50 protein-coding genes (1 of these 50 only partly in view) are annotated in these 57,671 nt (G+C 46.3%); 36 read left to right on the top strand and 14 right to left on the bottom strand.

Going from position 1 to position 57,671, the window contains the following annotated elements; translation table 11 throughout:
• The 5 genes from kdpB to QLH52_RS14055 form a co-directional block, all read right to left on the bottom strand.
• Positions 1-2,003 carry the 5' portion of a potassium-transporting ATPase subunit KdpB gene (gene kdpB, locus QLH52_RS14075; RefSeq protein ID WP_319961983.1) on the bottom strand. The gene continues 109 nt to the left of window position 1, outside the view, so the window shows 2,003 of its 2,112 coding nt (coding positions 1-2,003); its start codon is at positions 2,001-2,003; its stop codon lies off the left edge, out of view.
• A 19-nt stretch (positions 2,004-2,022) separates the two neighbouring features.
• Positions 2,023-3,840 carry a potassium-transporting ATPase subunit KdpA gene (kdpA, locus tag QLH52_RS14070; protein WP_319961982.1) on the bottom strand — a complete coding sequence of 606 codons (1,818 nt, stop codon included), beginning with the start codon at positions 3,838-3,840 and terminating at the stop codon, positions 2,023-2,025.
• Positions 3,840-3,929, bottom strand: a complete 90-nt coding sequence (locus QLH52_RS14065; RefSeq protein WP_033155269.1) for a potassium-transporting ATPase subunit F — start codon at positions 3,927-3,929, stop codon at positions 3,840-3,842. The genes kdpA and QLH52_RS14065 overlap by 1 nt, the downstream gene beginning before the upstream one ends.
• A gap of 518 nt (positions 3,930-4,447) precedes the next feature.
• On the bottom strand, positions 4,448-5,104 hold the full coding sequence (locus tag QLH52_RS14060) for a hypothetical protein (protein ID WP_319961981.1): 657 nt from the start codon (positions 5,102-5,104) through the stop codon (positions 4,448-4,450).
• Between the two features lie 610 nt (positions 5,105-5,714).
• Positions 5,715-6,842 carry an aminotransferase class V-fold PLP-dependent enzyme gene (locus QLH52_RS14055; protein WP_319961980.1) on the bottom strand — a complete coding sequence of 376 codons (1,128 nt, stop codon included), beginning with the start codon at positions 6,840-6,842 and terminating at the stop codon, positions 5,715-5,717.
• Positions 6,843-7,099: 257 nt separating this feature from the next.
• On the opposite strand from QLH52_RS14055, the gene QLH52_RS14050 reads away from it, so the two are divergent.
• Complete coding sequence (locus QLH52_RS14050) at positions 7,100-8,647, top strand: cation:proton antiporter domain-containing protein (protein ID WP_033155266.1); 1,548 nt, start codon at positions 7,100-7,102, stop codon at positions 8,645-8,647.
• A 107-nt stretch (positions 8,648-8,754) separates the two neighbouring features.
• Here the strand turns inward: QLH52_RS14050 and QLH52_RS14045 are convergent, their stop codons facing one another.
• On the bottom strand, positions 8,755-8,940 hold the full coding sequence (locus QLH52_RS14045; protein WP_319961979.1) for a hypothetical protein: 186 nt from the start codon (positions 8,938-8,940) through the stop codon (positions 8,755-8,757).
• Between the two features lie 181 nt (positions 8,941-9,121).
• On the opposite strand from QLH52_RS14045, the gene QLH52_RS14040 reads away from it, so the two are divergent.
• The gene (locus QLH52_RS14040) at positions 9,122-9,571 is read left to right on the top strand and encodes a tellurite resistance TerB family protein (RefSeq protein ID WP_319961978.1); all 450 of its coding nucleotides are present in this window, start codon (positions 9,122-9,124) and stop codon (positions 9,569-9,571) included.
• A gap of 32 nt (positions 9,572-9,603) precedes the next feature.
• Positions 9,604-9,960, top strand: coding sequence for a hypothetical protein (locus QLH52_RS14035; RefSeq protein WP_319961977.1), 357 nt, complete (start codon positions 9,604-9,606; stop codon positions 9,958-9,960).
• Positions 9,961-10,254: 294 nt separating this feature from the next.
• Here the strand turns inward: QLH52_RS14035 and QLH52_RS14030 are convergent, their stop codons facing one another.
• From QLH52_RS14030 to QLH52_RS14015, 4 genes are all read right to left on the bottom strand, one after another.
• Positions 10,255-11,160: an NACHT domain-containing protein gene (locus QLH52_RS14030; protein WP_319961976.1), complete on the bottom strand. Its 906-nt coding sequence runs from the start codon at positions 11,158-11,160 to the stop codon at positions 10,255-10,257.
• A gap of 126 nt (positions 11,161-11,286) precedes the next feature.
• Positions 11,287-12,975 (bottom strand): hypothetical protein, encoded by a 1,689-nt coding sequence (locus QLH52_RS14025; protein WP_319961975.1) that lies wholly within the window; start codon positions 12,973-12,975, stop codon positions 11,287-11,289.
• 146 nt (positions 12,976-13,121) lie between these two features.
• Positions 13,122-14,510, bottom strand: coding sequence for a hypothetical protein (locus QLH52_RS14020; RefSeq protein ID WP_319961973.1), 1,389 nt, complete (start codon positions 14,508-14,510; stop codon positions 13,122-13,124).
• Positions 14,507-17,020: a DUF2339 domain-containing protein gene (locus tag QLH52_RS14015; protein WP_319961972.1), complete on the bottom strand. Its 2,514-nt coding sequence runs from the start codon at positions 17,018-17,020 to the stop codon at positions 14,507-14,509. Before QLH52_RS14015 ends, QLH52_RS14020 begins: the two co-directional genes overlap by 4 nt.
• Before the next feature lie 323 nt (positions 17,021-17,343).
• On the opposite strand from QLH52_RS14015, the gene QLH52_RS14010 reads away from it, so the two are divergent.
• Positions 17,344-18,951 (top strand): methyl-accepting chemotaxis protein, encoded by a 1,608-nt coding sequence (locus QLH52_RS14010; RefSeq protein WP_319961971.1) that lies wholly within the window; start codon positions 17,344-17,346, stop codon positions 18,949-18,951.
• A gap of 208 nt (positions 18,952-19,159) precedes the next feature.
• A complete protein-coding gene (locus QLH52_RS14005; protein WP_319961970.1) occupies positions 19,160-20,071 on the top strand; it encodes a DMT family transporter in 912 nt (303 codons plus the stop codon).
• A gap of 7 nt (positions 20,072-20,078) precedes the next feature.
• Here the strand turns inward: QLH52_RS14005 and recN are convergent, their stop codons facing one another.
• The 4 genes from recN to htpG form a co-directional block, all read right to left on the bottom strand.
• Complete coding sequence (recN, locus tag QLH52_RS14000) at positions 20,079-21,761, bottom strand: DNA repair protein RecN (RefSeq protein ID WP_319961969.1); 1,683 nt, start codon at positions 21,759-21,761, stop codon at positions 20,079-20,081.
• Between the two features lie 4 nt (positions 21,762-21,765).
• Positions 21,766-22,647, bottom strand: a complete 882-nt coding sequence (locus QLH52_RS13995; protein WP_319961968.1) for an NAD(+) kinase — start codon at positions 22,645-22,647, stop codon at positions 21,766-21,768.
• A gap of 1,016 nt (positions 22,648-23,663) precedes the next feature.
• The gene (locus tag QLH52_RS13990) at positions 23,664-24,623 is read right to left on the bottom strand and encodes a restriction endonuclease (protein ID WP_319961967.1); all 960 of its coding nucleotides are present in this window, start codon (positions 24,621-24,623) and stop codon (positions 23,664-23,666) included.
• A gap of 149 nt (positions 24,624-24,772) precedes the next feature.
• Complete coding sequence (gene htpG / locus QLH52_RS13985) at positions 24,773-26,710, bottom strand: molecular chaperone HtpG (protein ID WP_319961966.1); 1,938 nt, start codon at positions 26,708-26,710, stop codon at positions 24,773-24,775.
• A 126-nt stretch (positions 26,711-26,836) separates the two neighbouring features.
• Between htpG and QLH52_RS13980 the strand changes: the two genes are divergently transcribed.
• The 31 genes from QLH52_RS13980 (at position 26,837) to QLH52_RS13835 (ending at position 57,658) form a co-directional block, all read left to right on the top strand.
• Positions 26,837-28,465 (top strand): tetratricopeptide repeat protein, encoded by a 1,629-nt coding sequence (locus QLH52_RS13980; protein WP_319961965.1) that lies wholly within the window; start codon positions 26,837-26,839, stop codon positions 28,463-28,465.
• Positions 28,466-28,469: 4 nt separating this feature from the next.
• Positions 28,470-29,153: a sensor histidine kinase gene (locus QLH52_RS13975; RefSeq protein ID WP_319961964.1), complete on the top strand. Its 684-nt coding sequence runs from the start codon at positions 28,470-28,472 to the stop codon at positions 29,151-29,153.
• Positions 29,154-29,263: 110 nt separating this feature from the next.
• Positions 29,264-30,334: a dTDP-glucose 4,6-dehydratase gene (gene rfbB, locus QLH52_RS13970; protein WP_033155745.1), complete on the top strand. Its 1,071-nt coding sequence runs from the start codon at positions 29,264-29,266 to the stop codon at positions 30,332-30,334.
• Between the two features lie 24 nt (positions 30,335-30,358).
• The gene (rfbD, locus tag QLH52_RS13965; protein ID WP_205450648.1) at positions 30,359-31,255 is read left to right on the top strand and encodes a dTDP-4-dehydrorhamnose reductase; all 897 of its coding nucleotides are present in this window, start codon (positions 30,359-30,361) and stop codon (positions 31,253-31,255) included.
• A gap of 2 nt (positions 31,256-31,257) precedes the next feature.
• Complete coding sequence (gene rfbA, locus QLH52_RS13960; RefSeq protein WP_205450647.1) at positions 31,258-32,142, top strand: glucose-1-phosphate thymidylyltransferase RfbA; 885 nt, start codon at positions 31,258-31,260, stop codon at positions 32,140-32,142.
• Entirely contained in the window at positions 32,142-32,681 is a 540-nt protein-coding gene (rfbC, locus tag QLH52_RS13955; RefSeq protein WP_205450646.1) for a dTDP-4-dehydrorhamnose 3,5-epimerase, read from the top strand. The genes rfbA and rfbC overlap by 1 nt, the downstream gene beginning before the upstream one ends.
• A gap of 44 nt (positions 32,682-32,725) precedes the next feature.
• On the top strand, positions 32,726-33,580 hold the full coding sequence (locus tag QLH52_RS13950; protein WP_225892867.1) for an aldolase/citrate lyase family protein: 855 nt from the start codon (positions 32,726-32,728) through the stop codon (positions 33,578-33,580).
• 13 nt (positions 33,581-33,593) lie between these two features.
• On the top strand, positions 33,594-34,286 hold the full coding sequence (locus QLH52_RS13945) for an SDR family oxidoreductase (RefSeq protein WP_205454457.1): 693 nt from the start codon (positions 33,594-33,596) through the stop codon (positions 34,284-34,286).
• On the top strand, positions 34,270-35,346 hold the full coding sequence (locus QLH52_RS13940; RefSeq protein ID WP_205450645.1) for a 3-dehydroquinate synthase: 1,077 nt from the start codon (positions 34,270-34,272) through the stop codon (positions 35,344-35,346). Before QLH52_RS13945 ends, QLH52_RS13940 begins: the two co-directional genes overlap by 17 nt.
• A complete protein-coding gene (locus tag QLH52_RS13935; RefSeq protein ID WP_205450644.1) occupies positions 35,346-36,347 on the top strand; it encodes an NAD-dependent epimerase/dehydratase family protein in 1,002 nt (333 codons plus the stop codon). Before QLH52_RS13940 ends, QLH52_RS13935 begins: the two co-directional genes overlap by 1 nt.
• Before the next feature lie 32 nt (positions 36,348-36,379).
• Entirely contained in the window at positions 36,380-37,147 is a 768-nt protein-coding gene (rfbF, locus tag QLH52_RS13930) for a glucose-1-phosphate cytidylyltransferase (RefSeq protein WP_033155240.1), read from the top strand.
• Positions 37,141-38,223 (top strand): CDP-glucose 4,6-dehydratase, encoded by a 1,083-nt coding sequence (gene rfbG / locus QLH52_RS13925; RefSeq protein WP_205454456.1) that lies wholly within the window; start codon positions 37,141-37,143, stop codon positions 38,221-38,223. Before rfbF ends, rfbG begins: the two co-directional genes overlap by 7 nt.
• A 25-nt stretch (positions 38,224-38,248) precedes the next feature.
• Positions 38,249-39,562, top strand: coding sequence for a lipopolysaccharide biosynthesis protein RfbH (gene rfbH, locus QLH52_RS13920; RefSeq protein WP_033155238.1), 1,314 nt, complete (start codon positions 38,249-38,251; stop codon positions 39,560-39,562).
• Positions 39,563-39,577: 15 nt separating this feature from the next.
• On the top strand, positions 39,578-41,359 hold the full coding sequence (locus tag QLH52_RS13915) for a thiamine pyrophosphate-binding protein (protein WP_205450643.1): 1,782 nt from the start codon (positions 39,578-39,580) through the stop codon (positions 41,357-41,359).
• An 11-nt stretch (positions 41,360-41,370) separates the two neighbouring features.
• Positions 41,371-42,312 (top strand): glycosyltransferase family 2 protein, encoded by a 942-nt coding sequence (locus tag QLH52_RS13910; protein ID WP_033155237.1) that lies wholly within the window; start codon positions 41,371-41,373, stop codon positions 42,310-42,312.
• A complete protein-coding gene (locus tag QLH52_RS13905; protein ID WP_084153194.1) occupies positions 42,296-42,721 on the top strand; it encodes a GtrA family protein in 426 nt (141 codons plus the stop codon). The genes QLH52_RS13910 and QLH52_RS13905 overlap by 17 nt, the downstream gene beginning before the upstream one ends.
• A 30-nt stretch (positions 42,722-42,751) precedes the next feature.
• Positions 42,752-44,023: a hypothetical protein gene (locus tag QLH52_RS13900; RefSeq protein ID WP_205450642.1), complete on the top strand. Its 1,272-nt coding sequence runs from the start codon at positions 42,752-42,754 to the stop codon at positions 44,021-44,023.
• Positions 44,020-44,673 carry a hypothetical protein gene (locus QLH52_RS13895; protein ID WP_205450641.1) on the top strand — a complete coding sequence of 218 codons (654 nt, stop codon included), beginning with the start codon at positions 44,020-44,022 and terminating at the stop codon, positions 44,671-44,673. Before QLH52_RS13900 ends, QLH52_RS13895 begins: the two co-directional genes overlap by 4 nt.
• A gap of 251 nt (positions 44,674-44,924) precedes the next feature.
• Positions 44,925-46,034, top strand: coding sequence for a DegT/DnrJ/EryC1/StrS family aminotransferase (locus QLH52_RS13890; protein ID WP_205450640.1), 1,110 nt, complete (start codon positions 44,925-44,927; stop codon positions 46,032-46,034).
• Between the two features lie 43 nt (positions 46,035-46,077).
• Positions 46,078-46,785, top strand: a complete 708-nt coding sequence (locus QLH52_RS13885; protein WP_319961962.1) for a WbqC family protein — start codon at positions 46,078-46,080, stop codon at positions 46,783-46,785.
• Positions 46,786-47,640 (top strand): 3-hydroxyacyl-CoA dehydrogenase family protein, encoded by an 855-nt coding sequence (locus QLH52_RS13880; RefSeq protein ID WP_205450638.1) that lies wholly within the window; start codon positions 46,786-46,788, stop codon positions 47,638-47,640.
• A 65-nt stretch (positions 47,641-47,705) separates the two neighbouring features.
• Positions 47,706-48,425: a class I SAM-dependent methyltransferase gene (locus QLH52_RS13875; protein ID WP_205450637.1), complete on the top strand. Its 720-nt coding sequence runs from the start codon at positions 47,706-47,708 to the stop codon at positions 48,423-48,425.
• Between the two features lie 244 nt (positions 48,426-48,669).
• Positions 48,670-49,632, top strand: a complete 963-nt coding sequence (locus QLH52_RS13870; protein WP_205450636.1) for a glycoside hydrolase family protein — start codon at positions 48,670-48,672, stop codon at positions 49,630-49,632.
• Between the two features lie 19 nt (positions 49,633-49,651).
• Positions 49,652-50,602, top strand: a complete 951-nt coding sequence (locus tag QLH52_RS13865; protein ID WP_205450635.1) for a glycoside hydrolase family protein — start codon at positions 49,652-49,654, stop codon at positions 50,600-50,602.
• A gap of 100 nt (positions 50,603-50,702) precedes the next feature.
• Entirely contained in the window at positions 50,703-51,263 is a 561-nt protein-coding gene (locus tag QLH52_RS13860; protein WP_205450634.1) for a GNAT family N-acetyltransferase, read from the top strand.
• Positions 51,264-51,270: 7 nt separating this feature from the next.
• Positions 51,271-52,017 (top strand): class I SAM-dependent methyltransferase, encoded by a 747-nt coding sequence (locus tag QLH52_RS13855; protein WP_205450633.1) that lies wholly within the window; start codon positions 51,271-51,273, stop codon positions 52,015-52,017.
• Entirely contained in the window at positions 52,017-52,937 is a 921-nt protein-coding gene (locus QLH52_RS13850; protein WP_205450632.1) for a glycosyltransferase family 2 protein, read from the top strand. The genes QLH52_RS13855 and QLH52_RS13850 overlap by 1 nt, the downstream gene beginning before the upstream one ends.
• Positions 52,934-53,764, top strand: a complete 831-nt coding sequence (locus QLH52_RS13845; protein WP_205450631.1) for a class I SAM-dependent methyltransferase — start codon at positions 52,934-52,936, stop codon at positions 53,762-53,764. Before QLH52_RS13850 ends, QLH52_RS13845 begins: the two co-directional genes overlap by 4 nt.
• 49 nt (positions 53,765-53,813) lie before the next feature.
• Entirely contained in the window at positions 53,814-54,197 is a 384-nt protein-coding gene (locus QLH52_RS24625) for a GtrA family protein (protein WP_205450630.1), read from the top strand.
• 28 nt (positions 54,198-54,225) lie between these two features.
• Positions 54,226-56,604: a hypothetical protein gene (locus QLH52_RS13840; protein WP_205450629.1), complete on the top strand. Its 2,379-nt coding sequence runs from the start codon at positions 54,226-54,228 to the stop codon at positions 56,602-56,604.
• Positions 56,605-56,644: 40 nt separating this feature from the next.
• A complete protein-coding gene (locus tag QLH52_RS13835; protein ID WP_205450628.1) occupies positions 56,645-57,658 on the top strand; it encodes a glycosyltransferase family 2 protein in 1,014 nt (337 codons plus the stop codon).
• Positions 57,659-57,671 lie beyond the last annotated feature (13 nt).

Below are 57,671 nucleotides of genomic sequence, written 5' to 3'. Positions count from 1 at the left end.
TCAGCGCCGAGCGGCTGATATTTGATGCCTTTCAAAGCCAGCGGGATCAAGGCGATGATGATCAGCGCATTGAATATCACCGCCGACAGTATAGCGCTGGCCGGGGTGGCCAAACCCATGACGTTCAAAACGTTCAAAGCCGGATAGGTGGTGGCAAAGGCGGCCGGGATGATAGCGAAATATTTTGCCACGTCGTTGGCTACGCTGAAGGTGGTCAAGGCCCCGCGCGTCATCAACATTTGCTTGCCGGTTTCGACGATCTCGATCAATTTGGTCGGGTTGGAATCCAGATCGACCATATTCCCGGCTTCCTTGGCGGCCTGGGTGCCGCTGTTCATCGCCACCGCCACGTCGGCTTGCGCCAGTGCCGGTGCGTCGTTGGTGCCGTCGCCGGTCATGGCTACCAAGCGGCCATCTGCTTGATGCTGACGAATCAAAGCCAGCTTGGCCTCTGGCGTCGCTTCGGCCAGAAAGTCATCCACGCCGGCCTCGGCGGCAATCGCCGCAGCGGTTAGGCGATTGTCGCCGGTGATCATGATGGTTTTGATGCCCATCTGCCGCAGTTCGATAAAGCGTTCCTTGATGCCGCCTTTGACGATGTCTTTTAATTCGATGACGCCCAGGGCCTGCTTGCCATCGGCTACCACCAGCGGCGTGCTGCCGCGCCGCGCCACGTCGACGACCATTTTCTGGATTTCGTCGGGAAAGCGGCCGCCTTGTTCGGTCACATACTGTTTAATCGCATCCTCGGCACCCTTGCGGATTTGCCGCATGTTTTCGCTCCCTCGCCCTTCGGGAGAGGGCTGGGGTGAGGGGAAATTGACCCCGCTCATCCGGGTTTGGGCGCTGAAGTGGATAAAAGTCGCGCCCAGGGATTGCACGTCGCGCTCGCGCAAACCAAACTTTTGTTTGGCCAGCACGACGATGCTGCGGCCTTCCGGGGTTTCGTCGGTCAACGAGGCCAGTTGCGCGGCATCGGCCAACTGCTTCTCGCTGATACCCTTGGCTGGTATGAAAGCCGCAGCCTGCCGATTGCCTAAAGTAATGGTGCCGGTTTTATCCAATAACAGTACATCCACATCGCCGGCCGCTTCCACGGCGCGGCCGGAGGTGGCAATGACATTTTTCTGCATCATCCGGCCGATCCCGGCCACACCGATAGCCGACAGCAAGCCGCCTATGGTGGTGGGAATCAAGCACACCAACAGAGCCACCAGCACGGTGATCGAAATTGGGTGGCCCGCGCCGGCCATTTCCACGCTATACAACGAGAAAGGCAGTAAGGTTACCGTGGCCATTAAAAACACCAGCGTCAGCGCCACCAGCAGGATGGTCAAGGCAATCTCATTCGGAGTTTTCTGCCGTTTCGCGCCTTCCACCATCGAAATCATCCGGTCCAGAAAGGTCTCGCCGGGGTTAGCGGAAATCCGCACCACCAGCCAATCCGATAATACCCGAGTACCGCCGGTGACCGAGCTGAAGTCGCCGCCCGATTCACGGATCACCGGCGCGCTTTCGCCGGTGATGGCGCTTTCGTCCACCGAGGCCACGCCTTCGATGACATCGCCATCGCCCGGCACAAAATCCCCGGCTTCGATCAGCACCACATCGCCTTTCACCAGGCTGGATCCGGCGATTTTGGTGTAGTTACTACCGTAACGCGGTTCATCCAGCTTCTTGGCGGCAATATCGCGCTTGGCGGTGCGCAAGAAAGCCGCCTGCGCTTTGCTGCGGCCTTCCGCGGCGGCTTCGGCGAAATTAGCGAACAGCACGGTAAACCACAACCAGACTGTGATGGTTAAAATAAATCCAGCCGGTTCTTCGCTATCGCCGGCCAAAGCTTGCAGCCATAACAGCGTAGTTAGCAGGCTGCCCAGATACACGACAAACATCACCGGATTTTTCCATTGTTGCTGCGGCGTCAGTTTTTTAAAGGCTTCCCAAACCGCTTGCTTAAGCAGGTCAGGGTCGAATAAGGAAGACGAGAGCGCTTTGTGAGTCATATGCTTACCTGCTATGAAATCAAGAATGAGCGAGCATGTGCAACTGCTCGACGATAGGGCCTAAGGCCAGCGCCGGGACAAAAGTCAGCGCGCCGACCATTAACACCGTGATAATCAGCAACACCGCGAATAAAGGCGTATGGGTGGGTAAGGTGCCGGGGCCGACCGGTACGTGTTTTTTGGCGGCCAGCGAGCCGGCGATGGCTAATACCGGAATCATCAACCCGTAACGCGATACCAGCATGGCCAAGCCCAGCAGGTAGTTATAAAACGGCACATTGGCCGATAAACCGGCGAAGGCGCTGCCGTTGTTATTGCCGGCGGATGACAAGGCATACAGCACTTCGCTAAAGCCGTGGGCGCCTGGATTGAGGATGGATGCCTTGCCGGCTTCGGTCATTAGGGCTATCGCCGTGCCGCCCAGCACTAAGAGCGGGGGAATTAAAATAATTACCGCCGCCATCTGCATTTCAAAGGCTTCGATTTTTTTACCCAGATATTCCGGCGTCCGGCCTATCATCAATCCGGCGATAAACACTGCCACCAGCGCGAACACGATCATGCCGTAAAGACCCGAGCCGACACCGCCGAAGATCACTTCGCCCAGTTGGATCAACCACATGGGGATCATGCCGCCGATGGGAGTGAACGAGTCATGCATGGCGTTCACCGAGCCGTTGGAGGCGGCGGTGGTCGCTACTGCCCACAGTGCGGAATTGACGATGCCGAAGCGGGCTTCCTTACCTTCCATATTGCCGCCGGCTTGTTGATTGGACGCGGCTTGATCAACGCCCAAACTCGCCAGCGCCGGATTGCCGTGCTGTTCGGCGGGTACGGTGACGAACACCAGCGCTACAAACACTAGAGTCATCGCTGCCAACAGTGCCCAGCCTTGCCGGCTATCGCCGACCAGAAAACCAAAGGTATGGCATAGCGCGGCGGGGATTAACAGGATGGCAAGCATTTCCAAAAAATTGCTTAGCGGGGTGGGGTTTTCGTAAGGATGCGCCGAGTTGGCATTAAAAAAACCGCCGCCGTTGGTACCAAGCTGCTTGATGGCGATTTGCGAGGCCGCCGGGCCCAAGGCCAGGGTTTGTTCCTGGCTTTGTTGGCTTTGTTGGCTTTGAGTGACGGGTTGACCTTGTGCATCCAGAACAGCGTGCCCATCCGCATCAATTGCTGGTGCCGAGTAAGTTAGCGGTTCTTGCAGCTTGACGGTGGCATAGCGATCAAAAGTTTGCACCACGCCTTGCCCCACCAGCACGACGGCCAGCAGCAATGAAAGCGGCAACAGGATATACAAGGTCGAGCGGGTCATATCTACCCAGAAATTGCCGATAGCGTTGGTGTTACGCCGGCTGAAACCGCGTATCAAGGCCACCAACACTGCCATACCGCTGGCCGCCGATAAAAAGTTCTGCACGGTTAACCCTAGCATTTGCGTGAGATAACTCATGCTGGCCTCACCGGCATAGCCTTGCCAATTGGTGTTGGTGGCAAAACTGATCGCGGTATTCAACGCTGAGTCGGAGTTGATGGTCGGTAAGGCTTGCGGATTGAGCGGCAACAGGTCTTGGCAGGTTTGCAAGCCATAAACCACCAGTAAACCCAGCACGTTAAAGACTAGCAATGCACCTGCGTATTGCTGCCAGCGCATGTCTTGCTGGATTTGGATGCCGCACAGCCGATACAGCCCGCGCTCAAGCGCGGCAAGCCAAGTGTTGGCGACGATGGATTCGTCTTGATACACCCGTGCCATGTACGTACCCAGCGGCTTGCTCAGTAGCAGTAAGGTCAGCAGATAGATAAAAATTTGTAGAAAGCCGGCTTCGTTCATCAGAATTTCTCCGGATAAAACAGCGCGACCACTAGATAAATAAACACCAGCAGCGCCAAGCCGCCGCTTAATAGATAAATCCCGCTCATATAGACCTCCTGCAAAGATGCTTAAGCATTTTTTAGACGGGCGAATACGTCAAACAGTCCAAAATTTTGGCGGTTTTGCCGCTGATCGCCTGAGTCACAATCTACCGATTGGCGGGTAAAAATGTCGTAAAAATTCTTGGGATATTCGTTAAGAAAACATAAAACTCAATCGAATTTGTTGATCAAGAAGGCTTTTCTGTTGGGAAACTTGCTCTTGCTTTGGCGGGATTAATTCGGGATTGATGGCTGAATTGTTTTGCCGATTGACGGTAGTTCGTGGTCAAGGACGCAATAGCCTGCGGGTATTGCGCCGTAAGTAATTAACCCGGCCCTATTCATCGCTGATACGCCATTCGGGCTGAGCCCGGCGGAGCCTGAGGTGGTTAGCCCTGCGTTAGGGCGAACGGTAAAGGACCGGATTAATCAGCGCCGCCACAGGGCGAAATATGCCTTTGTCTATTGTCGCCCTGTGGATTTAGCCTTACAGTCTTGAAACGCGACGAATTAACCAGTTGCGTTTAACGGGACCAGCGTAATGCCTTGGTGATATTACGCCGACTGATGAATCCCAAGCCGCTCAGCAGCAGCCATGCCGCGCCGGGAAGTGGTACGGACGAAATCGGCGAAGCAAGGCCCAGTTTGATGTTGTCCACCTGGGCATAGGTAGAGCTGAAGATAATTTTATTCAGGTTTTTGAAGGAATCGTTGAAATAAAGGGTTTCCAGCGTATTTGTGGTCGCGTCAAGCAGGAATGACTGGCTGACGAAGCCGCCGGCTTGCGGGTAGCCATAAACAGAGAACTGCCGGCCGCTGGCAATTGTCCAAAACGACGCCGCGTCCATACTGAGTAAGTCAAACGAACCGCCATCCTGTTTTTCCAGTAAAAAGACGCTACCTTGATTGGTGACTACCCCGGAATACAAACCGACGCTGCCGGTCCAATAAGGGCTGGCAGGCATGATCGCGTAGAGGGTGCCACCGCTTAACTGGAATGACACCCCGGCCAGCGTGCTCAACTTGAAGCCGTCTTCCAAATAGGGTTTGGGCACTGTAATTTCGTGATTGGTGGGATGTAAAGCAATGCTGTTGAAATCAATGGTGGTGACGGCAGCATGGCCCGAGTTTGCCAAACCGGCAAGTAACATTCCGATCGCCGGAAACAGTGTCTTTTTCATTCAATTCTCCTGATTGTTTGAGGTGGTGACTACATTGAGGGGTGAGTCTAACGAAGCCAATAGCTTGCGAAAACTGCACAAAGGGGTAGGGGAAAGGTAGAACTGATGATGCCGGTCAAACAGAATTTGTCCATTGACCAAGCGCATCTCCGATTTTTATACAAAAAATCAGGAGAGGGTCCTGCTCCGTAACAAGACGTTTGTTCTGGCAGCCGTTATCAAGTAGTTGGGTCTATCGACGGTAATGTGTTCATCAAATGAATGAGACCGCACTTCCCGTGACTGCAACCGCATTTTAAAGCGCGCCGTTGGCATGTAAAAACATCCAGAATGCAAGCACGAGATGTCCAGTGGTGCCGCCGGTTCTTGTGGCGGCACCGCTAAACCGCTTGGCGGCGCCTTCCTGCCCGCCGGATGTGCATTCGGGATATTGGGGGACGCAGACGCGGGAATTTTATATGCCGCCGGGACTTTTTAGGACGCCCTCGCAGCGGCCGGAAACCCGCACAGGTGCTATGGAAGTCAGGCCAAAGCGGCTGTCTATGCCTTCGGCCCGTTTAATCAGGCAAAAGTTAGCGAGAATATTCGTACCAATGCAGTTCGGCGAACGTCATTCCGAAACGGCTGTGGCCAGTATTAGCGCCCGATCCAATTCCGCCAATGTATTGTAAAAATGCGCCGAAAAGCGAATCCCGCCGCCGCGCATGGCACAAACCACACCATTTTTTTGCAAATGCTTATAAAGCACCTCATTGTCTATGGATCGGTGTTTGAAGTTGACGATGCCGGACTGCAAACGGCTGTGCCGCTGCGACAGTAAAATCAGCTCGGCGTTGGTGCTGATGGCGTCGCGCAGGTAGTTACTGCGTTCCAGAACCAGGGCCTCAACCGTTGGCATGCCGGTTTCCAGCAATAAAGACAAACTGGCGGACAAGGCGTGAATGCCTAACATGTTCGGGCTGCCACATTCGAAACGGCGGGCGCCGGGATGGATCTGCCATGGCCGATTTTCGTAGTTATGGGTGTCTTTCATCATGTGCCAGCCGAATTGGCTCAGCTTTAGCCGGTCGCGCGCGGCCGGATTGGTATAAAACACCCCCAGGCCTTCCGGGCCGAACAGCCATTTATGGCCGTCGGCCATCACGAAATCGGCGTGATAAGCTTGCACATCAAATTGCACCGCGCCCAAGCTTTGAATCGCGTCGATGCAAAACAGGATGCCGCGCTGTTTGCAAAATTCGCCGATGCGTTCCAGATCCATGCGCAGGCCGGAGGCGAATTGAATGGAACTGATGGTCAACAAACGGGTATTGCCATCCACCCGCGCAAACAGAGCATCTTCCGGGGTTGCGGCACTGTGCAAATCGGCTTCTCTAAACTCGACGCCGCGCTCGGCCAAGGCTTGCCAGGGCAGGCGGTTGGACGGGAATTCTTCGTTGCTGGAGACGATGTTGTCGCCGGCTTGCCAGGGTAAGCCAAAGGCCACGAAAGACAAGGCTTCCGAGGTGTTTTTCACCAGGGCAATATCGTTGGCCGAGGGTGCATTCAGTAAGGCCTGTAATTGGCGGCGGATTTCGTTTTCCTTTTTCAACCAATCCAGATAGTAATGCGAACCGAACTGGATGTTTTGTTCGGCAAATTGGATTACCGCTGCGCTGGTGCGTTTCGGCCAGGGGGCTACGGCAGCGTGGTTGAGATAAATCAGCTCGTCGGTTAACGGGAATTCGGGGTGTTTCATGTTGCGTACCGGTAAAAAGGGGGAGGGCGAATCTATAAAGGATGATGCGGTAAAACACTCGGCCTATCAACCTTCTGTACAGATGATGGGCTTGCTCGGACGGCTAAAATTTGGGATTTCCGCGAAAATAGTGGGGCCTAGATCGTCCGGAAAATCCAGGCGCAAGTGGCGTATCTGTTTAAAAATTAGCCAGTAACCTTTTAAAACAGGTTACGATCCCGATATATTAAACGGCGTTTTTATTTTGGTTGATCGATATGATGGAATTAACTTGGATTAGTACGGCATATATCGCTGGTTTGGTAGCCAGCCGCCTGTCTTTTCCGCCGCTGGTTGGTTATTTGGTCGCTGGTTACGTATTACATGCCCTGGGCATAGCGGTATTACCGGATCTTCACCATTTGGCGGAGATCGGTATTGAATTATTGTTGTTTTCGGTTGGTTTAAAACTCAAGCCCAGTTCGCTGATTCGTCGCGAAGTGCTTAGCGTCGGTGGCTTGCATTTAATGTTGATGGCGTTGATTTCCGCGCTGGTGTTTCTGTGGCTAGAGCAGCGAGTGACCGGCGGCTTGGTGCTGGGGCTCAGTTTGGCGTTTTCCAGCACCGTGTTGGCGATCAAGGTGCTGGAAGATAACGGCGAATTGTCGTCGCTGCATGGTCGGGATGTCATGAGTATCCTGATTTTGCAGGACATCGTGGCAATCGGTTTGTTGGCGCTGGCGGAAGGCAGGCAGCCTACGCCTTGGGCATTGGCTTTGTTACTGGTGCCGCTGTTACGGCCGATAGCGCATCGGGTATTGTCGGTCAGCCGATCTTCGGAACTGAAATTGCTGTTGGGGGTAACGCTGGCGTTGGCTGGCGGCGTCGCCGCGGAAAGTGTCGGTATTGCCGCGGATATTGGCGCTTTGTTGACCGGCGTGATGTTGGCTAATCATCCCAGGATCAAGGAGTTAAGCGACAGACTCTGGGGCTTGAAAGAGCTGTTTTTGGTGGCGTTCTTCTTGCAGATTGGTGTCAGTGACTTACCGAACCGGGCGCAGATTATGGACGCCTTGCAATTGCTGGCGTTGTTGCCTTTGCAATGTGCGCTGTTCTTTGGTCTATTTGTGGTCGCCGGACTCCGGGCGCGTACTGCTTTCGTATCGTCCTTGGCCTTGACGACGTACAGCGAATTTTCGCTGATTACCACCAGCGCCGTCGTCAAAGCTCAACTGTTGCCAGCGGAATGGAACGCTATCATCAGTTTGGCGGTGGCCGGTTCGCTGGCCATTGCCGCACCGTTAAACCGTTATTCCCATCGCTTGTTTTCCTGGGTAGAGCCACTGCTGGTGAGGTTTGAAAGAAAGTCTGACCACCCGGATCGCCTGCCGGATTCGTTCGGCGCCGCCGAATGGCTGGTGATAGGCATGGGCCGAACCGGTGGTGTGGTCTATAAAACCCTGTGCCAGCAGGAGCAGCGGGTGGTTGGCTTGGATGCCGACCCTACCGTGTTGGAATATCATCTTGCCGCCGGCCGCCGCGTGCTCTACGGGGACGCCGAGGACACCGAATTATGGAGCGGTTTACCCTTGCATAAGGTTAAAGGCATTATCCTGACGGTGCCGGCATTCGAGGTGCGTTTGACCGCGGTGGCTCAGCTTAGGAAGCGCGGTTTCACGGGGCAGATCAGCAGTATTTGTTACCACGGTGTGGAAGAGCAGCAATTATCAAAAGCGGGCGCCAATTTTGTGATCCATCCCTTGATTGAAGCTGGTAATCGTCTTGCCCACCTGATGCTGAATCGCCGGGAGCAATCAAGCCAGTGAAGAGCTGCTGATCTTGGATGGGCAGCGAATCCAGGTGTTTGCTGCTTAAGGCCCGCTTTCAGCGTAACCAAGGGCAAACCGCTAAAATACCCGGGTTTGTAGCGAGACTAAGCGGCTTTGCTGACAAACAAAACGATGTTGCTGGTGTCCATTGATGGCCACGCCTGAAAATCGATAGGCAGCTCCAGCAATGGCCCGGTAACGCATGACTTCAACGAGCCATCGGTTGCGATATAAAGCTTTTTCGGCAACTTGGCTTTGTGATTGTCGATTTTGGCGGTTTGAGTGTTCATTACGCTTAGGCTGGTTAGCTTGGGAGATTTCACTTTATTGCCGGTTTCTTATTGCTGCCTTAACCACGCGATGGCATTTGGATTACGGCGATCCTAGGCGGAATGACAATCTTCGGAAATAGGGGCCGTGCAATAGGATTAACGGGTTATTTAATTATCTGCAACGTATGCCAAACCCAATATGCTCGAGCAAATTAAACTGTTTTTTGAAAAACACCTGTCCTTACCGTCACCGGAGGCTGCGGAAGCAAAGCTTCAAGAGGCTTTGACTGCCTTAATGACCGAAATGATGACCATGGACGATGTCTGTCAAGATGTCGAACGGACCAAAATCCTGTCCTTGGTGCAAAAGTGCTTTTCGCTCTCCACCGAACAGGCTGAGGCCTTGATGGCCAAGGCGGAACACAAGCGTCAGCAGGCGGTTGACTATTACGAATTTACCTCAACAATCAACCAATGCCTTGGTCCTGAAGAAAAGATAAAGTTTGTTAAATCTCTCTGGCAAATCGCTTATGCCGACGGCACTATCGATCCACAAGAGGAATATCTGGTGCGGAAGATTGCCGACCTGCTTGGTGTCTCGCATACCGATTTTATTCTGGCCAAACTGCGCGCGAATCCCGATACTTGAAAATCCCCAGACCTGTTTAAATGAAGCACCCCATGAAAAAGACTAAGAAAAACAAAAATCTGTGGCTAAAAGAAGCTGAAATTGAGGTAGGTGATTTGTATTTCACCACCGCCCAGCAATACCGCGCAGTCCTGGCGATGAACGGCGATTTTTTGATTTACGCACCTAGTTCGGAAGACATGGAGCCCTTGCCGGCCGATAGCTCAATGCCGTTTGCCAACTCGCCCGCTAAAAAGTGCCAGATTGCCACGTTTGCGCAAAAGGAATATCTAGCATTCGATTGGCATGGAACGGTTGCCGTTAAACATCAACTCACGCCGTCTCAGATAGCCGAGGCCATCGGCCAATGTAACGCCAAAGCCCAAATCGCCGGGTTGATGGCTGAATAAGATGCGTTGGAAAAGATTTTTATTAAACCGGCCCTTAAATACCGTTCGCCTTTATGCCCTTGAGGGTACTGAGCTTGTCGAAGGACATGCCCGCCAAGGCTTCGATGAACTCAGCCTGAACGGAATACCAGTGATAAATAGGGTCGGGTTAATAGCAGTATGAAATCCTTCTTTTTCTGGTTCCCAAGCTGGAGTTTGGGAGCCACATCTTGGCAAAGCCGGCAGTAGTCACGTACTATTAGAAGAGCATTATGGCGGCGAAAGCTGGAAGGTACGGGCTAAGTATCTATTGGGCTAAAAATTAAAGTATAAGTTTGTTAAATCATTGTCAACGTCATCGCTATATCTATCAATACAGTAATCCCACGCTCGTATCTCGTCGCTATACTCTGTAAACATACTATCCATGCGATCTGATTTTAAATATCCAGACAATAAATTTTTTAAATTTTTTTGATGCTTCTGAGACGTGTTTTCTATCATTGCCTCTAAAGTTATTTTTGCGTTTTTAAAGTGTCCATACCTTTTATATGTATCTTCAATAATAGCGGAAATCTCATTTTCTTGTGCATACAAACATAATACTCCTCTCCACCAGTCGTATATGACTAGTTCCGATAGGTCTATATTTCGATTGTATTTCAGCTCTTCTGAAACCAAGTGTTCTTGAAATCTAAAGTGTCCAAAGGAATATGTCTTTGTTATAGGGTCTAGGGCAAGAATATTACAGGGAGATATTAATTCTTCTACGCAGTTTTCAAGAAGGTCTTGATTATAGTGTTCAGATAATGTAGGCACTAAAGCATTTATAATGTCTTTTTTAGCTAAGTTTCTAACGCCAGTTTTATGCATATAAAACGCTAATTTTACCGCACATTTTTTGAGTAAGTCAGCCTTTTGCTTCTGTCGCGCGATGTTCTTGTATAAATCATACTCTCCTGTTAATAGTCTTAACCGTTCAGAATATATTTCATTTTCACTTGATGGTGCATTGACACCTTTTTCAACAAGAGAGCATAAAATAGTGGCTAACAATGGCGTTTTGACGTGCTCATAAAGATTTCTAGCCTCTATTGCTTCTAGAAGACTCATGGCTTTGTTTTTATCGGAAAACCATCCTCCTATAAACTTGTTAAGCTGTTCTCTTGTGAATGGCAAAAGTGTGATACCTAGAAATTCGATTTCTTTTAGATAACTCACGCAATCTCTGCTTGAAATAATAAGCTGAGAAGTTGGATTTTTCTTTTTAAACTCCGATATGGCCGGAATTATTTTGGGAATAGTATTGTATATTTCATCAAGGCCATCTAGTATTAATGTTAAATCTCATGATAATATTCGCTTGGTATCTTCAACGTGTTCGTTAGATATTGATAAGCCTTTGCTTAACAGTATTAACTTAATTACAAGGTCTTTGTCAAATATTTTTTGACCTTGCGATGTGTTAATTATTTTTTTGAATTCATCTGAAATTCTATTGAGCGGAATGTATATTAGATTGTTGGGTTTGTGTTTTGCGGTTATATTAGAATAAACTTCCAATGTTGTAGTCTTTCCGACACCTGCGCCACCATATACAGCAATATCGTGCCTGGTAGAGAAAACATCATGTGGTGAAATAGATACCCTATCCTGAGTATCTTCTTCGTATTGAAAGTCAATAAGACTAGATAATAAGAACTCTGGTTCTTTTAATTTTGACATCAACGAAAGAGTTTTTTGCGTTTCAGTCAAAAATAATTTGAGTTTGGCAGCGGTCATTTTTTTTGCATTAATTAGTCTGACGCCCTCAAGGTAATTGAATTTATATTGATTAACTTTCTCTGTGAAAGCTGTTGTATCAATGGTTGCTTGGTAAAATGGTGGTTGAATGATCTTTTTGTTTATGGAGACTGTCTCTTGTTCTAGAGAAACTCTCTTATTTAAAACAGTTGCTATATTGTAAACGCCGCTATGAAAGGAAGTCTTGGAGTTTTTTGTTTTTATCTCAATCTTCGTCTTATTTGCCAAAGAGGCTTTTAAAGAGGCTAGTATGCCATCTCTGTCTGACTCTTCTTCATGCGAAATTTTTCTATTTAATGGATTCGCCTCACGCTTGAGCATTGCTTCTAGGGCTTTTATCTCTAGTTCAGCTTTGTTTGTTAAATCGTTAATCTGGTCGACAATATTTTTTTTCTTTAATATATTGGCGTTGTTTTCTTCTGATTCAAAACTTGATTTGTGCTTATTAAAATTAGCGTCTAATTCCGAGAAGCTCTCTGTTATTAATTTGATGTCATGGGTGTTTAATATTTCTATAGTTGCTTCCTTGAATGTTGTCCATTTTTCAATTGGTATGATTAAATTGCTTTCTTTGAATGTCGTTTTAAGATGTAATAGAAGATTGCTGTCAAAAGAGCCAACAAAAAAACTTAAATCGCTGTAAAAATTATCTATTTTTGTTTTGTTTGTACTTTTCAGTGCGTTTAATAGTTCTTTGTTGCCAGGCTCAAAATTATTAACCCGAAGTTTATCCTCTATATTAGTTAGCAAGCTCAAAATGTCGGGTTTAAATTCTTTTATATAAGATATTATTAGTGGGCCGTCAAGTGGGATTACCTTGATTTTTTCATTGAAAAGCTGGGAATCTATTTCTTCTTTTAGTCGTGATGATATTTTTTCTGGGCAAGCTAAAAATACTTCATTTGGATATATTTTTCGCCCTTCAAAATCTATCACTCCTGTTGTGCAGCATTGCCTCAATTGATGAATTAGCTGAGTTAATTTCGCGACTTCGGAACAGTTCTGAATGTCGCCTATTTTTTTTGATTGCACATATACCGTATACATTTCAGTTCTTGGAGGTATTCTTCGTTGTGCTATCAAGTCTCTGCCCCTTTCATATGGGCCACCATTAAAGTCTACTCTCTCATATCCCATAGCCTCAAACAGGGGCTTTAGAATATTTTTTGTAAACTCATCTTCTTTTAAAGAGACTAATGCTTTTATATATTTTTCTATAATAGTATCTTCCATTTATTTGCCAGAAAAAATAAATTTAGTTAAGTCTCATTGGTCCGTAGGGCGAATAAAATGAGTTTCATCCGGTATTAACGGACCTAACGGAATTTGATGTGGTTATGATAAATAACACTTCAGCTTTATAACAAACAGCGAAGCTATTATTCCCGCTCAGTCGAATCAGACAGATTGGCAACGCGCTTGCTGACCCGAAACAAACTCCACGCCAGCACGACCACCATCAAGGTGATGACCAGGCCCAGAAACCACGAGCTGTTCAGCAGTTTAGCGACATTGAAGTGTTGTTCGCCGATTGTGGCCTCGGTTTCCGGCCCCAATCCGGCTCGGTTGCTTGGGTAACCGCGGCGTAATAATTCCTGGATCGGTGCGGTGTCATAGTGCGGCGCCTCAGCTGCTTCGGCGCCGTATTTGATTTGGTAGCCCAGGCCGGTTTGCGGTAAGAACAGCAATTGGTAGCCGGGACCGGTGCCGGCGACGGTGTTGATATGCAGTTCCGGGTTGTCCTGGTCGCGAATCACGATGCGGTAGCGCGTTTGCCGTTGTTCCGGAAAACCGATAGCGGTTTGTTCGCGGTTGATGTCTTGATAATGCAGGGCTTCCAAGGTGCCGGTGCCGATGGTGCGCATTTGGGTTTCCAGCCCTTGCGTCAGCGGGATTTGTACTTCGGCCTGGCGGCTGAAGTTTGGGGTCATAATTTGCAGCTTCAAACCGTTCAGCGGTTGCCGTAGCGTGTCGACATCGATGACCGTGGCTTTTTGCTCGGCATCGAGTTTGATTTTAAAACCGGCCGGGTAATCAAATTGTTGATCGGTGTCGGCAACCGTTTCGCTGGCGTTGTGCCAGAGCTCGATACGCTCGACATGCAGCGGTTCCTTGATTTGTTGCGTGGTTTCCTGGCGTTGCACTTCCTCGCTGCCGCGCACGGTGCGGGTTAATTCCAACAGTTCGGCAACCCGGGTCTGGCTGGCTTTGGCGACGACGATTTTGAATTGGCGGAAGCTATTCGCGGGCAATTCGACGTCGCGGTTACCGACACTCATATAACGCGAATAATCGTAAATCTGCGCGCGCTCGACCAGCAGTTGCCAATTCTCGCCGTCGTTGGAACCGTGAATTTGCAAGGCGTATTCGAAGTCGCGCTGGTCGGTGATCAGGCTCAGGCCATCGGCGTTTGCGGCATTTTTGTCCAGTTGCACGGTCACGACGAAGCCTTCGTCCTCGTCGCCGAATTTTTGCAAATCGACGGTTTTACTGGTGCTGGCTACGCGCTTACTGACCGTTTTTTGGCTGGCGATTTTTTGCAGCAAATACGGGGTTTCCACGCCGTTTTGATCGACCAGGCGCAAGTCGCGAAAATCGGCGGCGGTGTTGGCATACACCGCACTGTCCAGCGGCACGGCCAGCAGGCTTTGTTGCCCGTTATCCTGGGCCAGCACCGGCCGGCTGAACCGGTAAGCCGGTGTTTCGTCGGCCCAAGCCTGGGTCAAAAACAGCCCGCATAACACTGCAAATTTGGCGATCATGATCATGTTTTGTTTTCGGTATTGCCGATAAAAGTTTGTTGATAACGCATGTAAAAAAACGCGCCGCCCAGCGCCAGCATGCCCAGCACGATAAAGGCGACGATCCGGTAAATTTGTTCCAGCCGGGCCAGGTCGATGAAAAACACCTTCCAAGCTACCAGGGCAAATAACGCTAGACCGACCAGGCGCAATACGGCAATTTGCCGCTTGATGCCGTTGAACACCAAGGTCAACGCAAATATCGACCACAAGATCGACACGCCACCGGAACGCAAACCCGGCACATAGTGATACAACAGCGAGTTAATTTCCAGACTTAAAAAGGTAAATAACAAGACCAGCGCCGCACCGCCTAGCCATTGGCGGATATTGCCGCTGTCGGTTTCGTGGTCGGCCAGGCGGCGTAAGGCAAACAGTAAAAAGGCTATGGTCGCGGCGAAATCCAGCAAGCGCATCAAGGCCAATTCAAACGAGTAGCCGCCGCCGTAACGCAAGGTCCAGACGCTGTCGCCGACGCTAATATGGCCCAGCGTCAAATCCCAGGAAGGCAGATCGAATAACAGCATCTTCAGGAATACGCCGATCAGGAATAGCCTTAATGCCTGTAGCAGCCAATCGCCCGCACCGGCTACGTAACGGCTCAACAATAGCCAGCACATGGCTAGCCATACCAGGGTCAGCACCGGCAATTGCAAGGGCGGATACAGATAGGCAAAGCTGCGGAATAATTCCAGTTGCAGCACCACAAACAACAGCCCGCCGCCGACCAATAAAATGATTTGCAACAGCAGATTGTCTTTTAGCCATAGCGGCACATCGTTGCCGGCATCGCAAGCCAGTGGCGAGGCGGGCGCCGGTTTTTCGATCAGGGTATACGCCAAGGCCAAAGACAAGATGGGGATACCGAAACTGATGACCCGTTCCAGCAAACCCAGCAAGAAGGCGCCGAATGATTGCTGGCTATCCATTTGCATGCCGTATTGGCCGGGCAAGTCGATGAAACAAAAACGCACCAGCACCAGTGCGTAAAGCAGATACGCCACTTGTTGTAAAAACGCGCTACGCAACTTGCCGGCCATCCACAACATCACCAAGGCTTGCAGCGACCAACTGACAGTGATCCATTGATTGGACAGCAGCAAGGGCAGGGTGATGGTCACGAAGAATGCCGCCAGGCCGATGAAGCTGATCAGCAGTTCTTTGTCGACGACCTTCCTGGCCAGGCAGTAATAAACATGTGCTACATAGAATGCCGCCAGGGCCACGGTCAGCAGCGCGGTCCAGATCTGGCCGTAGGCTTCGTCTATCAGATGGTAGGCCGTGCCGAAAAAGATTGCGGCATTGACGATCATGCCAATTAAATCCAGCAAAGTGGATTTGGTTTGGTTGACCAAGCAGAACAAAAATACAGTCGTCGAATACAGCACAAAAAAGCCGGTCAAGAACGGTAAAACTTGCCAGAAATAGCCGACCTGATAATTCTGCATCGAGCCGAAGAACAGCAGGTAATTAAAGAAAAAGCTCAGGAAATTTAACAAGTGCCAATGCTTGTACCAGTTGATCGCCAAAATGCCGGTGCCGAGCATCAGCATGTAACTAAACAAGCCGGGGAAGTTGACCTGACCGGTGGAGAGCATGATCGGCGTGCAATAGCCGCCGATGATGGCAAAGATGGCGACCAATATCGAATCCAGCTTGATCGCCAAAAACGCCGCGCAAGCGGTGACTAAAATCATCAACGCAAACGTCGGGTAAACGTCCAGCAGATGGTAAAAACTGTGCGCGGCAAATACGCTGAAATACAACACTGCAATGCCGCCGCCCAGCAAACCCTGGCTGAACAGATGGTAGGTACCGCCGACCAAGCGCACGCCGCCGACAATCATGCCGACGCCGGCCAGTACCGATAAGGCTACCCGCGCTTGTTCGCCCAGCAGGCCGTTGTCGATGGAATATTTCAGGAAAAAGCCGATGCCGGTGACTAAAATCAACACGCCGATGCGCAGCAACCAGTTGCTGGCTACCGCGTATTCCATCGCCACGCCTTCCGGGCGGTGGCCTTCACCGACGATGATCCAGTTCCAGATTTCTTTAAGGATTTTCTGCGCCGCCAATTCGAAACGGCTGGGTTCGGCGGGTTGCCAGGTGTTTTGACTCCAGGGATTTTCCTGGGTTGGCTCTGCAATCGGTTCCGGCGTCGTTGGGGGGGGCGGTGGCACCGGTTCGGTAGGGAGTTGGCTGTCGGTAATGTCGAATATCACCTGTGCCATTGCCGGCGTTTGCGCCTCAAATAAGGCGGGTTGCGGCGGCGTTTCGCTGGTGGGCATTTCTCGCGCTTTTGCCAGCTCGCGCAGCAGTTTGCGGTCTTCGCGCAGCGCGGCTTCTATCTTACGCAAGGTCTGATTAAGGTCATCCTGGTTACGTTTTTGGCGGCCCATTAGAACGGTCAACATCGCGATGATGACGATGGGCACCAAAACCAGGACAAAAGCGATAAAACCGAAGAAATCGTCCACGGCAACTCTCCAAGGCTGGGCAAACGGCGGGTTATTGGGGTTATCAAGCAAGCTTTTCAGGTTACGGCCGGGTCTTCTGCGTGACGCGGGCAAGGCGCTGGGTTAAGCGTCAAGTGGCAAAAGTAGTCGTATTCGTGAGCGGCATCACTATTCAGAATAACCGCTTGTCGGGCGGATTGCTATATCCAGCGCGTGTGGTAGGGATTTGTTCTATGCTTGATGCATGGATTACAAGGGTCAGCTTAAGATTACATATAGATTTTCCAGAAGCTGCCGACAACCCAAGGTGTATCACCACACACTCCAATACATTGGCTGATCTCATGAACAAGAACTCCACAATCCAATCCAAAATATTGCTAAGTATCGCCAGTGTTTTTTTGTTGCTGATGTTTGTCAGCACACTGTTCATGGCGGAAAGGCAAAAAGACATGATACAAACGCTGGCGACCGATAAAGCTCGGGATATTGCCAACAGCTATTTCGACGGCGTGAATACGCTAATGCTGACCGGCGCGATGGCGCAGGGTGAAGTATTGCGCGAAAAAGCCCTGTCGCATGGCAATGTCACGGAAGTGCGCTTAATTCGCGGCAAGCAGATTACTGATTTTTACGGTCCAGGCAAAACCGAGCAAAGACCCCTTGATAATCTGGACGATCGCGCGCTGACGGGTGAAAGCATCATTCAACCGGGTAATGACAAAAACGGACGTCTGATCACCGTGTTGGAGCCGATCAAGGCTAGCGCCAATTTTCGCGGCACCAACTGTCTGACTTGTCATACGGTGAGCGAGGGGACGGTGTTGGGGGCGGTGCGGGTGAGTTTTTCGTTGGCGAATCTCGATGCGCAGATCAATCGCGATTTGGTGATTGCTTCGGCCATTTCCTTGGTGATGTTCGCCGGCGGCCTGTTGCTGGTCAACATGTTGATGCGCAAAATTGTAGTCAATCCACTAGTGACCATGCGCGACACGGTTAACGCTATCGCCGGACAGTCGGATTTACGCCAAAGGTTGCAAATCGATTCCAGCGACGAAATCGGCCAGGTCAGCGAGTCGTTTAATACCATGTTGGCAAATTTTGCCGGTAGCTTGGGGCAAGTGTCTTCGGTCAGCCAGCAATTGGCGTCCGCAACCAACCAAATATCCGGTGTGGCCCGGCAAACCTCGCAAGCGGCCACGCAACAACGTAGCGAGACCGAGACGGTGATTCAAGCGATACACGAACTGGAAAATTCTGTGCAGGATGTGCGCGGCGGGGCGACCGGCGCGGCGCAAGCCTCCGTGGAAGCGGACCAGCAAGCCGCGCAAGGCGCGGCGACCACTAAAAATGCCATCAACGGCATCAACGAGCTGGTGAATGAAATCGACCGCGCTGCCGAAGTGATTAAACGCCTGGATCAAAAAAGTAACGGTGTCGGCGCGGTGTTGGATGTGATCAAAGGCTTGGCCGAGCAAACCAATTTGTTGGCCTTGAATGCCGCCATCGAAGCCGCCAGGGCCGGCGAGCAGGGGCGCGGGTTTGCGGTGGTGGCCGATGAAGTCCGCACCTTGGCTACACGTTCGCATAAGGCCACCGAAGAAATTCAAAGCATCATCGATCAATTGCAACGCGAAGCCAAAGACGCGGTCACGGTGATGAACAATGCCAAAAACAGCGCTGAGCAGCGCCGTGAACAAGTGCAAAGCGCCGACCAGGGTCTAAGCGCGATTGCCGAGCGGGTGACGCAGATCCGCGAATTGAACTCGCGGATGTCGCAAGCGGCCGATAATCAAAGCCGCGTTGCGCAGCACGTGGGGCAAAGTATTGCCAATATCGGCCAACTGACCGAACGCACCGCGCAGGATGCCGCGCAAACCAATGCCGCTAGTAACGAATTGGTGAAATTGGCCGCGCAATTGAATGAGTTGGTGAGTCAGTTTAAGCGATAGTCTTGTTCAGCTGCGATTGACACCGGTATCAGCGTGCTTATATAGTCCGACCTATGAGTAATCCTATCAATACAAAAAACAGACATCTATGGCTGTGGGCATCGCCTACCGCCGTGGTGTTTGCGTTTTTCTAAACAATCAAGCAACCGCGGGTCTTGCCGCAGTTGCTTCGACACTCGCCTAAGGCCCGCATCACTCAGGAGGCCCAATGGCAACAACTAAATCCACCGCAGCATTCAACCGCGACCGTTTATTCGGCTTTGCCCTGGCCACCCTGGCGGCTATCGGTTTTTCCGGCAAAGCCATTTTGGTCAAACTGGCGTATTACCAGCCGGTGGATGCGGTGACGCTATTGGCCTTACGCATGCTGTTTTCCTCGCCGTTTTTTTTGATTGTCGCCTGGCGGCATGCCGGCCAAAAGGATCTGAGGCCATTAAACCGGCGAGATTATCTGGCTCTCTTGATATTGGGCTTTTTGGGTTATTACCTGTCCAGTTTGTTTGATTTTATCGGCTTGCAATATATCTCCGCCGGGCTGGAACGCTTGATTCTGTTCCTGTATCCGACCATGGTCGTCGTGCTGTCGGCTTTGCTGTTGGGCAAACCGTTTGGCCGCAAGGAAGTCGTGGCGCTGGTGCTCAGTTACGCCGGCATCGGCGTGGTGTTTTTCGACGAAATCAATATTCAGTCTGAACATCTTTTGCTGGGAGCCGGCTTCGTGTTTGCCAGCACCTTGACTTACTCGGCTTATCTGATCGGCACCGGCGAAACGGTGGCCCGCATCGGTGCTTCACGCTTTACCGCTTACGCGATGCTGGTGGCTTGCGCGGCAACGCTGCTGCAATTTTTACTCACCCATCCGCCGCAGGCTTTGCTGCTGCCGATGCGGGTATATCAATTGAGCTTGCTGATGGCGATATTCTCGACGGTGCTGCCGGTGTTCATGCTGTCGGCAGCGATCAAGATGATAGGTTCCAGCCACACCTCGTTGATCGGCTCGCTGGGGCCGGTGGCAACCTTGTTTATGGCCAGTTATGTGTTGGGCGAAGAATTGACGCCCGCGCAGATAGGCGGGGCGGCGTTGGTGATGGTGGGAGTATTGAGTTTGTCGTGGAAGTGAGGGACCGTTAATCGGACGCCAAGCCGCCCGATACCAACATCTCCCGCGCATGCGCCAAGGTGTTTTCGGTAATCGTTACGCCGCCCAGCATGCGCGCGACTTCATGCACGCGCTCGTCGTCGCTCAAACGGCGAACCGTGGACGATGTCACCGCCGCTTTTTGATTCTTGGCGACGAATAAATGCTGATGTGCTTGCGAGGCAACTTGCGGCAAGTGGGTGACGCATAAGACCTGCCGGTTCTTGCTCAAACGCCGGAGCTTTTGGCCGACGATCTCAGCGATGCCGCCACCGATACCGGAATCGACTTCATCGAAAATCATGGTCGGCGTGGTTTTATCGGTGCTAGTGGTGACCTGGATCGCCAAACTAATCCGCGATAACTCGCCGCCGGATGCCACTTTTGCCAACGGCTTGGCCGGCAGACCGGGGTTGGTGCTCACTAAAAACTCAATGCTGTCCACTCCGTTGCGTTGCGGTTCGGCATCCTCCGGCGTGCGCAGGTTAACGATAAACTCGCCGTGCGGCATGCCCAGTTCCTTGATGGCGTCGGAAATACGTTGCTGCAACTCCGTGCCGGATTGGCGGCGACTGGCGGATAGCTCGCCGGCCAATTTGCGGTACTGGCTTAACAGTCGCTCGCAATCGGCATTCAAGCTTTCAATGCGCTCGCTGCTGTGGCTGAGGTTATCCAGTTCTGTCGCAAAGCGCGCGGCCAATTCCGGCAATTCTTCCGGCTGGATTTTATGCTTGCGGCTCAGCGATTGAATCACGCCGATCTGGTTTTCCAGCCAAGTCAGTTGTTGCGGATCGGCTTCCTGATTTTCCAGGAAGCGGCGCAATTGCTGGGTGGCTTCGCCGATCTGGATTTCGGCGTCGCTCAATAACTCGGCAACACTGTTCAACTCGCCGGCATATTGCGCCAGTTCGTTGATGGCATGAATCACGTGGCCCAGCATGTCGGCCACCGATTGTTGATCGTTGTCGTACAAAATATCCAGTTGCTGTTGGCCGACGCCGAGGATTTTGCCGAGGTTGGCCAACTTGTGATGTTCGTCGGCCAGCGCTTGGTAATCGAAGTTTTCCAAATCCAGTTGCTGCAATTCTTCCAGTTGATAACGTAGCAATTCCTCGCGCTCGGCTTGGTCGCTGCCGGCTTTTAACAATTGCTGCAGTTGCTTATGTGCTTGCTTCCAGCTTTGGTAACAGGAATTCAGATCGTCCAGCAAGGTTTGGTTGCCGGCAAAACCGTCCAGCAGCCGGCGCTGTTCTTCGCTGTCCAGCAAGGTCAAATGGGCGTGTTGGCCGTGGATTTCCACCAATTGCCGACTCAAGCCTTGCAGGGTTTGCAGGTTCACCGGGCGGTTGTTGATATAAGCCTTGGAACGGCCGTCGTCGCTGATGGTGCGGCGAATCATGCACTGGCCGTCGTCGTCCAGTTCGTTATCGATCAGCCATTGCTTGACCAGCGGCGCCTTGCCTAAATCGAATTCGATATTCACTTCGGCACGCTTACTGCCCGGCCGCACGTAGCCGGAATCGGCGCGGTCGCCCAAAGCTAATCCTAAAGCAGTCAGTAGAATCGATTTGCCGGCGCCGGTTTCGCCGGTCAGCACCGACATGCCGGGATCCAGATCAAGGTCCAGCGCGTCGACGACGGCTAGGTCGATAATATTCAGGTTTAACAGCATAGCCTTAGGCGGGGTAGCCGCTCCAGTTGAGTTTGCTTCTTAGGGTATGGAAAAAATCGTGATCCGCGGGATGCAAAATTTTAATCGGTTTGGCGGCTTTTTTGATGACGATTTTGTCGTTGATCCGCACGTCCGGAATCTCCATGTGGTCGCAAGTTACTAGGGCATTGATCTGTTTGGTCTGGCTGAAACGGATGTCGATGACCACGTTGTCGTCGATGACGATGGGACGATTGGACAGGGTATGCGGGTTCAACGGCACCAATACCAGCGCATTCAAAGCCGGATGCAGAATAGGTCCACCGGCCGATAGCGAATAAGCGGTAGAGCCGGTCGGCGTGGCGACGATCAGGCCGTCCGAGCGCTGGGTATTCAAATAAACACCGTCAATGCTGGTGACGATTTCTATCATGCTCGGCGTTACCCAGCGATGCACTACCACCTCATTGACGGCCGTTTGCTGGTGGATGATTTCGTGATCGCGGATGATATGGGTGCTGAGCATCTGGCGCTGCTCTGTCTTGAACTCTCCCGCCAAAATCTTATCCAGGCGGCTGGACAACTGCTCCGGCGAAATATCCACTAAAAAACCCAGCCTACCCAGATTAACGCCCAGCAGTGGCGTTTCAAAATCAGCGGCGGCGCGGGCTGCGGCCAGAAATGTGCCGTCGCCGCCCACGGCGATAATCAAGTCGCACAATTCCGGCAGGCGCTCGATATGCACGCCATTTATATTTTCACCGGCTATTAACTCCGCGCTTTGGCTGTCTACGACAATGTCGTGACCACGGGTTTTTAGGTAACGGAAAAGTTCGTTCAGCGTCACGGCAATACCGGGATCGCCGCATTTGCCGATGATACCGATACGCTGGAAGGGGCTTGGCATGGTTGGGGTGGTTAATTTTGAGTAAGTTCGATTATAGGGGATTGTGTTTTTATTCGGTAGCTTTGATGTTGCTTGTGTCGCTGTCGTGACGGCTGGTTTTGAAGTCGGTTCGCGGACCGACAACCGCGACACTTTCTTTTGTTTGGTCAAAAGAAAGTGTCCAAAGAAAAGGCCACCCGGATGCCGCTTTGATCCTGCGCGCCGAAGCTTTCGCCGGGGGTTGACGAAAGGGGCTTCCTGCCCCTTCGTCAACGTGCGGCATCCCTGCCGCACCCCTTCGGGCTGATCCCAACGAAAGCTCCGGTGCTCGGCGCGGCATACGGGAGAAAACCATCCGAGAATTAGCAAAGGGATCGCATAAATTTGATTTTGGACAGTTACTGAATTTTAGGAGCCAAAACCTATGAAATTTGGGAATACATATCTCTGTCGACAGGCCTTTCGTTTTGAGATATTTAGAGCAAAGTAGGGTACGCACCGCGTACCTTTGGGTTTATTCACCACCATCGAACGTATCAAATTTTCCGGCCATATCCGAGCCCCATTGCTCTAGTTCCCACGTGTCACGTGGGAACTCAGATGTGCCGCGCTGCGGTGCATTTGTGCCGCAGCGCGGCCAAGCCCTGCATTACCACGCGGCGCGTGGGAACGAGGAAAATCAGTTTGACACGAGTCAAGCGTAGCCTCGATGGAGCGCCAGCGGAATCGAGGGCGACGACCATCCGGTTATCAAGCCTACGACGGAAATTGGGAAAATTGGCCATCAGATCATCAGGGCAACGTCGACAAACGGTAGGGGATTGGCCTTCGAATCCTCGATTGCATCGAGGCTACTTACTACTTGCTAGTTCCCATGTGTCACGTGGGAACTCAGATGTACCGCGCTGCGGTGAATTTGTGCCGCAGCGCGGCCAAGCCCTGCATTACCACGCGGCGTGTGGGAACGAGGAAAATGGCCTTCGAAACCTCGATTGCATCGAGGCTACTTGCTTGTTTTAATGACGGTATCTACAGGCTCAATTCAAAATTTCAAAATAAGGATTCTTATCAACAGTAGCTGCCTCGACTTTCCTTTTCAGAAACTCGATAAGATCATTCTGCTGTTCAAGCAATCGAACAATTTCGTGGAGAGAAATTAGCGCTATCGTTTTTTGCGCCAATGCTTCCCGACAACTTGAGATCGCCGTGTCTGAGTAGCCATTAGATGCGATGAATAATCCTCTGGCATCATGCCGCCCATAAATTCTAACGAGGTGTTGTGCGAGCTTGTCAACCCCGATTGGCTCTTTAACCCACTTCATTTCAATGAGGTATATGTGTCCGTTGAATTCTATGACGCCATCAATCTGCTCAAGTATTCCAGCTCCTTCTGGATCAACGCGCCGAAAATCTTCTCGAATGAGGATGTCATAGGCTTGAAAGAAAGAATTCAAAACTTTCTCAAGGTGCTTTCCTCGTTTTTGAGGCTCGTTTTCCATCGGAAAAAGAGCGTATAAATCATTTTTGACCTGTTCGATAGCACCGCTTTTTTTCTTCTTAGCTTCAATCTCTTGCTGCCGGATTTCAGTGTAAAGTTGTTTTTCCCGCTCCCTTTCCTTTGCCATGCGGGTGAAAGAATCTTTAACATTTACAACTCGTCTGAGTTCTCCTACCAACCCTTTTGCCTTAAGTTGATCATTTGGCCAGCATGTGGAGAAATCTTCGAATTCAACAACGCGCTTTACGATTTCGCGGCGAGCTTTCAGTCGGGAATCACCTTTTTCATTGACCCGCTGTATCACCGTTCGCGTTATTTCGTATTTATTTAAACTTTCGCGATTTGTTTGCAATCGGCGGGATAGATCAGACAATTCCCCATCGGGCACGCCTGCACCACGAAAAAACACAAGAATGTCATTTTTAGATCGACAGAGAAGCGGAATAGTATCGACTAATAGATTGAGAACTTCCGGTGGATAGTGATAGATGTCAGTCATATTGAATTGTAACTTCGCTTTTTTGTGCTAAAAAAGAATCAAACAATTCTTGTATATCGTCCCATACTAGCGAATATACAGAGTTGTCTTATCAGTGCTGCTAACCAACAAAAAAGGCCGGTTCCCCGGCCTTTCTCAAATCAAACAGCTTATTTCAACAACCCCTGCAACAACCCATTCAACTTATGCACAAACGCCGCCGGATCGTCCAACTGGCCGCCTTCGCTGAGGATGGCCTGGTCGAACAAAATGTGGCTGATGTCCGCAAACCGTGTATCGTCTTGCTCGTTTTTCAGGGCTTGGACGATGGCGTGATCCGGGTTGATTTCGAAGATGGGTTTGCTGTTACCGCCCATGCCGAACATGCCGCCGGCGTGGCCGGCTTCCTTCATGATCCGCTCCATGTGCAGACTCATGTCGTAAGCGCCGGTGACCAGGCAAGCAGGGGAGTCGGTCAGACGGTGGCTGATTTTGACTTCGCTGACTTTGTCGGCCAGGACCTCTTTGAGTTGTTTAACCACCGATTCGAAGTCCTTGCTGACTTCTTCCTGGTGTTTTTTCTCTTCTTCGGTATCGAATTTGTCCAGGTCCAGCTCGCCTTTGGCAATGGATTGCATGTGCTTGCCGTCGAATTCGGTCAGGCTGGAGACCAGCCATTCGTCGATACGGTCGGTCAGCAATAATACTTCGATGCCTTTTTTACGGAACACTTCCAGGTGCGGGCTGCTTTTGGCGGCGGCGAAGCTGTCGGCGGTGATGAAGTAGATTTTCTCTTGTCCTTCCTTCATCCGGCTGACGTAGTCGGCCAGCGACACGTTCTGGGTTTTGTCGTCGGTATGGGTCGATGAGAAGCGCAACAGGCCGGCAACGCGGTCCTTGTTTTTGTGGTCTTCAATCGGGCCTTCTTTGATGACGTTACCGAATTGCTCCCAGAATTTTTGGTATTTCTCCGCGTCGTTTTCGGCCAGGTCTTCCAACAATCCCAAGACCTTTTTAACGGCGCCGCCTTTGATGGTGCTGATCTGCTTGCTTTGTTGCAGGATTTCGCGCGAGACGTTCAGCGGCAAGCTGTCGGTGTCGATCACGCCGCGAACAAAGCGCAGGTAGCGCGGCATCAATTGCTCTGCATCGTCGGTGATGAAGACTTTCTTGATGTACAGCTTGACGCCGTGTTTGGCGTCGCGGTCCCACAAATCGAACGGCGCGCGGCCCGGTACGTAAAGCAACAAGGTGTATTCGTTGGTGCCTTCCACCTTGCTGTGGACGTGAGCCAATGGATCTTGGAAGTCGTGGCCGACGTGTTTGTAGAACTCGTTGTACTGTTCTTCAGTGATGTCGTCTTTAGACTTGGTCCACAAGGCCGAGGCGCTGTTGACGGTTTCGTCTTCGACGCGGGCTGGCGAGGTCTCGTTGCCTTCGTCGTCTTTCTCTGCCGGGATTTCCTTGCTCATGATGATCGGCAGGGAGATGTGGTCGGAGTATTTTTTGATGATCGAACGCAGTTTCCAGGCGCTTAAAAATTCGTCTTCGCCTTCTTTTAAATGCAAGACGATTTCGGTGCCTCGGCCGGCTTTGTCGACAGATTCGATGCTGTATTCGCCCAGACCGTCGGATTCCCAGCGCACGCCGTCGCTGGCTGGCGCGCCGGCTTTGCGGGTGGTCAAGGTGACTTTGTCGGCGACGATGAACGATGAATAAAAGCCCACGCCGAATTGGCCAATCAGTTCGCTATCCTTGGCCTGATCGCCGGTCAGCCTTTCGAAGAAGGCTTTGGTGCCGGATTTGGCGATGGTGCCGATGTGGTCCTGCACTTCTTCGCGGGTCATACCGATGCCGTTATCGGTGATGGTGATGGTCTTTTTGGCTTCGTCGAAATCGACGCGGATTTTCAGTTCGCTGTCGCCTTCGTACAGGCTGTCGTTGGCCAGGGCTTCGAAGCGCAATTTGTCCGCGGCGTCGGAACCGTTGGAGATCAGCTCGCGCAAAAAGATTTCCTTGTTGCTATACAAGGAGTGAATCATCAAGTGCAGCAAATGTTTTACTTCGGTTTGAAAACCAAGGGTTTGTTTGTTTGCTTCAACAGTCATGTCTATACTCATTTGGTTGTAAAGTGGACTCGGGCGAGTTGGGGATGATAATTTTATTTTTCAAGTCCGCCCGCTACGTGGATTTTATGGAGCCGATTTCTTGAGCGTTTTATTAGCCTTTCTGCCATGAGTTTTAGTTTAGCCGGCAAAAGTATCCTGATTGTCGAGGACAATCCCGTGTTTCGGAAAGCGATGCGCGACATGCTTTATAGCTTGCAAGCCGTCACTGTTGTCGAAGCGGATAATGGCATAGCCGCGATCAATGCCATGAGTAAAAGCAGTTTCGATATTGTGTTGTGCGATTACAACCTGGGTGTGGGTAAGAACGGGCAGCAGGTGCTGGAGGAAGCCAGACACCGGAATTTAATCGATTATCGCTGCGTGTTTGTATTGATCAGCGCCGAGCAGACGACCAGTGCGGTGTTGGGGGTTATGGACAGCAAGCCCGATGAATATCTGACCAAGCCCTTTAACGCGCAGCAACTAATGAGTCGGCTGACACGGAATTTTGCCCGCAAGGAATTTATGGCCAGTGTCGACAAGGCGTTAGCCGCTGGCGATTTGTCTAAAGCCATTCAGTTATGCGATGCACTATTGCTGTCCGGGGACAAGAAAATGCATTTGCATTTGCTGAAAATGCGTGCCGAGCTGGCGATTTCCGCGGGTGATTTCGATAAGGCCAGGCAGATATATCATGAAGTTCTGGAGCATAGAGAACTGCCCTGGGCCCGATTGGGTTTGGGCGTGATCGATTTTCAAAACAATAACATCGAACAAGCGATTGCCGGTTTTCAGAGCCTGGTGGCTGATAATCCGATGTTGATGGAGTGTTACGACTGGCTGGGCAAGGCCTACGAAGCATTGGATCAGTACAGCGACGTCGAAAGTGTGTTGCAGCAGGCTTTGCAATTGTCGCCGCAATCGATACTCAGGCAAAAAAAACTGGCCGAAGCGGCGGACCGGAACGGCAATCTGGAAACCGCCGAGAAGGCCTATAAGTCGGTGGTGAAGCTGGGCAAGCATTCCGTGCATCGTTCCTGCAGTGATTTTGCCGGATTGGCCAAGCTTTATGCCAAAACCAATGCCGCGGACGAGGCATTAAAAACGCTGGAGGAAATGCGCAAAGAATATGCCAATCATCCCGAGGCGGAATTACGCGCCTCGACTGTGGAGGCGGATGTGTATAAAACGCTGGGTAACGACGAGTTGTCGCAGAAAGCGTTGCTAAAGGCGGTGGATATATGCGGCCGCTTGGGTAATAAAGCGCCCAGGGACTTGCAGTTGGAAGTAGTGAAAACCTGCTTCCTCAGCGATGAACACGATAAAGCCGAAGAAATACTTTACGATCTGATTCATGCACATATCGACGACGAACAATTTTTGAACGATTTACGCCGCATGCAAAGCGGCATTGGCATGGATAATCACTCGGAAATTCTGATTCAAAAAACCAAGCAGGCTTTGATTGCGACTAACAACAAAGGGGTGGCGCTTTATAAACAGGGTAAGTTTTCCGAAGCATTGGATTTGTTCGAACAGGCCATTCTGACTATGCCGGATAATAAAACCATCATCGTGAATATGTTGAAGATCATGATTCATGATTTGAAGGTTAATGAGTTTTGCGAAGAAAAAAATCAGCGCATCAGAGCTTTATTTATTAAAGCCAAGCAAATTGGCGTTGATCCACATAAGCTGGGGATATTACAAATGGAGTATGCAAAATTGCGGCAGTCTCAAGCGGTCAAGGCTTAAAACCATGCAAACCCATCCTAAAAACAACGATTTGTTTCCGACTGTTCTCGCGTCAACCGTTCACGATATAAAAAACTCATTGGGTACCTTGCTGGAGCTGGTTAGGCAAACTGCTGCCAAACAAGACGGCCCATCCGCTGAGTTAAATCAGTTGGAATTCGAAGCGGCTCGCATTAATCACAGTCTGATGCAATTGCTGGTGATGTATAAGGTCGATTCGCAAAAATTTAGTTTGGATCTCGAGGAATGCTCGGTAATCGATATCATCTATGAAGCGATTCATCAGCAGGCGCGCTTGAGCGGATTGCACAATATCGATCTGCAAGTGGATTGCGGTGCTGATGTGATTTGCTATTGCGACTATCCCATCATCAGCAATGCGCTGGCAGCTGTCTTGAATAATGCTTTGCGCTATACCCACAAAACCGTTTTGATTGCCGTGACTGAGGAGGATGGCTATCTAACCATCGCCATCGAAGACGACGGTGCGGGTTATCCGCCTCATTTTTTAACCGCGGACTTAAACGATACGGCCGAATTGGACTGGGTGTCGGGAAATACCGGCCTGGGTTTGTATTTTGTGTCGGTAATGGCCGGCCTGCACAAAAATGCCGGGAAAAACGGATTTGTGCGGATCGACAACGAAAGTCGTTTGGGTGGGGCGAGGTTTAAACTTTTTTTGCCTTAAGGATTGCAGAATCATTAGACACTGAAGGATGGTACTAAGGTACAATGGCCCCGATAATAATAGCGTTTTTCGTCGGGCAGACGGTTAGAAAAAATAAGAAAACTTTAAAAATGAGTATTTTAGTCACCGGTGGGGCCGGGTTTATCGGCAGCAATTTTGTATTGGATTGGTTGGCGCAAAGCGACGAATTGCTCGTCAATTTGGATAAATTGACCTATGCGGGTAACTTACAGAATTTGGCTTCGCTACATGACGATGACAGGCATGTATTTGTTCAAGGTGACATTGCGGATTACGATTTGCTGCTGAGTTTACTGCAAAAGTACCGGATTCGGGCCGTGATCAATTTTGCTGCCGAATCACATGTTGATCGTTCCATCCACGGACCGGAAGATTTTATTCAAACCAATATCGTCGGCAGTTTCCGTTTGTTGGAAGCGGTACGGCAATACTGGAACAACTTGGAACAGCCGGCCAAGCAGGCTTTCCGGTTACTGCACGTGTCTACAGACGAGGTGTACGGTTCTTTGGAAAAGACCGATGCGCCGTTCGCCGAAACCCACCAGTATCAACCCAATAGTCCTTATTCAGCCAGTAAAGCCGCCAGCGACCATTTGGTGCGTGCTTATCACCATACTTACGGTTTGCCTGTATTGACTACCAATTGCTCCAACAATTACGGTCCTTATCATTTCCCGGAAAAACTCATCCCGCTGTGCATTCAAAACGCCTTGTCCGGCAAAGCGTTGCCGATTTATGGCGACGGTCAACAGATACGCGATTGGCTGTTTGTGAAGGATCATTGCAGCGCGATTCGCCGGGTGCTGGAAGCCGGCAAGCTTGGCGAGGTTTATAACGTCGGCGGTTGGAACGAAAAAGCCAATCTGGATGTAGTCAACACGCTATGCAGTATTCTGGATGAGCTGCAGCCGCGTAGCGACGGCAAATCCTATGCCGAACAGATTACCTATGTCACCGACCGGCCTGGGCACGACAGACGTTATGCCATCGATGCCGGCAAGTTGGAACGGGAGCTAGGCTGGAAACCGGCGGAAACCTTTGAGACAGGCATTCGCAAAACCGTGCAGTGGTATTTGGATAACCAAGCCTGGGTTAGCAATGTGTTGTCCGGTGACTACCAGTCCTGGCTCGATAAAAACTATGCAGGGCGCACTGCGTGATCAATGCTTTGCATGGTTGAGTGAATGAAAGTTTTATTGTTCGGTAAAAATGGCCAGCTGGGTTGGGAGTTGCAACGCAGTTTGGCGCCTTTGGGCGAATTGCTTGCGCTTGACAGATTCGACCAACATTATTGCGGCGATTTAAGCAACCCCAACGGGATTGCCGAAACGGTTCGCGCGCTGCGTCCCGATGTCATCGTCAATGCTGCTGCCTATACCGCAGTGGATAAGGCCGAGTCGGAAAGCGACTTGGCGAATACGATCAATGCGGTGGTGCCGGGAGTTTTGGCGGCAGAAGCCAAACGTATCGATGCCTGGTTGCTGCACTATTCGACGGATTACGTATTCGACGGCAGCGGTGATAAACCCTGGCGGGAAGATGATCAGGTTGGGCCGTTGAATGTCTATGGGCAAAGCAAATTGGCTGGGGAACGTGCCATTCAAGCCAGCGATTGCCGGCATTTGATTTTTCGGACCAGTTGGGTTTACGCAGCCAGAGGTAATAACTTTGCCAAAACTATGTTGCGCCTGGCGCAAGAACGGCAACAGCTGTCGGTGATTAACGATCAAATCGGTACGCCAACCGGCGCCGAATTGCTGGCGGATGTGAGTGCCCACGCTATTCGTCATGCCTTGAAAACACCTGAAGTGGCTGGTGTTTATCATCTTACCGCTAGCGGCGAAACCAGTTGGTACGATTACGCACATTTGGTGCTTGATTATGCCCGTCAAGCCGGGCTGGCGCTGAAAACCGACAAACAATCGGTTACGGCAATTCCCACCAGCGCTTACCAAACGCCGGCGCAGCGGCCATTAAACTCACGTATGAATACTGAAAAGTTGCAAAGCGTGTTTGATTTACAACTGCCGGCTTGGCAAAAGGGTGTCGAGCGAATGTTGTCTGAACTCTACGGGAAGTGACTATGAACCAGCGCAAAGGCATCATCCTGGCCGGAGGATCCGGCACCCGGCTGTATCCGGTAACCAAAGCGGTTTCCAAACAATTGCTGCCGATTTACGACAAGCCGATGATTTATTACCCGCTCAGCACGCTAATGCTGGCCGGAATTCGCGATATTTTGATCATTTCCACGCCGCAAGACACCCCTTTGTTTCAGCATTTATTGGGTGACGGCAGCGATTGGGGGATTAATCTGCAATATGCCGTACAACCCAGTCCCGACGGGTTGGCGCAAGCTTTTATCATCGGCAGGGATTTTGTCGGTTCGCAACCCAGTGCATTGGTATTGGGTGACAACATTTTTTACGGCCACGATTTACACGTTCAATTGGAACGCGCGACCGATCAATCCTCAGGGGCAACGGTTTTTGCCTATCATGTCAATGACCCGGAGCGCTACGGTGTCGTCAGCTTTGATGCTCAGGGTAGGGCAACTTCGCTAGAGGAAAAACCGACGCAGCCAAAAAGTAATTATGCAGTCACCGGTTTGTACTTTTACGACAATCAAGTCGTCGATATAGCCGCCAATTTACAGCCGTCGCCGCGCGGCGAGCTGGAGATTACCGACGTCAATAAAATGTATCTGGACCTAAATCAGCTTAGCGTCGAAATCATGGGTCGCGGCTATGCTTGGTTGGATACGGGTACTCATGCCAGTTTGATCGAGGCCAGCAATTTCATCGAAACCATCGAAACCCGGCAGGGTTTGAAAATCGCCTGTCCGGAAGAAATCGCCTGGCGTAGCGGCTGGGTTGGCGATGAGCAAATCGAAAAATTGGCCAAGCCATTGGCGAAAAATGGCTACGGCCAGTATTTACTGGGCCTATTGAATAAGCAGGTGTTTTAATGCAAGCAACTAGACTTGCTATACCCGATGTCGTTTTATTTTCACCAAAAGTATTCGGTGACGAACGTGGTTTTTTCTTTGAAAGCTTCAACCAAAAAATTTTTCAGGAGCTGACAGGATTAAGTGTCAATTTTGTTCAGGACAACCACTCCAAATCTCAAAAAGGAGTGTTGCGCGGATTACATTACCAATTGCCGCCTAAGGCGCAAGGCAAGTTGGTGAGGGTGGTCCAGGGAGAGGTGTTCGATGTGGCGGTGGACATTCGTAAGAATTCCCCTACATTCGGAAAGTGGGTCGGCGAGATACTTTCTGTGGAAAATCGACAGCAAATGTGGATACCGGAGGGATTTGCGCATGGCTTTTTAACGTTGTCCGAAACAGCCGAGTTTTTATATAAAACCACTGATTATTATGCGCCCGAATATGAGCGTTGCATTACCTGGAATGATGCAGATTTGAAAATCGCCTGGCCATTTGAGGGCGTGCCGCAACTTTCGAGCAAGGATTTGCTGGGCGCAACGTTCAAGGATGCCTGTTAGCCTAACATTTAACATGTTTATATCCGCCGGGCTGGCACTGCAGCATGCAGTTTATCGCTGCCGCTTGGTTTGATTTCAATAAAAGAGGAAGTTATATGAATAAAAGAGAACGCTCAATGCTCGACCTTTTAAAGAAGGGAAAGCAGGAGTATGGATACGAAGGCATTAAAGCCGAGTTTGAAGCGGAAGGTACTAGAACGGACGAGCTGTTGAGGCTGATTGAGATAGTGCGCAGAGCTGACCTGAAAGTGGGTTTGAAGATTGGCGGTTGCGAAGCAATGCGGGATTTATTAGAGAGTAAGTTAATTGGTGTGGATCATATCATCGCGCCGATGATTGAAAGCACTTACGCGCTGTCTAAGTATATAGACGCGAAGAACAAAGTATTCACGGAAGACGAGCAGCAAGATACTGATTTTTTATTCAATATTGAAACCGAACAAGCGTTTCAAGTGGTGCAAAGCTTGGCCGATCAAGCTAGGCAAGATAACGGTGTCGATGGCATGGTGTTTGGCCGTGTAGATTTTTCCTTGTCACGAGGTTATTCGAGAGATGCCATTAATCAGCCGCAAGTAACGGAATGTTGCATTGCCACTGCCAAAGAGTGTAAAGAAAAAGGTTTGGATTTTGTAGTGGGCGGCGGTGTTTCCATTGATGCATTACCCGCATTAAAAGAAATTAATCAGGTTCACCTTACCCGATTTGAAACCAGAAAAGTCATATTTTCCGGTCATTCGTTAGACAAGCCGGATATTGAAAAGGGCTTGTTAAACGCTGTGCATTTTGAGTTACTTTGGTTACAGAATAAACGCGATTATTACGACATTATTGCCAAGGAAGATCTGTCTCGAATAGCGATGCTTGAGGGACGTTGGAACGTATTAAGAGATAGCAATTAATTCGGTCGAAGCAATGCAAAAAATTCTGGTCTTCGGCGGTACCGGTACAATAGGTGCACATGTTTGCCAATTATTCGATACCAAGGGATGGCAGGTCGTTATAGCGTCCAGAAAGCAAAGCGCGCTTCCTGAGCATATTTTATTTGACCCATTCGATGACAATTTGAATTTATCCGCGCTTAAAGCAGCAGGGCAATTCAATGCCGTGTGTTGGGCGCAAGGGATGAATTGTAACGATAGTGTTTATAATGTTGATACAGATAAAAATATTGAACTATATAAAGCTAATTGCTTGTTTATTGTCAAAGCATTAAATATTTTATTAAATGAAAATATATTAGCCGAAAATGCGCGTTTAGCCGTGATTAGTTCAATATGGCAAAATATCGCCAGACAGGACAAGTTATCGTATTGCATGACTAAATCCGCGTTGCATGGATTAGTGCTTTCCGCTGCAACCGATCTTGCCCGTGACGGCTATTTAATTAATGCGGTTTTGCCGGGGGCATTGGATACGCCAATGACTCATCAAAATCTTGCGCCGGAACAGCTGAAAAAGATAATCGATGCGACGAAGTTTAACCGACTAGCCACGTTGGAGGATGTGGCCAATATGGTTTATTTTCTGTGTTCTCCGGAAAATACCGGTATAACAGGTCAATTTATTAGTGCAGACTTAGGGTTTAGTCATGTCCGTATCGTTTGATATTCAATCCAGTATTGCAAATTATCGCGTGGTAATAGAAAACGGTGCTTTTGCCGAAGTACAACGGCAAGATGAGAATAGCGCCGTGTTATGCGATAACTTTTTTGAAACGGCTTTTTCCGGGAATGCCAAGGTTATTGCGGTGCCGGCGAATGAAGAAACCAAGAGTTTGACATCCGTACCCGAGATAATCGTAAAAATGCGAGATTTAGCCTTAACAAGGCAAGCTAAATTGACGGCTGTCGGTGGCGGTAGCCTGCAGGATATAGCCACCTTTTGTGCATCGATTTATATGCGCGGTATCAAATGGGATTATATTCCCACCACTCTATTGGGTATGGTGGATTCTTGTATTGGGGGTAAATCATCTATCAATGTTGGACGTTATAAAAATCTGGTTGGAAACTTCCATCCCCCGGAAACCATTATAATTGATCCGAATTTAGTAAAAACCCTCAACTCAGAACAGAAAATCGCCGGATTGTGCGAGGCCGTGAAGATTTGCTATGCCAAAGGAAGTTCGTGTTTTTCTGAGTATATGCGGTTAAATCCGCAAATGGATATGAATGTAGAAGGGTATGCGGACGTCATTGAATTAAGTTTAAAAGCAAAAAAATGGTTTATCGAAATTGATGAATTTGATAAGGCCGAGCGTTTATTACTGAATTTTGGTCATACCTTCGGGCACGCTTTGGAAGGTGCTTCCAATTTTGAAGTGAGCCATGGCATAGCGGTTGGGTTAGGTATGCTGATTGCTATTAACTATGCCCAAGTGAGCGGTGGCCTGGAGCACATTCCGGCGGATACTCAACAGTTGAAAGATTATGTCATTGGCTTATTGGATGAAATTCCGATGCTGAAGGAAATTATCCAGCGAATTGATGTGGAAAAAGTCTTTGAGTGTTTTATATCCGATAAAAAGCATTCCACCAGTCATTTTATTATTATCAGTGTGAATGGTTCCGGAGCGTTAGAGCGGTTATTTATCGATAAAACCGAGGCAAATATAATCAATTTGAAGTCTGCGATTAGTTCAGTCATTAATCAGAGCTACAAATAATGGCTTTTGATTTCAAAAAAGCGTTTGGCGCTGATTATCCATTTATATTGGATAACCTATTTAGTAAACAAAGCCATATTGCTGTGACCGGTGCCAGCGGCTGGTTAGGCCGGGCAACTCTGGAATTGTTTTCCGCTTTGTACGGCGATGAATTTAACCTGCGGGTATCGGCCTATGGGTCGCGCGAACAGCAGATAGTATTGGCTGATGCCCGTACAGTATCCGTTAGACCTTTGGTGGAAATCACCCATAGGCATACGCAACATACTCTCTATTTGTTTCACTTTGCGTTTTTAACCAAGGATAAGGTTGGCGGATATACAGACGATGAGTATATTCGTTTGAATAGAGCTATTCAGGGCTTGGTGACACAGGTATTGGAACAATCACAGGTAAAAGCTGTGCTATTGTCGTCGTCCGGAGCAGTCTACGATTATTTAAACGATAGCAACAGAGATGAATCTGCAAATCTCTACGGTAGATTAAAATATGAAGATGAGTTGCTCTTTCAAGAGATATGCAGTAAATCCGATATAAAACTTCTTATCCCGAGAATATTTAATCTAAGCGGGCCATATATCAATAAGCTAAGCGCTTATGCCTTGTCCTCGATTATTGCGAATGTCGTAGCCCGAGAAAATGTGTTAATTCGGGCAAATAAGCCCGTGTTTCGGTCTTATATTTACATACTGGATTTACTGCTGATCTGTATTCGCCTGATGTTTTCGGAACGTTTCGAAAACATCGTCTGTTTCGACACCGTGGGTGATGAAACGGTGGAAGTGGGTGAGTTAGCTGAAAAAGTATGCAAGCTCCTTAATGCTGCTGACTTAACAGTTGAACGTCCGAATATGATAAATGGGGAACCCGATAGCTATTTGGGAAACGAGCAGCCTATTAAAGACATTATAAAGGGGTTCGAATTTCCCGTAACAGGTCTGGATCGACAGATTTTAGAAACTGCCGAGTATATTCGTAATTTGAATACATGTAGTGGGTAGATGATTATGTCTATAACCAAGAGGAAATATTAATGAAGTTGGTTATTCTTGCGGGTGGATTGGGTACTCGTATTAATGAAGAAACCTCGGTGAAGCCTAAGCCGATGATTGAAATAGGCGGCAGGCCTATTTTATGGCATATAATGAAGTTATATTCTCATTATGGAATTAACGAATTTATAATATGTTTGGGTTATAAAGGCTATATTATTAAGGAGTATTTTGCGAATTACTTTTTACATATGTCGGATGTGACCTTCGATATGGAGCATAACGAGATGCAGGTGCATCAAAAATATGCGGAGCCATGGAAGGTGACCTTGGTTGACACCGGTGAGTTAACCATGACGGGCGGTCGCTTAAAAAGAGTTCGCGATTATGTCGGCGATGAAACATTCTGTTTTACTTACGGGGATGGGGTCGGCGATGTCGACATTCATGCGTTGATCGATTTTCATCATTCTCACAATGACGCCGCAACAGTGACCGCCGTGCAACCGCCCGGCCGGTTTGGTGCCTTGGAATTGGTGGGTAGCCGCATCAAAAGTTTTCAGGAGAAACCGCAGGGCGACGGTGCCTGGATCAACGGCGGTTTTTTTGTGTTGTCACCGGCAGTGTTCGATTTAATCGATAGCGACGAAACGCTATGGGAAAAAGAACCGATGGAGCGCCTGGCGAACAGCAATCAGCTGCACGCTTATTTCCACAAAGGCTTCTGGCAACCCATGGACACATTAAGAGATAAACAGCATTTGGAACAGCTTTGGCAACAGCAAAAAGCACCGTGGAAAATATGGTAGAGCATAGCGATTTTTGGCGAGGCAAAAGGGTTTTTATAACCGGGCACACCGGATTTAAAGGCGGTTGGTTGGCGTTATATCTGCACCGGTTAGGTGCGGAGATCAAAGGGTATGCGTTACCGGCGCCTACTGCGCCCAGTTTATTCCAAGTGGCTGATGTGGCTTCGGTACTGCAGCATGTTGAAGGCGATATTCGCGATTTAGTCAGCGTGATGGCGGAAATGCAAAGTTTTCAACCTGAGATTGTGTTTCATTTGGCCGCGCAACCGCTTGTTCGTTATTCCTATCAACAGCCGGTGGAAACCTATGCCACCAATGTGATGGGTACGGTTAATTTACTAGAGGCGGTCAGGCACACTGCGTCGGTAAAGTCAGTCGTGATAGTCACCAGCGACAAATGCTATGAAAACAAGGAATGGTTGTGGGGCTACCGTGAAAACGAGCCGATGGGCGGCTTCGATCCTTACAGCAACAGCAAAGGCTGCTCAGAGTTGGTGACTGCCAGCTATCGCAATTCCTTTTTTCCCAGCGAACGCTACGCTGAACACGGTGTGGCGGTGGCGTCGGTGCGTGCCGGTAATGTGATCGGCGGCGGGGATTGGGCTCAAGATCGTTTAATCCCCGATATTATGAGGGCGTTCATGGCTGGGGAGGCAGTGACGATTCGTAACCCTACGGCCATCAGGCCCTGGCAGCATGTACTGGAGCCGGTGACCGGCTATGTCCTGCTGGCAGAACAACTGTATAAACAAGGTGGCCGATATGCGGAGGGCTGGAATTTCGGGCCTGGCGAAGCAGATGCGCAACCCGTATCGTGGATATTGGAAAAACTGGCAGATTTATGGGGCAATGGCGCAAGTTGGCAAATCGATGGTAGTGAGCAGCCGCATGAAGCGCACTATTTGAAGCTTGATTGCTCCAAAGCCAAGACCCTTCTGGGTTGGGTACCGCGTTGGACTCTGGCCCAAGCGTTGGCGATGATTGTCGACTGGAACCTGGCCTATCAACAAGGCAAGGATATGCGGCAAGTCTGCGCGGAGCAGTTAGAGCAGTTTTTGACGGCTGATCAACATTAATTTTATTGAACACAAAGATAAGACAGTGACAGAAAATACATTAAAAGCGCAGATTTTGGATTTGGTTGAACAATACGCCGCCGAACGTTATGCCGAAAAAGCTTTCGTTCCGGAACAGTCCGTAGTGCCGCCTTCGGGTAAAATTCTCGGCGCTAAAGAACTTAGTTATATGGTCGAAGCCTCGCTGGACGGTTGGTTGACTACCGGACGATTTAACGACCAGTTTGAAAAGCAATTGGCAGAGTTTATCGGGGTTAGCAGCGCGTTGACGGTCAATTCCGGTTCCTCTGCGAATTTGCTGGCTTTTGCCTGTTTGACATCCGAAAAACTGGGTGATCGTGCCTTACAGAAAGGCGATGAAGTCATTTCCGTAGCGGCCGGTTTTCCCACAACGGTTAATCCCATTCTGCTTTACGACCTTGTTCCGGTATTTGTCGATGTGGAAATTCCTACCTACAACATCGATCCCAGTAAAATCGAGGCTGCCATCACGCCTAAAACCAAAGCAATTATGATTGCCCACACGCTGGGCAATCCGTTTGACCTGGATAAAGTCGTCGAAATCGCAAAAAAATACAATCTCTGGTTGATAGAAGATTGCTGTGATGCCTTAGGCACAACCTACAAGGGCCGTAATGTCGGTACCTTCGGCGATATTGGTACACTCAGTTTTTACCCTGCTCACCACATCACCATGGGCGAGGGTGGCGCGGTATTTACCAGCAGTCGCCGCCTGAAAACTATCATCGAGTCGTTTCGGGATTGGGGAAGGGATTGTTACTGCGCCCCCGGTGTTGATAATACCTGTAAAAAGCGCTTCGGTTGGCAGTTAGGCGATTTGCCGGCTGGCTACGACCACAAATACACCTATTCGCACTTGGGGTATAACTTAAAAATTACCGATATGCAGGCGGCATGTGGCTTAGCGCAGTTAGAGCGTGCGCCGGAATTGATTGAAATCAGAAAACGTAATTTTAAATTCCTGAAGCAACGCTTGGCTACTTGCGAGCAGTATTTGATTCTGCCGGAAGCCACACCGGGATCGGATCCCTCATGGTTTGGGTTTCCTATCACGCTGAAGGAAGACTCAGGTCACGAGCGCGTGGAATTGTTGAAATATCTGGATAAATACAAAATCGGCTCCCGCTTGCTGTTTGCCGGAAACTTGACCCGTCAGCCCTATATGAAAGGCAGACAATATCGAATTTCTGGCTCATTGGATGTAACCGATAGAATTATGCGGCAAACTTTTTGGATCGGTATTTATCCAGCCTTGACCACAGAGATGCTGGAATTCGTTGCCGAAAAAATAGAAATCTTTTTTGGTATCCGTCAATAAGCTGGCAAACAAGCAATGCAAAACAAGACCATAAAATATAGCGATCTATTGGCCGATTGGTTAAAAGAAAGAGGATATACCCACTGTTTCTACGTGGCGGGCGGCAATATCATGCATATTCTCGCCAGCGTGAATCGTCATTTCAAATGCGTTAGCGTGGTACATGAGGTGGCAGCCGGTATTGCAGCGGAATATTTCAATGAAATAAGCACCGATGGCAAAGCCTTTGCTTTGGTAACCGCCGGTCCCGGCTTAACCAATATTGTCACCGCAGTGGCGGGTGCCTATTTGGAGAGCCGGGAATTGTTGGTGATTGGCGGGCAAGTAAAGACTGCCGATCTTTGTCGGCAACAACTACGGCAGCGCGGCATTCAGGAGATTGATGGTGTCGATATCGTCAAGCCGATCACCTTAAAATCGGTGCTGATGGATAGTTTGATTTCCTGTGAGGCATTTAACCGGATTATCGACGCCGGGGTTACAGGCCGCAAAGGTCCGGTGTTTCTTGAAATTCCGTTGGATATTCAAGGTGCGCCGGTCGACGTAAACGATCCACTATGCGAATTTTCCTCAGCCGCAAAACAAGCAATTCCACCTATACATTCAGCCGAAATCCAACGCCTAATCGACGATGTTCGCACGGCAAAACGGCCGTTTTTATTGATTGGAGCCGGTGTTGCCAGACAGACGGTAGAAAAGATATACGAGGCTTTGGAGCCCATGGGTATTCCTTTGGCAACCACATGGAATGGCGCGGATAGGGTGGCAGCGGATCACCCCTTGTATTTTGGCCGCCCCAATACCTGGGGGCAACGTTACAGCAATTTATTGATGCAACAAGCCGATTTGCTGATCGCACTGGGAACCCGTTTGGGTCTGCAACAAACCGGGTTTAACTGGCAGGAGTTCGTACCTAACGGCAGAGTAGTGCAAGTGGAATGCGACCCAACCGAGCTTAACAAAGGCCATCCCCGCGTCGATAGCGGTTTGCAAGGCGATGCCAATCAAGTGTTACAAGCATTGGCGGCAGCTAGCCTTGGCGATCATGCCGAATGGGTGGCTTTTTGCCAAAAAGTGAAAGCCCAATTGCCGTTGATCGAGCCAATTAATAACACGGCAGAGCATTATTTATCGCCGTACGATTTTGTCAGCCGTTTGTCGGTACACTGCCGAGATACGGACAATGTCATTCCTTGCAGTAGCGGTGGAGCCTTTACCGTGATGATGCAAACCTTCGCCCAACAGCGCGGCCAACACATTGTTACCAACAAGGGCTTGGCATCGATGGGGTACGGTTTGAGCGGAGCAATAGGCGCGGCTTTCGCCTATCCGCAGCGCAGGACAGTTCTAGTGGAAGGCGATGGTGGATTTGCCCAAAATTTACAGGAGTTGGGCACGGTTGCTGTCAATAAGTTAAATCTGAAAATTTTCATTTTTAACGATAATGGCTATGCATCCATTCGCATGACGCAAAGAAATTATTTTAATGGTGCCTATATTGGTTGCGACCAGTCCTCGGGATTGGGTTTACCGGATTGGCTAACCTTATTTAAAGCCTTTAATCTGCCTTGTATCAAACTCGATGCCAATTTCGAGCAAGACCCGGAATTCCAACGCCTATTCGCAAGCGATGAACCGGCTGGGTTTGTTGTACCGATAGATCCGGAACAAACCTATTTTCCCAAAATTACCAGTAGGGTAACGGAAACAGGTTCGATGCAATCAAATCCCTTGCACCAAATGACTCCGGACTTGGATGAGAATCTATATTCCGTAGTAGCGCAATATTTGCAATAAACATATCCAGTATGAATAGAAAACTAATCTCAGTGGTAATTCCTGCCTATAACGAGCAGGACAATGTTGATGAATTGGCTAAACAATTAACAGCAGTATTTGCGGAAAATAGCGCTTACGATTTTGAAGCTATTATCGTAGAGAACGGTTCTCAAGATAATACCTACGAAAAGCTCTGCGCGGTACATGAGAAAGACCCGCGGTTTAAAATTGTGCAACTGGCGCGTAATTTTAGAATGGATGGCGGCATTACCGCTGGACTAAATTATGCGTCTGGTGATGCTGCCGTGATCATGACTGCGGATTTGCAAGATCCACCACATTTAATAACTCAGTTCATCAAAAAATGGGAAGAGGGATATGAAAACGTTTACGGTATTGTTACCAAACGTAATGGCACGGGCTTAATTCGCCGTTTTAACTCGCAATTGTTTTATTGGGTGGCCAACGGTTTGACCAACGGCATGGTTCCCAGAAATGTTAGTGACTTCAGGCTGATCGATAGAAAAGTATACGAAACCATCAATTCCATACACGAACGTAACCGTTTTATTCGTGGACTATTTGCCTGGGTTGGTTACAAATCCATAGGTATTGAGCATGAGCGAGCTGAACGCTTTGCCGGCGTATCGGGAGCTCACACTTTCAAGGTTATCGAACTGGCGTTAAAAGGCATATTGGCCCATTCTTATGTGCCTTTAAAGCTTATTACTATATTAGGAATAACCATATCTGCGGCGTCTTTTATCCTGTTAGTATGGACAATAGTAAAAGCAATATTCTGGGGTGTGCCGTTTGCTGGATATGGGACCATTATGACCGTTATGTTTTTGATGTTCGGAATATTATTTACTATGTTGGGTATTGTTGCAGAATATATTGGTTTGATATACGAGGAAGTGAAGAATCGCCCTAATTTTATCGTGAGAAAGCAAGTTGGGTTCAATAACTAAACGTTTTTGGGGTAACGAAAAAATTCGTTATTTATTTGTAGGTTTGTACAATACCGCTTTTGGGTATGGTTTTTTTGCAGTTATTTGGTTTTTCCTACACCATGATTTACATTATGTGTGGCTTTTAATCATAAGTCATTTTGTATCGGTGATTAATGCATATTTGGGTTATAGGATTTATGTGTTTCGCGTGAAAGGGCGGTGGTTGAAAGAATTTTTTAGGTTTAATATGGTTTACCTTGGTGCTTTTGGTTTTAATTTAATAGCATTACCTCTTTTGGTCGAGAGACTTAATCTACATACATTGATTGCCCAAGCAATTATAGTATCTATTACTGTGATAAGCAGTTATATCTTGCATCGCCGATTTTCTTTTAAAAAGAATGGTGCGCAAAGTAAGTTATCTTAAATTTACTATCTAGTATGGATGGCATATTGAATGACTTCAGCTGATAGTGTTTGTGTAAAAAATAAAAATATTCATTGGTGGTTTGTCTGGATAATCTTTTCAGAGTTGGTTTTTCTGATCTTTTTTGTCAAGTATTTTGAATCCAGCGGTTATGCAATGCCGCCATTTTTCTTTGCGCCTTTAGATACATTTATGGACTTCTATAATACAAATTATTGGAGTCTAAATGATGGGCGTTATGACATATGGCAATCAATTTATCCGATAAGCGTATTTGCATTGGCGCAAATGTTAGTGCCGGATTATTGTGCTTCCGTTGTTTTACCGGCAGAGTTACGAGATTGCTCGCCATATTCTATCGCTTGGCTATTTTTGTTTTATTTTTGTGCGATTTTTGTATGTACAAAATTAATCGTAAAGCAGGTGGGTATAAAATATATTTCGGTTGAGATTGTTATATTTCTTGCGTTGCTGATGCAATTTCCCGGGCTTTATGCGTTAGAAAGAGGTAACTATATTATAGTTGCTTTTATGTTGTTGGCTTTTTCTCAGGCTATTGGCGCCAATTGGAAAGGCGCAGTATTTCTTGCGTTGGCTATAAATATTAAGCAGTATTTAATAGTGCTCTGGTTCGTGCCGTTTTTTAAAAGAGAATATACATACTTTCTGATAAGTTTTTTTGCATCATTATTGATTAATCAAATAAGTATGATTGTCTTGGAAGATGGAAACTATAGGCAAATTTTCGAAAATATGTTTTCTTTTTCCGGCGCTGTTAATTCGGATTTCTTTCAGAAAGTTTGGTACACAACTTCGCTGAGTTCATGGTCGAAAGCTGTCTTTTACTATCAGGACAGGATTCCGGTAATCCTCTATTTGACTGCACACTTTTTAAGGTGGTTTGTTCTTTTTGTTGCGGCGTCTATTTTATTTTTATCGGCGCGAAAAGCTCATTTTTTTACTTGGGAGCAATTAAGCGTAGTTGTTTTGCTTTCTATGATGGTCGCTACTGATTCCCCAGGTGGGTATGCAGTTATTTTGTTACTGCCATATTTAAGTGCAATTTTAATTGGAAGTTATGCTAATAAATATAGAAGGATAATCATGTTTGTGCTGTTGATTCCTCTGGATTTTGTGGTTGGTCCGATAATTGAGTTCAATCAATTTAGTTTTCTTTCGCAGCATTACGTGGATGTATCAACCGGATTGACATTTGGTGCATATATTCGTCCATTTTGTCTGCTTTTCATGTTGATAATCATGAGTTACCCGGTTTTAGTATCTTTAAGGAAATTTTCATGACATTTAAAAGCCTAGTTGATGCGCTTATACAAAATAAAAGATATATAGGTTTAAATCTCCTATTGTGGGTTTTGATGGCCTTTATTTTACTGGAAGTAATGCCTGTTAAATATGAGGCGCAAGTTATAATTAAATTAGGTCAATTTGATAACAATACGCCCATTGCTGGCGCGGCGGAATCCATCGAATATTTACGTAACTCAGAAACCTTAATTTCGGTGGCGACTGCTAATAACGTATCTCCTACGGGCCTTTCAAAGAGAATTAGGACGCATCCTATCGATAATAATAAAGCAATAAAGATACTAGTCCATTGGGATTCTGTTGACGATGCTGAACGCTTAGTTTCTGCTTTAGCTCAGAAAATTGTCGATCATCATCAGCAAAAATTAAACAAAGAACTCAATAGTGTCAAAAGTGAAATACTTTATTGGGAGAAAATTTTAGACAAGAAAGAATGCAATAGTCAGGTCGTTGAAACAATTTCCCAGCTAAAATTGATTATTTTGAGCATGAGGCCAACAGAAATCGTGGCTCCCGCGTCAAAGTCATTTGATATTGTATCTATCGATTATGGAACAGTTTATTTAGTAGCGATATTCATGTGGATGTTTTCAAGCCTGCTAATCGTTGAATACCGTAGATCGTAAGTATTAGAATAGGTGAGTTGTATATATTTTCTGCGTTTAAAGGCAAACAGATTTTAATTTCTGCTAGGTATGGTTTTTATATGAACTTTTTGAAAGTACAGTGACTTAAAATATTATTGGTTGGCTTTTAAAATAATTTAACGCTGATAGATTTGAGCAGGCATTGATGAAGTGTTTTGATGGTTTTGCCTTTGAAGACTCGTTAAATTTCTGTTAGGCGTTTAAATAAGATGCCATAGAAAATTTTAGGTATGAATAAAAAAAACATTTATGTAACGCAACCATCTTTGCCGCCATTAGAGGAATTTATTCCCTATCTGCAACAGATTTGGGATAATAAGATATTGACTAATGGTGGGCCTTTTCATCAAAAATTAGAAGACGCGCTCTGTGAATTTCTGGGTGTAAATTATATTAGTTTATTTGCTAATGGAACCATTGCTTTAGTGACTGCTTTACAAGCTTTGAGAATTAGAGGGGAGGTTATAACTACCCCGCTTTCCTTCGTTGCTACTTCCCACTCGCTGTTATGGAATGATATTAAGCCCGTATTTGTAGATATTGATCCAAATACGCTAAATCTCGACCCATCAAAAATTGAAGCGGCAATTAACCCTCACACAGCAGCGATCATGCCTGTACATTGTTATGGTCATCCCTGCGATGTCGATGCTATTCAAAAAATAGCTGACAACTATGGTCTTAGAGTGATTTATGACGCTGCTCATGCTTTTGGCGTGGAAGATGCCAATGGTAGTGTGTTAAATCACGGAGATTTGTCAGTATTAAGTTTCCATGCCACAAAGGTTTTCAATACTTTTGAAGGTGGAGCTATAGTTTGCCCGGATGCCAAGACTAAAGTGAGAATAGATCAGCTTAAAAACTTTGGTCACGTTGGAGAGGTAACAGTAGTCGCTCCTGGTATTAACGGAAAAATGAGCGAGTTCAATGCTGCACTCGGATTGCTACAGTTGAACTATATAAATCAAGCGCTTGGTGCGCGAAAGAAGATTGATATTGCTTATAGGGAAAGATTGGTGGGAGTAAAAGGAATAACGTGTTTGGGTGATTCCGGAGAGAAAGTAGCTAATTATTCCTATTTTCCTATTCTTGTTGATATAAATTATCCTATTACTCGAGATGAACTTTATCAGAAATTAAAAGATGCTGGCATACATCCCCGTCGTTATTTTTATCCGTTGATATCTGAGTTTCCTATGTATAGAGGCTTGAGTTCTGCGCATAAAGAAAATCTGCCCATCGCTACAGATGCAGCTAGAAAAGTTCTGTGTCTGCCGATCTATCCAGATCTGGATATGGCTATTGTCGATGAAATATCGAGCATAATCTTGGCACAATAAAGATGTGCACGTTGCAATCTTTCATAAAGATAGTGGGTATTAGATGAGGGTCGCAATTATGCAACCCTATTTCTTTCCGTATATTGGGTATTTTCAGTTGATTAGCGCTGTTGATATATTCATCGTTTACGACAATATAAAATATACAAAGAGGGGGTGGATTAATCGTAATCGCATTTTGCAGAATGGCAGAGATGTTATGCTTACACTGCCCTTAAAATCCGATTCGGATACTCTTGATATTTGCAAGCGAGAGGTGGCGGCCGATTTTAATCGCGTCAAATTTCTAAATCAACTCAGTGGAGCTTATCGGGGAGCGCCATATTTTACCGAAACGCTTCAATTGGTAGAGCAGATAGTGTCGTTTAAGGATGAAAACTTATTTCGCTTCCTACACAACTCTATAGTCAAAACCTGCGCCTATTTGGGTATTAGTACTGAAATCATAATTTCATCCGAAATAGATATTGATCATTCACTTAAGAGTCAGGAAAAAGTTCTCGCGTTGTGCGATTATGTCGGAGCGAAGACGTACATAAATGCTATAGGTGGAATCGAATTATATTCAAAATATATGTTCCGTCTAAGAGGCGTTGATTTGAAATTTATTCAGTCGAAGCCATTCGAATATCAACAATTCGGTTCCGTGTTTGTGCCTTGGTTGTCTATTATTGATGTATTAATGTTCAATTCGACTGACATAATAAAAGAATGCTTGAATGTCAAATACGATTTAATAGAGGTATCGTGAATGAAAAGTCATGTTGTTGGCATTGCAGGTGCTGGAAATATGGGGATGCAACTTGCATTACTTTTTGCGTCTCATGATATTGCTACGGTAATCTGGAATCATAAGGAGCAACCAAGTTACGAAAGAGATATTTTTAGATTGGCAACAATTCAATCAAAACTTGGATTAATTAATAAAGAAAATATAAAAAAAGTTATAGAGCTCATAAGTTATACAAATGATATCTCGGTTATGGAGGGTTGCGACTTTATTGTTGAAGCTATAAAGGAAGACAAGGAAGTTAAGGCTATAGTTTTAAGGCAAATAGATGTTGTTGCTAGGAACGCGAAGGTGCTGGCTTCGAATACCTCGATGTTAAGTATCACCGAGCTTGCATCTTTTACCGAAAACCCGAGTAGGTTTTTAGGGATTCATTTTTTTAATCCACCGATGTCGATGAAATTGATTGAGGTAATAAAGGGTGAATTGACTACTGATATGGCTTTGGAGTTTGCTTTAAATGTATTAGGTGAAATTAACAAACATCCCGTAGTTATTCCCGAAACCCCCGGCTTTATTGTTAATCGATTACTTTTTCCGATGATTAATGAGGCTGTACTTTTATTGTCGGAAGGCATTTCTGATGCTAAAACTATTGATAATTGCATGCGGCTCGGAGCTAATCACCCGATGGGGCCGTTGGAGCTTGCTGATTTGATAGGTTTGGATATTTGTTTGAGTATATTGGAGACACTGATGGAAGAGACTGGGGATGTAAAATATAGGCCCGCTATTTTGTTAAAGAGGTATGTGCGCGCAGGTAAGCTTGGAAAAAAATCAGGAATTGGATTTTATTCTTACCGTAAAAATATTTAACTTTATTTGCTTAAAATGGTGTTAAAAATATCGTATAGCCTTTAGAAATCCTATTGGAGGATTTGATGAGTAACAAAGAAATAGAGCACCTAGAGACAATTAGTGCTTTCTATGAAAAAGGTGACTATATGGACGAGCTGATGATAGATCGCGAGATCGAAATCATAAAGCGATATAGTGCCGAAGGTAAAAGTGCTTTAGAAGTAGGTTGCGGTAGCGGTTCTTCTACTGAAAAATTATATAAGATATTTCGAGATATAGAGGTAATTGAGCCTTCGAAAAAAAATGTGGCGTTGTTAAAAAATAGGGTTTCAAATGTAAAATGCCATGAATTGCTTTTAGAGGAGTTCTCTACTTCCCGTCGATTTGATTTTATATTTTTTTTAAATGTCATTGAACATGTTGAAGACCCTGTTCAGTCTCTCAAAATCCTTGCTGATTTAATTAGACATGAAGGGCTGATTTTTATTTCAGCTCCAAATTGTATGTCTTTAAATAGACGTGCAGGATATAAAATGGGTGTTCTGGAAAATTACGAAAAAATGGCACCAAAAGATTATGAAGTTGGGCATAGACGTTTATACACCGTGGATATGTTAAAAGATCACTGTGATAAAGCAGGTTTAAAAGTGCTATCTGTTAAAGGAATGTATCTTAAGCCGCTGTCGGAAAAGCAGATGATTGAATTAGGTGACGATGCCGTGCGTGCATTTTATTCTTTGGGAGAAGATATTCCTGAGTATTGTGCTAGTCTCTTAGCTGTAGCAACTAAGAAGTATTATTAGAGTTTTTAGAGACTTCAATATATAAGAGCTATAAGGAGCCTATGAATACGTTTTTCCCTTAATTGCAATAAATATTAGCTGTTTGTCCTTATGCGTGTAGGCTAGGCTTAAGATAATATTTAAACAACTTCGTCAGCCTTGTCATATCTTCTCTCTTCGGATATATACATTTTTGTTTTTAGAAGATTTCTGTTATATACGTGAAGGGTCGTTCTAGTTTTAATTAACCCTTAGGTGGATTATTTTGTTTAAATGGAAAAAGCTTGGTCTAGTTTTTAAACCTCAAGAAATTGAAGGTAGAAGTTGGCTAAAGGAGTTTGCTCAAGCGCCTTCCGTATTAGTTTTTGATAAGTTTATAAGGGTATATTTCTCCTGTAGGCCGCTGCCTGATGAACATGGCCAATATATTAGTTATTCAGCTTATGTAGACTTGAATAGACATAATTTATTTGAAATTTTAAGTGTATCTAAATCTCCGATTCTGGAGTTGGGAGATTTAGGTAGTTTTGATGAATTCGGTACTTATCCCGTATCAGTGATTAGGCACGATAATAGTGTTTTTGCTTATTACGGTGGTTGGACGAGGTGCGAGTCTATTCCTTTTACGGTTGCGATAGGTGCAGCAATCAGTTACGACGACGGCGAGACTTTCACAAAGGCTGGCAAAGGACCGGTCCTATCTTGCAATGTTAATGATCCTTTTGTCTTAAGCGGCCCTAAAATTAGAAGGTTTAACAATAGATGGTATTTATGGTACGTGGCCGGAACTAGTTGGCTAAAGAATGATGGCAGCCCGGAAGCGGTATATAAAATTCGTATGGCACATTCAGATGACGGATTTGAATGGGTAAGAGATAGTAAAAATATTATTGAAAGCAAATTAGAGGAAAATGAATGCCAAGCTAGCCCCGATGTGTTTTTCCACAATAATAAATATCATATGTTTTTTTGCTATAAATATAGTTTGGATTTTCGAAAAAATGACAGGGGGTATCGTATTGGCTATGCATTTTCAAATGATCTGATAGATTGGCACAGAGATGATAGTAAAGCAGGTATTGATATTTCTGAAGAGGGCTGGGATGATCAGTCAATCGCTTATCCTCACGTGTTTGAGCTTGATGGGGAGATATACATGTTATATCTTGGAAATCAGGTTGGCAGGTATGGTTTTGGGTTGGCGCAGTTAGAAGGAAGATTGACTTGATTTTTATTATACAGTACTTATGAAATGGAAAAAATTAGGAAAAATATTCGATCCAAGGGAGCATTTTTTATCTAATAATTGTTTCGAGTTTGCTCAATCTCCTCAAGCCTTGGTCTTTGATAATTATATTAGAATTTATTTTTCAACAAGAGAAATTGATGGGCGCGGTAAATATTTAAGTCATATTTCTTTTGTTGATATGGATAAATATTTTCAGAAAATTATAGCAGTATCGAGTTCGACAGTAATTGAACTAGGTGGCTTGGGTTGCTTTGATGAGCACGGGATTTTCCCGATGAATGTTGTTAGGGTTAAGGATAAAATATTAGGATATACGACCGGCTGGAATAGAAAAGTATCCGTATCGACCGATGCATCTATTGGCTTGGCAATAAGTACCGATGACGGTGTGACTTTTAGGAAAATTGGAGAAGGTCCCGTACTAACCTCTTCTTTACATGAGCCTTTTTTAGTTGGTGACGCTTTTGTTACTGTTTATGGCGATACTTATCATATGTGGTATATCCATGGTACAAAATGGGTTAAAGGGACGTCTGCGAAGGGGCCTGATCGTGTATATAAAATTGCACATGCTACATCTAAAGATGGAGTTTCGTGGCGTAAAGAGGGTAGGCAGTTAGTAGAAGATAAATTACTTGACGAGTGTCAAGCTCTCCCATCTGTTATTCATTTTGACAATAAATACCACATGTTTTTTTGTTATCGATACGCCTCTGATTTTAGAACCAATACAAGCAGGTCATATAGAATAGGGTATGCATATTCAACTGATTTGGTTAATTGGATTAGGGATGATGATAATGTTGGAATTGACGTGACAAAAGGTGCTTGGGATTCAGATATGCTATGCTATCCCCATGTTTTTGAAATGGACGGTAATATTTATATGTTATATAACGGTAACGACTTCGGTCGATTCGGGTTTGGTGTAGCTAAGTATGAGAGCTAATATTATATTAGTTTATGCCGGGTAAATGGGTAATCGATATTTGGCATAATTGTTATTTGTTTTTTACTATTGTTAATCGTACTGTTCTGTGGTGAATTAATTGAACATAAAGGGAAAACATTTGACCTTAAGGGCCATAGAAGAGAGCGATCTGGAATTGCTTCAGAAATGGGCCAATGATCCTGTTACACAAGATGGAATCGGCGAAATTCACTTTCCAAGTTCATTAGATTTCCATGAAGAATGGTTCCATAATTTAAAAAGTGATAGGCTGAATCAGCGTTTCGTTGTTGATGTCCCAGAAATTGGGATTATAGGAATTTCCAGTATTGTTAATATCGATTGGCGTAATAGACATGCCTGGCATGGCCTTGTTATTGGAGAATCCAGCTATCGTGGTAAAGGTTATGCTATCGACGCCATTATGGCTACAATGCGTTACTCTTTTGATGAGCTCAATTTAGAACGATTGGATGGATCGATGATTGAATACAATAAGCTTTCTATTGCTACATATTGCGGGAAGAGATTGGGCTGGATAGAAGAAGGGCGTAGGAGAAATTATTTCTTTCGAAAAGGACGTTATTGGGATCAGGTATTGGTTGGTATCACTTCGAAAGATTACCGCGAGCTCTTGGAAAAAACTAATTATTGGGAATAAATGTATTATGAATTCCGAGAGAGATTACAATAAAGAGTTGATTGATATTGGCGACTCTAAATATGCATATAGCTTCGATATCGATGTTATGCATCCGTTCATGATTCGGTCGTTTGAGCCTTTCTTTAATCCAGGGAACGTACTTGAGCTTGGTAGTTTTAAGGGCGATTTTACGCGAAGACTAAATGAGTATTTTGATGATTTAACCTGTGTCGAAGCTTCTGATTTGGCTATATCTGAAGCAAAGCTCAAATTAGATAATGGTGTAAAGTTCGTTAATTCGTTATTTGAGAATGCGAGCCTCCCTTCTCGCTATAACAACGTTGTACTTACTCACGTATTGGAACATTTGGATGATCCTATATTTTTATTGAAACGTATCAACTATGAGTGGTTGGAAGAGAATGGCCGGCTTTTTCTAGTATGCCCTAATGCAAATGCACCTTCGAGACAGATTGCTGTAAAAATGGGGTTAATTTCGCATAATTCAGCCGTCACTAAATCAGAAGCCGAACACGGTCATCGTTGCACTTATACACTGGATACCCTGGAACGAGATGCTGTTACAGCGGGCCTTAATGTGGTTTATCGGTCTGGGATTTTCTTCAAAGCACTGGCAAATTTTCAATGGGATCGCCTTTTGCAGACTGACATAATTACCAAAGAGTATTTGGAGGCATGTTATAAATTAGGTCAACAGTATCCAGATTTGTGTTCGAGTATTTTTTTGTTGTGCGAACGAGGCCAAAAATAGTGAAAATTTCATTCGTTGTTGCTGTCTATCATAATGAAGGTGCTCTTGTTAAAACATATGAAAAGATTCGCTCTGTTTTTTCAACTCAACTGGTTGACGACGAATACGAAATCGTTTTTGTGGACGATGGGTCTAAAGACGGTTCCTTACAAGAGGTATTGAGCTTAAGAAAGCACGACACTCGAGTTAAAGTTATTACGTTTACAAGAAATTTCGGTCAAATGGCGGCTATGCTGGCGGGTTTCAAGGAAGCTACCGGCGATGCAGTCATTAATATATCAGCCGATCTGCAAGACCCTGTCGAACTTATTCCGCAAATGGTTGAAAAATGGCATGAAGGTTCTGAAATTGTAATTTGTTACCGTACGGACCGTTCCGACTCATTGCTTGCAAAATTGTTTTCACGTTTGGCTTATGGCGTTTTACGCATTTCGTTGCCGCAAATACCTCCCGGTGGTTTTGATTTCGTGTTAATGGATAGAAAAGTTATGGATGCATTTAACGCAATCGACGTGCGGCATCGGTTTTTTCAAGGCGATCTACTTTGGACTGGATATAGAACTAGTTTTATTCCTTATATCCGGTTGAAGAGAACTATTGGTAAATCGCAATATAACTTCGGTAAGAAGCTTAAAAATTTTTTGGATGGTGTGTTAGATGCTTCATACCTGCCAATTAGATTTATATCCTTGGTTGGTGTGATAACCTCAGCACTCGGGGTGCTATATAGTCTATCAATTGTCTTCAGTTGGTGGCGTGGAGAGACGCCATTTTCAGGTTGGGCTCCCATTATGATTGCAATCCTTTTGGTGGGAGGATTAATCATGGTAATGCTAGGTGTTATCGGGGAGTATGTTTGGCGGATCAATGAAGAGGTACGAAAAAGACCAAACTATGTCGTTAGGGATAAGTTTCTATGACCAATGCTGGAAAATACACAGTAATTGAAGGAGTCAAATGCTTTAATCCAGAAGTGATGAGTTCCTATGCCGACTATCCGGACAGCGGGTTCCAGCTGACCGATGAGAATGAGGAAAACAGCTTTTGGGTTCGTTCCAGAAATAGGCTTTTTAAAGCTATTGTTTATAATCAAGCTAAAGTGGGTCGGACTAAATTACTGGAAATTGGTTGTGGGACAGGCGGGTTTATTCGACATATTGTAGAGAACGAAAACCTAGAAATAACCGGCTCTGAAGTTTATATTAGTGGGTTGTTGTATGCAAAAAATAAACTTCCTGATGTGGACTTCATTCAATTTGATATTGTAAACGGATACCTTGACCAACAATTTGATTTAGTTATTGCATTTGATGTCCTTGAGCATATTGGTGACGATGTTACCGCGATGGCAAATATTAACCGATTACTCCGTCCAGGAGGGCGTGCGATTATTACTGTTCCCCAGCATATGTTTTTGTGGAGCAGGCTTGATGAAATAGTCAAACACAAGCGTAGATATTCTCGGAAAGAGCTGGTGACCAAACTCAAAAATAATGGGTTTGACATTATTTTTGCTACCTCTTTTGTTTTTATTCTATTTCCGTTGATGTTGGTTTCTCGAATATTTGATAAAGGATTTAAGCAACTAAAATCAGAGAAAGTAGAGTTAGAGAAAAGGGTTAAGTTTCCCCTGTTATTAAATATAATTTTTGATTTTTTTATGCGAATAGATGAAACGCTTATTAAAGCTGGTGTCTCGCTTCCTTTTGGAGGTACCTTAGTGATAGTGGCGCAAAAGAACGACTAAATATTTCAAAAACTCAAGCGGTCTTTCATTTAATATCTGCTGTTGAAAAATGCGCAAACTTAGAGTCGAGGCTACACGATTTACGCTCGTAGGAGGTGCGAATTTTGTTCTAACATTTTTCATATTTACTTCAATGCTGAAGTTGTTGGAAGTGAATTATTTACTTTCGTTACTTACCGCTTGGGGTGTCGGTATGATTTTTTCTTACACGTTGAATTTTATGTGGGTTTTCAATCCAGAGCAGAAAATTCAATTTAGGGCTAGATTTTTCAAGTTTCTATTGGCTAGTGTTTTGTCCATATTGTTGAATATGTGGGTACTGGATTATATTGTAGAAACTACTAATGTTGATCCTTTCCTCGTACAGATGGCGCTAATTCCATTCATCGTGGCTTTCAATTTCACAACAGCGAAGCTTTGGTCAATGCGTTAAATTTTGCGTAAAGACAAGCGAAACTTCTATGAAAATATTGTTGGTAATATGGCTTTCAGCGCTTATGGCGTTGGGTATTAATCATATAGATTCCAATGCATGGCTTAGAGCTCAGTCTCCGTTTGTAGCGATTTTCGCGAGTCATTTAGAAGCTATAAATGCTAAGCCATACATTTACGGGGAAACTTCAGTGACTTCGGTTGGTGAGTTTAAAGCGTCCGATATTGCTTATTTCAGCATAAAGCTACGTTTTCGCGTAGATGCTACAGATGGCTACCCAAATTTGTTTCAAACCGCGCCTATCAATCAGGGAGTACGCCTAGAAATCTCTGGTACTACGGCATCTATTGTTGTTAACGATTCATCTGCTCCTAATGCTATAAAGGGGTTGATAATTACGGAGAACCTTAGAAAAGACCAGTGGTATGATCTTGAAGTGGAGGCGCTTAATGGCTCTTTCGTAAAAGCTAATTTGGATGGATTAGATGTGGCTGATTATCGGAGTTCCAGCTTGTCTGTGTATACCTCTCAGATATTGGTAGGGCAAGGGTTTGATAGTTCTAGATATTTTCAGGGGCGAATAGAAAACGTTTCTATAAAGATAGGCAGTTTTCCCGGTGCTAAAATCCTATATGCATTTTACTTTATCGCATTGGCCGGTTTATTGGTATTTTTGGCTCAACTCTATACAGTTAAAGATCAAATTATTCCGGTAAGCTTTAAGGTCATAAAATATTTTAGACATGTTGATTGGTCTTCTTATATACACCTTGCTTTAGCTTTCGTATTTTGCATAACGCTAATCACTACGTATTTTTTTCCAATATATCCTGACGAGGTTCAGATTAGATTTTGGCTTTCACGCCTTCCCTACGATTATCCCTATAAAATCAGCGGTGCCCCTACGTGCGTTGCTACATTTTTTCAATCTATACCTGCAACAATGTATTTGCCCGGCTTGATAAATTGGCTTATCCATGGCTGGATCACGGATCCTCCCGCGTTAAGAAAAGTCGGTTTATTAGTAGCGTTTCTATGGGTTTCATGCTTGGCTTTTTATCTAAAATTGAAGGTAAAGCAAGAGCTTGTACAAAATGAATCCCATGTACTTAGCTTTTCTCAAGATTTGCGTATTTTGGGTTTTGTCATATCTGTTTTTTCCATTGGGGTTTTTCCAGTTTTTTTGGTAATCAATCGAGGTGAGCAGCTTATCTTTCCTTCGGTTATTTTACTTATATCTATTTTTATTTGGAATCAAAGTCTTGGTCAAAAATATGCTTTAAAAAAATTACTGGGTTTAGTTTTTCTATTTTTTGTTGCTGTTTCCCTTATCCTGTATGGTCATCCAAAAGGATTGTTCCTGGCTCCGTTTTTTTTTGTAGTTGGATGGCAATTATTTCGTCGCTTCGAGTCTCGATTAATTTTTCTTTTTGCAGCGCTACTGTTGGTATTGCATGTTATACAAAACTTCATCGCATTTAAGTATGCGTTTCAATGCGATGAAACTCCTGCATTTCAAAATATGCTTAAAAGCTTTTCTATTGATCCCGGGCTTTTAATCCACGACCCAGGCCAGTTCTTTGATATGGCGTTTAGAAGTTTGAGTATGTTCAGTAAGTATTTACATCAGCTTGGATTTCAAGAGAAGACGGATGTTGACTATCTGCCTAGTTTGCCTCTTACAGTCACAGAGAACGGTATAAATATTTTTATATGGTTAAATGTTTCGTTGGTTTTTTTTACGCTATTTTTTTTAATTCCGTATCAATATTGGAAAGACATTTCAAGTCGGCGATTTCTTACTGTTAATTTTGTGTTGTTGGTTATATTTTGGTGCGTTCTTATGGGGGGGGTATTTAATCTTCCAAAGAATTGGTACGATGCGGGGTATGTTTATTCGCTGCTTTTAATAATTCTAATTTTCTTTTTAGGTGAGAATTTTTCTGGAATTTTTCTGAAGTTTAGAATGAGCATGGTCGTTGTATATTTGGGCTTGGTGGCGTTGTTCTCGCAAGCAATGTTTATCTCAAGATATTTGTCTGAGTTTATGGATGGATACGTCGGTCCTGGCGTCTCAATTGCAAAATATGATACGGCGAAGGCACGTGCTGACTTAATCCTAGCTTCGCAAGTATGTAACATTGACCCGGTTCAAGGAAAAAAAATTTTAGTGGATGATAACTCCTATTTTTTCTTCCAGAAGAGTAAATGGCCAATGGCAATTACTTATGTATGGATTGGAAATGACGATAAGTCTATACGTCAATTTTTTTCAACAGTTGATTCAGATGGTTTGGTAGCCAATTGCAGCTCAATTATATCTCCTTACTCAGGTCTTGTTAAAAAGGCAGGGGATATGTGTTGTATTTCTAAAAGCGATTTAAAGAATTTTTATTTAATACCGTAATGCTTCTGTTTTTAAATTGCTAAAACCGTAAAAATAAAAAATGAATTCATCTTTTAAATGGAATAACCAACTACTAGCGCCGGTACTTATTACGTATAACCGTGGTAATTGCTTGGATTTAACGCTGCAAAAATTTGTCGAAGCTGGTCTGATAGGAATGCAGCTACATATCTTAGATAATGCTTCTACTGATAACACCAAGGATGTGGTTATGAAGTTTCAGAATGTTTGGCCTAACCTTAAGTACCATAAAAATAAATACAATATCGGTGGTAACGGTAATATATTGCGCGCCATAGAGATAACGGATTCTGAATATTGTTGGATTATAGGTGATGATGACGACTGGCATTTACAATTTACTGATGAATTAATTGAGGTATTAAATTTTCAAAATGCCGATATTATTCGATTAGGCTGGCTTGTTGAAGTTTGTAGTAAAGGTAAATCTATTCCTGCGCTGGATCTGGCTTATAATGAGCAATTGTTTTTCGCCAGTATCAGCATGATTTCTGCAACCATTATTCGTCGCAGCGTTGCGGCTGCTCATTTGCCTTCTGCATATATGAATATAGGTGACGCATATCCGCAATTGGTATCTACGATGCTCTCAATGCAGGAGAAGTCTCTTACAGTCTACAGTACTAAAAATGATTTAATGACACATACTCCAAATGCAGCTCCCGGATATTATTTTGGCGATTTGGAGTGGTATGCGGGGTGGTTTAGGACCAGTCGATTTTTGCAGGACAAAAAACTCCGTATAAAATTTATTGCGGAAATCACTCGGTATATGACAAGGGACAGGAATAGTAAGAACGGCTGTTTGTGGTTGGTTAAAGTAGCCTTAAATTACAAGGCCCAAGGTATAAATCAATTCAATTATTTGTTGTCTATGCTGGCATATGGTGATGGTTGGCGCGGTCGCATCCTAATCGTATTGCTGGTCTATTGCTTAATTCCCGGCCGTTTGGCAGGAGGCTTGCGGCGATTTTATCGTAAGCTTTTTAATTTACCCGAGAGAACTTTATCTATTGATCGATCCAGGCTTTGATTTTTTTGCCGAA

The organism is Methylomonas defluvii, from assembly GCF_033949435.1.
Taxonomy (GTDB): domain Bacteria; phylum Pseudomonadota; class Gammaproteobacteria; order Methylococcales; family Methylomonadaceae; genus Methylomonas; species Methylomonas defluvii.
Note: the sequence above shows the minus strand (reverse complement) of the source record. Positions and strands in the feature narration are given on the sequence as shown.

Coding starts and splice junctions, on each gene's coding strand:
- QLH52_RS14020 (WP_319961973.1), bottom strand. CDS start 14,510: ATGATCATGATCGCCAAATTTGCAGTGTTATGCGGGCTGTTTTTGACC.
- QLH52_RS13840 (WP_205450629.1), top strand. CDS start 54,226: ATGAAAATATTGTTGGTAATATGGCTTTCAGCGCTTATGGCGTTGGGT.
- QLH52_RS13875 (WP_205450637.1), top strand. CDS start 47,706: ATGAGTAACAAAGAAATAGAGCACCTAGAGACAATTAGTGCTTTCTAT.
- QLH52_RS14065 (WP_033155269.1), bottom strand. CDS start 3,929: ATGAGCGGGATTTATCTATTAAGCGGCGGCTTGGCGCTGCTGGTGTTT.
- QLH52_RS13945 (WP_205454457.1), top strand. CDS start 33,594: ATGCAAAAAATTCTGGTCTTCGGCGGTACCGGTACAATAGGTGCACAT.
- QLH52_RS14010 (WP_319961971.1), top strand. CDS start 17,344: ATGAACAAGAACTCCACAATCCAATCCAAAATATTGCTAAGTATCGCC.
- QLH52_RS13935 (WP_205450644.1), top strand. CDS start 35,346: ATGGCTTTTGATTTCAAAAAAGCGTTTGGCGCTGATTATCCATTTATA.
- QLH52_RS13885 (WP_319961962.1), top strand. CDS start 46,078: ATGAGGGTCGCAATTATGCAACCCTATTTCTTTCCGTATATTGGGTAT.
- QLH52_RS13855 (WP_205450633.1), top strand. CDS start 51,271: ATGAATTCCGAGAGAGATTACAATAAAGAGTTGATTGATATTGGCGAC.
- QLH52_RS14035 (WP_319961977.1), top strand. CDS start 9,604: ATGAAAAAGACTAAGAAAAACAAAAATCTGTGGCTAAAAGAAGCTGAA.
- QLH52_RS13910 (WP_033155237.1), top strand. CDS start 41,371: ATGAATAGAAAACTAATCTCAGTGGTAATTCCTGCCTATAACGAGCAG.
- kdpA (WP_319961982.1), bottom strand. CDS start 3,840: ATGAACGAAGCCGGCTTTCTACAAATTTTTATCTATCTGCTGACCTTA.
- QLH52_RS14060 (WP_319961981.1), bottom strand. CDS start 5,104: ATGAAAAAGACACTGTTTCCGGCGATCGGAATGTTACTTGCCGGTTTG.
- recN (WP_319961969.1), bottom strand. CDS start 21,761: ATGCTGTTAAACCTGAATATTATCGACCTAGCCGTCGTCGACGCGCTG.
- QLH52_RS13940 (WP_205450645.1), top strand. CDS start 34,270: ATGTCCGTATCGTTTGATATTCAATCCAGTATTGCAAATTATCGCGTG.
- QLH52_RS24625 (WP_205450630.1), top strand. CDS start 53,814: ATGCGCAAACTTAGAGTCGAGGCTACACGATTTACGCTCGTAGGAGGT.
- QLH52_RS13865 (WP_205450635.1), top strand. CDS start 49,652: ATGAAATGGAAAAAATTAGGAAAAATATTCGATCCAAGGGAGCATTTT.
- QLH52_RS13915 (WP_205450643.1), top strand. CDS start 39,578: ATGCAAAACAAGACCATAAAATATAGCGATCTATTGGCCGATTGGTTA.
- QLH52_RS14055 (WP_319961980.1), bottom strand. CDS start 6,842: ATGAAACACCCCGAATTCCCGTTAACCGACGAGCTGATTTATCTCAAC.
- rfbB (WP_033155745.1), top strand. CDS start 29,264: ATGAGTATTTTAGTCACCGGTGGGGCCGGGTTTATCGGCAGCAATTTT.
- QLH52_RS13895 (WP_205450641.1), top strand. CDS start 44,020: ATGACATTTAAAAGCCTAGTTGATGCGCTTATACAAAATAAAAGATAT.
- QLH52_RS13845 (WP_205450631.1), top strand. CDS start 52,934: ATGACCAATGCTGGAAAATACACAGTAATTGAAGGAGTCAAATGCTTT.
- QLH52_RS14025 (WP_319961975.1), bottom strand. CDS start 12,975: ATGGAAGATACTATTATAGAAAAATATATAAAAGCATTAGTCTCTTTA.
- rfbG (WP_205454456.1), top strand. CDS start 37,141: ATGGTAGAGCATAGCGATTTTTGGCGAGGCAAAAGGGTTTTTATAACC.
- QLH52_RS13980 (WP_319961965.1), top strand. CDS start 26,837: ATGAGTTTTAGTTTAGCCGGCAAAAGTATCCTGATTGTCGAGGACAAT.
- QLH52_RS14050 (WP_033155266.1), top strand. CDS start 7,100: ATGATGGAATTAACTTGGATTAGTACGGCATATATCGCTGGTTTGGTA.
- QLH52_RS13890 (WP_205450640.1), top strand. CDS start 44,925: ATGAATAAAAAAAACATTTATGTAACGCAACCATCTTTGCCGCCATTA.
- QLH52_RS13900 (WP_205450642.1), top strand. CDS start 42,752: ATGACTTCAGCTGATAGTGTTTGTGTAAAAAATAAAAATATTCATTGG.
- rfbD (WP_205450648.1), top strand. CDS start 30,359: ATGAAAGTTTTATTGTTCGGTAAAAATGGCCAGCTGGGTTGGGAGTTG.
- rfbF (WP_033155240.1), top strand. CDS start 36,380: ATGAAGTTGGTTATTCTTGCGGGTGGATTGGGTACTCGTATTAATGAA.
- QLH52_RS14040 (WP_319961978.1), top strand. CDS start 9,122: ATGCTCGAGCAAATTAAACTGTTTTTTGAAAAACACCTGTCCTTACCG.
- QLH52_RS13990 (WP_319961967.1), bottom strand. CDS start 24,623: ATGACTGACATCTATCACTATCCACCGGAAGTTCTCAATCTATTAGTC.
- htpG (WP_319961966.1), bottom strand. CDS start 26,710: ATGACTGTTGAAGCAAACAAACAAACCCTTGGTTTTCAAACCGAAGTA.
- QLH52_RS13995 (WP_319961968.1), bottom strand. CDS start 22,647: ATGCCAAGCCCCTTCCAGCGTATCGGTATCATCGGCAAATGCGGCGAT.
- rfbC (WP_205450646.1), top strand. CDS start 32,142: ATGCAAGCAACTAGACTTGCTATACCCGATGTCGTTTTATTTTCACCA.
- QLH52_RS13880 (WP_205450638.1), top strand. CDS start 46,786: ATGAAAAGTCATGTTGTTGGCATTGCAGGTGCTGGAAATATGGGGATG.
- QLH52_RS13835 (WP_205450628.1), top strand. CDS start 56,645: ATGAATTCATCTTTTAAATGGAATAACCAACTACTAGCGCCGGTACTT.
- QLH52_RS14045 (WP_319961979.1), bottom strand. CDS start 8,940: ATGAACACTCAAACCGCCAAAATCGACAATCACAAAGCCAAGTTGCCG.
- QLH52_RS13975 (WP_319961964.1), top strand. CDS start 28,470: ATGCAAACCCATCCTAAAAACAACGATTTGTTTCCGACTGTTCTCGCG.
- rfbA (WP_205450647.1), top strand. CDS start 31,258: ATGAACCAGCGCAAAGGCATCATCCTGGCCGGAGGATCCGGCACCCGG.
- QLH52_RS14005 (WP_319961970.1), top strand. CDS start 19,160: ATGGCAACAACTAAATCCACCGCAGCATTCAACCGCGACCGTTTATTC.
- QLH52_RS13950 (WP_225892867.1), top strand. CDS start 32,726: ATGCAGTTTATCGCTGCCGCTTGGTTTGATTTCAATAAAAGAGGAAGT.